Below are 57,671 nucleotides of genomic sequence, written 5' to 3'. Positions count from 1 at the left end.
CGCGCCGACGAGGCCGCCGGTGACGCCGAGGATCGACGCCTCCGTGAGGAACTGGCGGCGGATCGCGCCGGGCGGGGCGCCGAGCGCCTTGCGCAGGCCGATCTCGCGCGTCCGCTCGGTGACGGACACGAGCATGATGTTCATGACGCCGATGCCGCCGACGAGCAGGGACAGCCCCGCGACCCCGGCGAGCAGGACGGTGAGGGTGCGGTAGACCGACGTCGCGGTGGACACGAGCGAGTCCTGGGAGTCGATCGTGAAGTCGGCCGCGTCCGCGCTGCTCGCGCCGTGCAGCGCGAGGAGCAGGGACTGGGCCTCCTGGTACGCGGCGGAGATCGCGTCGGTGTCGGTCGCCTTGAGGTAGATGGTGCTGACCGAGGTGTCGGTACCGCCCGTGACCGCCGACGTCATCGCCGTCAGGGACATCACGGCCGTGTCGTCGAGGTTGGTCGACGCGCTCGACCCGGCCGCCTCGAGCACGCCGACGACGTCGAACGTCGTCCCGGCGATGCTCACCGTGCGGCCGACGACGTCCGCCCGGCCGAACAGCTCGGTCGCCGTCTCGGGACCGAGGACGACCTCGTCGGTCGACGCAGGGTCGACGAACTCCCCGGACGCGAGCTCGCGCGAGCGCACCTCGAGCCAGTCGCCCGTGACGCCCGCGACCGTGGTGGTCCAGTTGGCGTCGCCCGCCTCGAGCGACTGCGACGACTCCTTCTCCGCGGTGACGGCGGCGACGTCGGGCACCGCGGCCTGCGAGGCGAGGGCCTCGGCGTCGGCGACGGTGAGCGTCGAGGCGGAGCCGAACCCGCCCCGGATCCCCGCGGAGTCCGTGGACGACCCCGGGGTGACGATGAGCAGGTTCGACCCGAGCGCGCTGATGTCCTCGGACACGTCCTTCTGCGTCCCCAGCCCGAGCCCGACCGTGAGGATCACGGCGGCGATCCCGATGAGGATGCCGAGCACCGTGAGGAGCGAGCGCATCGTGTGCGCGCGGATCGCGTGCCACGCCGTGGCGGCGGTCTCCGTCCAGCTCATGCCGCGACCACCCGCTCGTCCGACGTCACGAGCCCGTCGAGCACGCGCACGACCCGCCGGGACCGCTGCGCGACCTCGTGCTCGTGCGTGATGAGGACGATCGTGCGGCCCTGCGCGTGCAGCGCGTCGAGGAGGTCGAGCACGTCCGCCGTGGAGCGCGAGTCGAGGTTGCCCGTCGGCTCGTCCGCGAGGACGAGCGCCGGCTCGCCGACGAGCGCCCGCGCGACGGCGACGCGCTGCTGCTGGCCGCCCGAGAGCTGGCCGGGGCGGTTCGCGGTGCGGTCCGCGAGCCCGACGCGCGCGAGCGCCTCCGCGGCTCGATCACGGCGCTCCGCCGGGGCGACGCCCCGGTACACGAGCGGGAGCTCGACGTTGCGCAGCGCCGACAGCGACGGCAGCAGGTTGAACTGCTGGAACACGAACCCGATCTGCTCGTTGCGCACGCTCGCGAGGTCCGTCTCGTCCATGTCCGCCACGTCGTCGCCCGCGAGCCGGTACGTGCCCGAGGTGAGCGTGTCGAGGCAGCCGAGCACGTTCATGAGCGTCGACTTGCCCGAGCCGGACGGCCCGACGATCGCCACGTACTCACCGCGCTCGATCCGCAGGTCGACGCCGCGCAGCGCCTCGAACTCGAGGTCGCCCGTGCGGTAGGTCTTGCGTGCGTCGCGCAGGTCGATGACGGGCCGGTCCGCACCCGCCGCCGTCGCGGGGTCCGTGTGCCCGACGGCGGTCGTCGCCGCGGTCACGAGTTCCCGCCCTGGCCGGGGCGGGCGCCCAGCTGGGACGGGTCGAAGCCCTCGGGGAGACCCTGTCCGCCGCCCTGCCCGCCCATCGGAAGCTGGGACGGGTCGAAGCCTTCGGGGAACCCCTGCCCGCCGGTGCCGCCCTGCTCGCCGACCTGCCCCCGGCCCGCGCCGGGCGTGAACGCCGTGTACTGCACGGTGTCGCCCTCGGCGAGGCCCGAGACGATCTCGACGAGCTGGCCCGACGTCTCGCCCGTCTCGACGACCTGCTCGGAGGTGGACCCGTCGTCGGCCACGAGCGTGACCACGGACGCGCCGTCGTCGTTCGTCGAGACCGCGGCGGCGGGGACGGAGAGCACGTCGGTGCGGCGCTCGGTGACGATCGAGACGTCGACGCTCACGCCGTCGTACAGGCCCTCGGGGCTGCCGGTGACGGTGACCGAGACCGGGTAGGCGACCGCGCCCTGGGTCGTGGAGGGCAGGCGGCCGATCTCGCTCACCGTGCCGAACACGGTGTCGGCGAGGTCGTCCGAGGTCATCTCGACCTGGTCGCCCGTCGCGATCGCCGCGACGTCGGCCTCGCCCACGCTCACGTCGACGCTCCACGCGTCGGTGCCCACGATCGTGAGCGCCGCGGTGTCGGACGAGCCCGACGACGCGCTGCTGCCGGATCCGCCGGTCGACGCCCCGGGCACCGTGCCGGTGCCGCCGGGCGAGCCCGACCCGGTCGACGCGGACGAGCCCGTCGAGCCGACGGTGTCGCCGACGGCGACGCCGACCGACGTCACGAGACCGGCGGCCGGAGCGGTCAGGGTCGCGTCGGCCATCGCCGCGGCGGCGTCGTCGGAGGCCTGTTGCGCGACCGCGACGGCGGACTCGCGCGCCTCGACCGCGGCCCCGGCGGCGTCGCTGCCGTCGTCCGACTCCTGCGCGTCGGCGAGGTCGGCCTGCGCCTGCGCGAGGTCGGCGTCCGCCTGCGCGAGCGCGGCGTCGAGCTGGAGGGTGTCGATGGTGGCGAGCGTCTGGCCCGCCTCGACCGTGTCGCCCGCGGCGACCTCGACCGTCAGCACGGTGCCCGCCGCCGCGAACGAGACGTCCTCCTGGACGCTCGGGGTGAGCGTGCCCGTGGTCGTCACGGTCTGCTCGAACGTGGCCGTGGTCGCCTGCGCGGTGACGGGCTGCGCGGCGCCGGCCTCCTGCGCCGCCGACGCACGGGGCCGCAGGACCGTGAGGTAGACGACGAGCGCGGCGACGACGACGAGCGCGACCGCGCCGACGACGAGCGCACGACGGCGCGGGCGCGGGCCGCGGAGGCGGCGCGCGAGGCGCGCGCGGCGCGTGCCGACGGTGCCCGGGGAGGCCCCGTCCGACGTCGTGCCGTCGCCGGGGCCGTCCCCCGGCCCCGGGTCGGTGCCCGCCGAGGGGCCGGGCGGATGGTCGGGGGAGGTCCCCCTCGGTGCGGTCGCGGACGACCGTGTGCGCTGCTGGAGCACCCTCGTCTCCCTGGCTCGGTGCCACCCGGGCGGCGGCGGTCGATCGGGAGGCTAGGGAGGCTGGTTGGGGCGAACGTAGCGCGCGGCTGTGCGGAGCCTATGAGCGCACGCACCCGGACGTGCCGAACCCGGGGTCGCTCCCCGATCCGGAGGTGGATCGGGGAGCGACCCCGGGTTCGGGGTGGGTCAGCCGCGGGTCAGCCGCGGGTCAGCCGCAGGTCGGCCGGCCGTGCTCCGGTGTCGCGACGGTCTCGCGCTCGTCGGCGTCGTCCGCCGGCGCGGCGGTGACCTCCACCGCGCCGTCGGCGTCGCCGCGGACGGCGAACGACTGGTACGCGTTCTTGCCGGGCGCCACGGACGGGAAGCTCTTCGAGCCCCACGGCGTGGCGACCTCGACGTCGAGGCGCGCGTCGTCGTCGTTCACGACCCGCACCGCGACGTACGGCTTGCCGCCGAGGCACCGGACCTCGGCCGTCGCGGTGACGGCGACCGCGGCCGGCGACGCCGGGTCCGCCGCGCCGGGCGCGAGCACCCGCAGCGCGGTGAGTCCCGGGTCGCCGTCCTGCCACGACGTGCTCAGCGCGACGTACCGCGCCGTGCGGTCGACGGCGAGCGTGCCGCGCACGCCACCGGCGCCGATCGTGCCGACGTCGGTGAAGGTCAGGCCGTCGTCGCTCACGGAGACGACGGACTCCGGAGCCCCGCCGCGCTCCCACGCGGCGACGACGGTGCCGATCTCGCGCGGGGCGCCCAGGTCGGTGACCATGCGGCCGTCCGGCCCGGGGACCCACGCCGTGGCGGCGTCGCCGTCCACGGCGAGCGACGGCGACGTCATGCCCTCGGGCAGCACCGACGCGGGGAATGTGAGGGTGCTCAGCGCGCGGTCCGCGACGGGGAACGGCGTCGCGTCACGGAACGTGACGCGCGTGCCCGACGGCGTCGCCCCGACCGTGCGGGTCGCGCCCGTCTCGGCGTGGCGCAGCTCGACCGGCGCCCCGTCGCCGCTCACGCGGAACGAGCGCGCGTCGGCGACGGCGACCGTCACCCCCGCGGGAGCCTGCCCGGCGGGCGTGGCGACCGTCGCGCGCGACGCGAGGACGAGGGCGTCGCCCGCGGGGACGGTGACGTCGAGCGTCGACGCGTCCGCGCCGACCGTCTGCGTGCCGGCGTACACGGGGACCGCCCCACCGTCGTGCGGGACGGTGAGCGTCGTCGTGACGTCGGCGCCCGTGAGGTTGAACGCCACGACGTACCCGTCGACGGCGCTCACGACCACCGCGGGGTCCTCGGACGTCGGTACGCGGGCCGCGGCCTGCGCGGCGGTCACCGCGGCGTCGCCCGGGACCATCTCGACGAGCCGGGGGCCGGTCTCGCCGTCCGTGAGCCGGACGACGTGCCGCGTGTCGCTCGCGCGCGAGACGGTCACGGGCGCGTCCGAGCCGCGCACCACGAAGCCGGCCTCGCCCTCGACGTTGAGCCAGTCGCCGTCGCTGCTGAGCACCTGGTCGCCCGTGTACCGGAACGACGCGGCGTCGTGCCACGTCTGCCCGTCGAGCGACGTCTGGACGCGGTACTCCTGGCCCGCGGCGACCTCCCAGCCGAGCTGCACCTGGCTCACCGCGGTGGGTGCGCCGAGGTCGACCTGGACCCACGAGTCGGGGCGGGGGCGGTCCGCGACCGACACGGCCCAGCGCGTCGTGGCGGAGCCGTCGGTGACGGCGCTCGCGGGGTTCGACCCGTTCGCGCTCGACGCCGTGGCCGGCTTGCCCGCGGCGACGTCCGTCCCCGTGGGCGAGAACGCGCGCAGGTGGTAGAGCGAGTAGCCGTAGGCCGCGTCGCCGCGCACGCCCTGCATGCGGACGTAGCGCGTGGTGACCGGCGCGGGCTCGTCCGCGCCCTCCGGGGTGAGGTCGACGGTGTCGAGGCGCGCCACGTTCACGTCCGCCGGTGCCTTGCCGTAGGCGGTGGCCGTCGTCCAGGTCTGGCCATCGGTCGACGTCTGGACGAGGTATCGCGCGCCCGCGCTCGCCTCCCACGCGAACCGCACGCCGCCCACGGTGGTCTCCTCGCCGAGGTCGACCTGGATCCATGAGTCGGGGCGCGTGCGCTCGCCGACCGCGACGGCCCAGCGGGTCGACGGGTTGCCGTCCGTGACGCGCGCGGCCTGGCGCCCGCCCGCCGTGTCCTGGCTCGACGCCGTCGCGACCTTGCCAGCCGCGAGGTCGGTCGCGGACCCCGCGTCCGCGCCGTAGGCGTGGAACGCGAACATCGAGTAGCCGTACTGCGGGTGGCCCTGCTGGCCGAGGAGCCGCACGTACCGCGCCGTGACCGGCGCGAACGACAGGTCGTCGACGCGCGCCGCCTTCGCGTCCGCCGGGTCGGCGGGCCGGGTGACCGGGAGCGTCGCGGTGGTCTCGCCCTCGGCGGTCGTGTAGGTGCGCGAGCCGTCGAGCCCGGAGTACCCGTTCATGTCGAGGTTGCGGACGGACAGGCTCGCGTCCTCCGTGCCGGCGCCGGTCGACGCGTAGACGGCGGCACCGGTCGGGAGCGTGACCTGGCCCGCGTACCCGCTGCCGACCCGGAAGACCGACGACGTGCCCTCGAAGCCGTCGCGCGGCCCGGTGTACGTCGTCACGTGCCGCTCGTCGACCGTGGCGCCGGTCGTGGGGTAGAGGTACGGGGTCGAGCCCGAGACGTGGAACAGCCACGAGTCGTGCGCCGGGACCCAGGGGAACTTCACGAAGCCCTTGCGGCTCGACGCCGCGGCCCACGCGTCCGACGTCTGCTGGACGGTCAGGCCCGGCCCGGCGCCGAAGTCGCGCACCCCGGCGAGGCGCTCGAAGAACTCGTCCTGCGGCGTCGGCTCCACGGGGCCCTCGGGCGACTCGGCGGCCTCGACGTGCAGGAGGTAGGAGATGGCGATCTCCGCGCGCGCCTCGGGCTCGTACTTGGGCTCGCCCGAGAACTTCGCGAGCCGGTAGACCGGCGCGTACGACTGGTAGTCCTCGAGCGCCGCGGCGAGGTTCGCCTCGGCGCGCGCGGCGTCGGGGTCGCGCAGCACCTGGCCGAGGAACGCCATCGGGATCGCGTCGCGCCCGTAGAGGAACTCACGGTCGGCGACCATCGGCATGAACGGCTCGCCCGCGTCGGACATGACGAGCTTGATCGACTCCCACAGCTCCGCCGAGTTCGGCTGGTGCGTGAGGATCTCCGGCAGCGGCTCGTCGCGGAGCAGGAAGTGGATCGCGTTGCGCCCGCCGGACCGCCAGATGTCGGACTGGTAGTGCGGGCCGAACGACCCGTGGTTCTCCACGAGGTACGTGTCGTGGATGGTCTGCATGGTGTTCGACGACACGGGCTTGCCCGCGACGACGGCCGGGTTGTTGCGGTCAGCCGTCGGCTGGCCGGCCGCGTTGCGGCCCCAGTCGGCGAGCTGCTCGGCCCAGCGCGCCGCGTCGGGGGCGTCGGGGGCCCACGCGAGGCCGGGGGCGAGCGCCTGCGTGTAGACGCCGGCCTCCTCCTGCGCGGTGTCGCCCTCGTGCTTGCCCGTCGGCCAGTCGGCGGTCCAGGAGCCCGAGAGCGGGTCCTTGCCGAAGTCGAGGTCGGCCGTGTAGGAGGACTGGCTCGTCGCGATCGTCGTGAGGTTCGCCTGCGTCGTCGCGTCGAGCTCGTCCCACAGGAGGGTCCCGGCCGCGAGGAAGTACGACTGGAACGTCGAGTCCCAGAACAGCCTCTTGCCCCAGGTGCCCGCCGGGTCGACGAACCGGTTGGTCGCCGCGTAGTGACGGATCGTGGCGAGCGTGTGCGCGCGGAGGGTCTCCTCGGAGACGCCCGCGAGCTCGGCGTCGTACTCGCCGTGGGTCAGGAGCACGGCGTTGCCCAGCACGACGGCGAAGTTGAAGTCCTTGAGCTGGTACACCCCGGCCGACGAGTCCCAGACGGTCTCGACCCAGCGGGTGTGGCGCAGCAGCGCGCCGTAGTAGTCGGCGGCAGTCGCGTCGGGCGCGCCGAACGCGGGCGCGGCGTCGGCCGCCGTGGCCGACCCGGTGGTGGACGCGGTCGTGGACGACGGCGCGCCCTGCGCGACGGCGGGCGCGAGCAGGAGGGCCCCGGCGGTCGCGAGCGCGACGGCGGCGGTCGCACGGCGTCGTGCGCGTCGCCCGGGCGGTGGGGCGGGTGGTCGGGTCATGGGGGCCTCCGGGCGTCGTCGAACGGCAGCAACGGTGCTGGTGCTCGGGCGGGTGGTACGGGGTGCGGGGTTCGCGCGGGGAGCGCCGGTCCAGGGTCGGACGACCGGCGCCCCCGCGCGGGTCGGGGGTGCTGTCAGGCGGGGTGGGGGGTGCTCACGCAGTGCGTCCTCTCGGGGTGGTGCGACGTCGCACGCTGTGGCGGAAGGCCACCTGACAGCGCTGTCGAGTTGGAGTATAGGCGCCGTTCTCCCGGGAGTGAAGGGAGCGCCGTGGACTTCGCCCGGTCGGTCGTCGTGCGGTGGCCGGTGGGACGACGGAGGGGCGGGCCGGACCTGGTACGTCCAGGTCCCGCCCGCCCCCCGCGCGCTCGGTCCGACCGGAGGTCAGCCCTTGACCGAGCCGGACATGAGGCCCCCGACGAAGTACTTGCCGAGGACGATGTACACGAGCAGCGTCGGCAGCGACGCGAAGAGCGCGCCGGCCATGGAGACGCCGTAGTTCTGCAGCAGCGCGCCGTTCGCGAGGTTGTTCAGCGCGAGGGTCACGGGGCCGTTCTGGCTGGAGGAGAAGAACACGGCGAAGAGGAAGTCGTTCCACGCCGAGGTGAACTGCCAGATGAGCACGACCACGAAGCTCGGGATCGAGATCGGCAGGATGATCGACCAGTACGTGCGCAGCATCCCGGCGCCGTCGACGCGCGCGGCCTCGACGAGCTCGTGCGGCACGGTCATGTAGTAGTTGCGGAAGATGAGCGTCGTGATCGGGATGCCGTAGATCACGTGCAGCAGGATCAGCGACGGCACGCCGCTCGGGATGCCCATGCCCAGCACGAGCTGGTTGAGCGGGATCATCACGGCCTGGTACGGGATGAACATCCCGAAGAGGATGAGCGTGAAGACGACGTTCGCGCCCTTGAAGGACCAGCGCGACAGCACGAACCCGTTGAGCGAGCCGAGGAACGCGGCGATGATCGCGGACGGCACGACCATCTGCACCGTGCGCCAGATCGCGGGCGACAGCGCGGTCCACGCGGTCTGCCAGTTCTCGAGCGTCCACACCTGCGGGAGCGACCACGCGCGCGCCGGGGAGGCGTCGCCCGCGCCCTTGAAGCTCGTCACGAAGAGCACGTACACGGGGATGAGGACGATGACGAGGAAGAAGATCAGCGCGACGTACTTGAGCGTGCGGCCGGCGGAGAACCGCTCCTTGCCCCCGTCGGGGCGCAGGTCGACGGGTCGGCCGCTCGTGCCGGTCGGCGTGGCGGGCACCGGCTCGGTGGTGGCGGTCGTCATCGCTTCTCCTGACGGTTGGTGCGGATCAGGTAGGGCACGATGACCACGGCCACGATGATCAGCAGGATCGAGCCGACCGCCGCCGCGTTGGCGTAGTCGAAGCTCGACTTGAACACGTACATGTCGACGGCCGGCACCTTGGTCTGGTAGTTCGCGGGCTTCGAGATCGACATGATGAGGTCGAACGCCTTGAGCGACATGTGGCCGATGATGATGAGCGCCGACAGGGCGATGGGCGAGAGCTGCGGGAAGAGCACGTGGCGGTACAGCTTCCACTCGCTGGCGCCGTCCATGCGGGCGGCCTCGCGCAGCTCGTCGGGGATGCCGCGGAACCCGGCGAGGAACAGCGCCATCACGTAGCCCGAGAGCTGCCAGATGGCGGGGATCGCGATGGCCGTGATGCCCCACGTGACGTTGTTCCACCAGTTGTTCTGCAGGAAGTCGAGGCCGACGATCTGGAACAGCCGGTTGAGGCCGCTGGCCTGCTCGCCCTGGTTCGAGTTCAGCAGCCAGCGCCACACGACACCGGAGGCGACGAACGACACGGCCATGGGGAACAGGTAGATCGAGCGGAAGATCCCCTCGCCCTTGACCGGCTTGTCGAGCATCCAGGCCCAGAGGAAGCCCATCACGAGCGTCCCCACGAGGAAGACGACGGTGTAGAGGACGAGGTTCTTCAGCGAGTGCTGGAACGCTTCGCTGCCGAGCAGGTCGGTGTAGTTCTCGAACCAGACGACCACGGACGGCTTCTGTCCGGTGGCCTGCGCCGCGGTGTGGTTGTCCGTGATCGACGTCCGGAAGTTCGCGCCGATGAGGCCGTAGACGAACACGCCGACGAGGATCAGCGAGGGGGCGAGCAGCAGCAGCGCTGGGCCGGCTCGTCGCAGTGACTTGAGCATGGTGGGTCTTCCCGGTCGTGGGGGCGTGGGACGCGGCGCTCGCGAGCGCCGGCGTCCCGGGGAGGGGTCCGGTCGCGCGGGGCCGCCGCGCGCCGTCGGGGTGCTCCCGACGACGCGCGGCGGATCCGGTGGACGGGTCTCAGCCCTCGGTGGCGGTGACGAGCTCGGACTGGAAGGTCGCGAGGTCGGAGCCGCCGGACGTGAACTTGCTCGTCGCGTCGGAGATCGCGTTGAGCGTCGCGACGGGCGCGGCGGCACCGTGCGCGAGCGAGGACACGATGGTGTCCTGGCCGAACGACTCGATCGCGGTCTGCTGGTACTCGGAGAACTCCGACGGGTCGGCGTCGGTGCGGGCCGGGATGGAGCCCTTGGCCTTGTTGAACGCGACCTGGCCCTCGAGCGAGCCCACGGTCTCGAGCCACGCCTTGGCACCGTCGGGGTGCGGCGCGCCCACCGGGAGGGTGAACGAGTCGGCGAGGAAGTCGAACACGCCGTCGGTGCCCGGGACGGGCGCGGCGGTGAAGTCGGTGCCGAGCGTCTTGCCCTGCTCCTCGAACGCCGCGACGGCCCAGTCGCCCATGACGTTGAACGCGGCGTTGCCGTCGATCACCATCTGGGTCGCCTCGGGCCAGTCGAGCCCGTCACGGTCGGTGTTGGTGTAGCTCATGAGCTTCTCGAAGTCCTCGAGAGCCGACGTCACCTCGGCGCCCGACCAGTCGGTCGAGCCGTCCCACAGGCCGTTGTACGCCTCCGCGCCCAGGTCGGCGAGGAGCACGGTCTCGAGCAGGTGGACCTGGGTCCACGTCGTCGCGACCGACAGGGGGGTGACGCCCGCGGCCTTGAGCTTGTCGAGGTCCGCCATCCAGGCGTCGAGGTCGTCGTACGTCGCGGCCGGGTCGATGCCGTTCGCCTCGAGGACCGTCGGGTTGGCCCACACGACGTTCGCGCGGTGGATGTTCGACGGGATCGAGTAGATCGCGCCGTCGTCGGACTTGAGGCGGTCGACGAGGTCGGCCGGGAAGACGTCGGTGAGGCCGAACTCGTCGTACAGCGACGAGACGTCCTCGATCTGCGCGGCGTCGATGTAGTCCTGGAGCTCCGCGCCGGCGTGCGCCTGGAACGTGTCCGGCGGGTCCTGCGCCTGGAGGCGGGACTGGAGGAGGTCCTTCGCGGCCGAGCCGGCGCCGCCGGCGACCGCGCCGTTGATGAACTCCACGTCGGGGTGCTGCTCGTTGAACACGCCGACCAGAGCGTCGAGACCCGCCTTCTCCGAACCCGCGGCCCACCAGGTGAAGACCTCGACCTCGTCGCCGCCCCCCGAAGCGCCCCCGTCGCCGGTTCCCCCGTCACCGGAACCACCGCCGCTGCACGCGGCGAGTGCGAGACCCACGAGGGCGGCCGTGGCCACCGTCGCGCTCGTCCTGCGATCGATTCGCATCGTGATTTCCCTACGCCTTCTTCGGTCGTGGGGGACCGGCGGGACGACCACGTCGCACCGGCCGGGCGCACCGGCGCGCCCTCGAACCCGCTGCCCATACAACGACCCGTTCCGGCTTGATGTCAAGAAATGAACGCAAGCGTCGCTGAATCGTGATCTTCGCGTCAGGTCCTGCACGCAACCAGCGGTTCTGTCGAGTCTGCCCTCGGGTGACAGCGCTGTCCAGTTCGTTCAGGAGATCGGCTCAGCGTCCACGACCCGGCCTGTCCCACCTGGACGGGGGCGCCCCGGCGGTATCCTGACCTGCGTGCGCGCTGACCGGGTGACCCCGGGCTCGCAGACTTCACTGCGTGAGGCCAACCGAGCTCGGATCGTGAGCGCCGTCCAGCAGCGTGGCTCCCTCACGCAGATCGAGCTGGCCGGCGTCACCGGGCTGTCCCCGGCCACCGTCTCCAACATCGTCAAGGAGCTCACCGGCGCGGGCGTGCTGCACACCTCGCCCTCCACGCGCAGCGGTCGCCGCGCGCTCCAGGTCACGCTCGCGCGCAACCTCGGGCTCGTCGCGGGCGTCCACTTCGGCACCCGGTCGATGCGCGTCGCGCTCGCCGACGCGTCCATGCGCGTCCTCGCCGACCAGCGCATGCCGCTCGCCCCCGACCACCGCGCCGACACCGGGCTCCAGCGCGCCGCGCTGCTCGTGGGGGAGATGGTGGCGTCGGTCGACGCCGCGCCGGACGAGCTGCTCGCCGTCGGCGTCGGCGTCCCCGCCCCGGTGGACGTGCGCGCGGGCCGGATCGCGACCGTCGGGATGATGCGCGGCTGGGACGGCGTCGTCGTGCCCGAGATGCTGGAGGCCGAGCTCGGCGCCCCCGTGACCGTGGACAACGACGCCAACCTCGGCGCGCTCGCCGAGACCCGGTTCGGTGCCGCCGTCGGGCACGACGCCGTCGCCTACCTGCGCGTGTCCCACGGCGTGGGTGGCGGGCTCGTCCTGGGCGGGCGCGTCGTGCACGGCCGCGCAGGCGTCGCGGGCGAGATCGGGCACGTGACGATCGACGAGAACGGCCCGGTGTGCCGGTGCGGCAACCGCGGCTGCCTCGAGATGTACGTCGGTGCCGGGGTCCTGCTGTCCATGCTCTCCGAGAGCCGTGGTCCCCTCACCCTGCGCGACGTCATCGCGCGCGCCCAGGAGGGCGACCCCGGGTGCCGGCGCGTCCTGTTCGACGCCGGTCAGCACCTGGGCGTCGCGGCCGCCAACCTGTGCAACCTGGTCGACCCCGAGATCGTCGTCGTCGGGGGGCAGCTCGCCGAGGCGGGCGAGGCCCTGCTGGGGCCCCTGCGCACCGCGCTCGAGCAGCGCACGGTGCCGAGCACCGCGGGCCCCGTCCAGGTCGTCGCGTCCGAGCTCGGGTCCGCGGCCGAGGTGCGCGGCGCGCTCGCCGTCGCGCTCGACCTCGCGCGCGTCAGCGGGTCGCTGGGGGTGAGCGCATGACCGGGACCGCCGTCGCCCGGACCAGGCTCGCCCGCGGTCGGGCGCGCGGCGTCGTGACGGCCGCGCTCGCGACCGCCGTCGTCGCGCTGCTCGCGCTCGCCGGGTGCGCGGCGCCCGAGGAACCCGCCGGCCCTTCCGAGGGGACCATCGGCCTCCTGCTGCCCGAGGCGAAGACCGCGCGGTACGAGACGTCCGACCGCCCGACCTTCGTCGGCGTGGTCGAGCAGCGCTGCGCCACGTGCGAGGTCCTGTACGCCAACGCCGCCCAGGACGCCGCGAACCAGCAGCAGCAGGCCGAGTCGATGCTCGCCCGCGGGGCCGACGTCCTCGTCCTCGACGCCGTGGACGCCGTCGCCGCGGTGAGCATCGTCGCGGAGGCCCAGCGGCTCGGGGTGCCCGTCATCGCCTACGATCGCTTCGTCGAGGGCGCGAACTACTACGTGTCGTTCGACAACGAGCTCATCGGGTACCTCATGGGGGAGGCGCTCGTCGGCGCGGTGCTCGACCGCGCGGAGCAGGACCCGCCCCCCGACGGGCGGCGGCCGGGGGTCCTGTTCGTCCAGGGCTCGCCGACCGACCCGAACGCGGCGGAGTACGCGGCGGGTGCCCACCGAGCCTTCGACGGAGAGGACATCGACGTGCTCGCCGAGTACGACACCCCCGACTGGAGCCCCGACAAGGCGACCGAGTGGGTCGAGGGGCAGCTCACGCAGTACGCCGGCCGCGTCGACGGCGTCTTCGCGGCGAGCGACGGCATCGCGGGCGGCGCGATCGCCGCGATGAAGGCCGCGGGCCTCGACCCCGTCCCGCCCACGACGGGCCAGGACGGCGAGCTCGCGGCGGTCCAGCGCATCGTCTCCGGCGACCAGTACATGACCGTCTACAAGGCGACCGCCCAGCAGGCACGCACGGCCGCGGAGCTCGCCGTCCGCGTGCTGCGCGGCGAGGACCCGCGCGCCACCGCGAGCATCGACGGAGTCCCGAGCCTCCTCCTCGCGCCGCGCGCGGTCGGGGTCGACGACGTGCAGCGCGTCATCGTCGACGGCGGCGTCTACACGGTCGACGAGATCTGCACGCCGTACTACGTCGACTCGTGCGTCGAGGCGGGGCTCCTGGAGGCCGCCCCGTGAGCGCGCCCGTCCTGTCCCTGCGCGGGGTCTCCAAGAACTTCGGCGGCGTCCGCGCGCTCGTCGACGTCGACGTCGACGTGCGCGAGCACGAGGTGCTCGCCGTCGTGGGAGACAACGGTGCGGGCAAGTCGACGCTCGCGGGCGTCGTCGCGGGCGCGTTCCGGCCCGACGCGGGCGAGGTCCTGCTCGACGGCGCGCCCGTCGTCCTCGACTCGCCCGCGGCGGCGCGCGCGCACGGCATCGCGGCGGTGTTCCAGCAGCTCGCGCTCGTCGACGACCTCGACGTCGTCGAGAACGTGTTCCTCGGGCAGGAGACGCTGCGCGGCCCGTTCCTCGACGAGATCGCGATGGAGCGCGAGGCGTGGGGCCTGCTCGACCAGCTCGCCGCGACCGTCCCGTCGGTGCGGCAGCCCGTGCGCACGCTGTCCGGCGGGCAGCGGCAGGTCGTCGCCGTGGCCCGGGCCCTGCTCGGCGCGCCGCGCGTCCTCGTCCTCGACGAGCCGACGGCGGCCCTCGGCGTCCGCCAGACGGCCGAGGTGCTCAACCTCATCGAGAAGCTGCGCGAGCGCGGGCACGCGGTCGTGCTCATCAGCCACCAGGCGGGCGACCTCCAGGCCGTCGCCGACCGCATCCTCGTGCTGCGGCTCGGGCGCGTGCACGGCGAGTTCGCCGGCGACACGTCCTACGAGGACCTGCTCGCCGCGATGACCGGCGCGGTCCGGCCCGCACGGCCGGGCGGCCCGGCGCGGCCGTCGATCGACCCGGGGCGCGAGCGGCGCTCCGGCGGCACCGGGGCGGTGCACCGATGAGCGTCCCCGGCCGCACGTCCGGCGCCGCGCTCGACCGTTCGGGCGTGCTGTCGGGCAGCGTCGTGCGCCAGCTCCGCGGCGCCCACCTCGGCATGCTCCCGATCGTCGGCGCGCTGCTGCTCATCTGGGTCGTGCTCGGCGCGATCAACCCGGCGTTCCTCTCGGCGGAGAACCTGGTCAACCTCACGCTCCAGAGCGCGCCCACGGGGATCATCGCGCTCGGGGTCGTGCTCGTCCTGCTCGTCGGTCAGATCGACCTGTCCGTCGGCTCCGTGAGCGGGCTCGCGGCGGCGGTGCTGGCGGTCGGGACCGTCAACCTGGACTGGCCCGTCGGGCTCGCGATCCTCGCGGCGCTCGCGGTCGGCGTCGTGGTCGGCCTCGGGTACGGGCTGCTGTCCACGCGCCTCGGTCTCGCGTCGTTCGTCTTCACGCTGGCCGGGCTGCTCATCCTCGCGGGCGTGCAGCTCCGGGTGCTCGGCCCCTCGGGCTCGATCAACATCCCGTTCGAGTCCTGGCTCGTGCGCACGGTGCAGCAGGGCTTCCTCGCGCCGGCCGCCGCCTGGGGCCTCGTGGTGGTGGTCGTGGTCGGGTACGCCGCGCTGCGCGTCGTCGACCACCTGCGCCGCGTGCGCGCGGAGCTGCCGAGCCCCGGGCTCGGCCGGATCGCGATCCGCACCGCGGTCCTCGCCGCGGTCCTCGTCGGCACGGTCGCGTACCTGGGGACCGCGCGCGGGATCGGCTACACGGTCGTGCTGTTCGTCGCGCTCGTCGTGGTGGTGGACGTCCTGCTGCGCCGCACCCGGTGGGGCCGGTCCGTGCGCGCGGTGGGCGGGAACCGGCGCTCCGCGCTCCTCGCGGGCGTCGCGGTGCGGCGGACCGTCGTCTCGTGCTTCGTCGCGTGCTCCACGTTCGCCGCGCTGGGCGGGATCCTCGCGGCCGGGCGCCTCGCCGCCGCGAACCAGGGCACCGGGGCCGCCGACACGTACCTCACCGCGATCGCCGCGGCGGTCATCGGCGGGACGAGCCTGTTCGGCGGGCGGGGGAGCGCGTGGTCCGCGGTGCTCGGCGTGCTGGTCATCCAGTCGATCGCCAACGGCCTCACGCTGCTCAATCTCGACACGGCGACGCGGTACATCGTGACCGGAGCGGTGCTCCTGCTCGCTATCGTCGTCGACATGCTCATCCGCGGTCGACGGGAGGTCTGATGATGGTGATGCAGGGGGAGAGCGCGGGAACGCTCCCGCCGGGCGAGGTCCGGGCCGCGGGCTCGAACGGCCCGACGGACACGGCGGCGCGCCCGCACTCGGGGCGCGGCGGCCGACGGCCGACCCTCGCGGCCGTCGCGGAGGTCGCCGGCGTCAGCCTCAAGACGGCGTCACGCGTCCTCAACGACGAGCCGAACGTGGCGCCGCAGACGCGGGCCAAGGTGCAGGAGGCCGCGCAGCGGCTCGGCTTCCGCCGCAACGCGGTCGCGGCGGACCTCGCGCGCGGCGGCTCGTCGCGGCTCGTCGGCTTCGTCACCGGCGACCTCGCGAACCCGTTCTACTCCGCGCTGGCGAGCGGGATCGAGCGCGAGCTGCGCCACCACGGGCTCCAGCTCATCACGACGAGCTCCGACGAGGAGCCCGAGCGCGAGCGCTCGCTCACGGAGGCGCTCGTGGAGCGCCGCGTCGGCGCGCTCGTGGTGACGCCGACGTCGACCGACCACTCGTCGCTGCGCCGCGAGCTCGACGACGGGCTGCCGGTCGTGTTCATCGACCGGCCGGCGCAGGGCGTCGACGCGGACACCGTCGTCATCGACAACCGCGGCGGCGTGCGCGACGCCGTGACGCACCTGCTCGCGCACGGGCACCGACGGATCGCGCTCGTCGGGGACGTGTCGCGGCTGTGGACGTTCCAGGAGCGTCGCGACGAGTTCGTCGCGACGCTGCGCGGCGCGGGCGTCGAGGACCCGTCGCGGTACGTGCGCGACGGCGCCCACGACGCGGAGCTCGCGCACGCGTTCGTGGCGGAGCTCCTGGCCATGCCGGAGCCGCCCACGGCGTTCGTCACGGCGAACAACAAGATCACGGTCGGCGCGCTCCACGCGCTGCGCGACCGCGTGGCCGCGGGGGGCCGCGCGGACGTCGCGCTCGTGGGGTTCGACGACTTCGAGCTCGCGGACCTGCTGGACGTGACCGTCGTGGGGTACGACGTCGTCGAGATGGGGCGCCAGGCCGCGGCGCTCGCGGTGTCGCGGGCCGACAACCCGGAGCTCGCCCCGCGCCTGGTCGTGGTGCCCACGCGGCTCGTGGTGCGCGGCACCGGCGAGATCCCCGGTCCCGGCGCGTAGCGGGACGTCGCCCCGGGCATCCTCGGCCGTCGACGGCACGCCCGTGGCCGGTCCTCGGCGGGTGCCCGTCCCGGCGTCCGGCCGCGTTGACAAAGCCCGCTAACGCCACATAAGTTCAGGTCGCCCCTGACAACGCTTCCCCCCTGCGCGTTGTCAGGGGCACCCCCGCAGCCTGACAGCGCTGTCACGATCGAAGGAGATCGCGAGCATGACCAGACCACAACCGCCCGGACGCGTCGTCTCCACGCGCTCCGGCAGCCGCCGCGCACGGCCCCTCGGCCTCGCGCTCGCCGCCGCCCTCACCGTCCCCCTCGCCGTGCCTCTCGGAGCCCTCACCGCTGCGCCCGCCGCCGCGGCCGAGCCGGGCGACTTCTCGTCGTCCTTCGAGTCGGGAGACCCGGCCGCGCTCGCCACCACGGTGGCCGAGCGCGACGGCGCGCCCTGGCAGGCGAACGTCGGGTCGTTCACGAGCGGCCTCCCCGGCAGCGTGCTCGGGAAGCTCAAGGCCGTCACGGCGAGCGCCCAGAACCTGCCGAACGAGGGCGCCGCGAACCTCGCCGACGGCAGCTCCGGCACCAAGTGGCTCGCGTTCGCCTCCACCGGCTGGGTCCGGTACGAGTTCGCCGAGCCCGTGTCGTTCGTCGCCTACTCGATGACGTCCGGGGACGACGCCGCCGGTCGAGACCCGAAGACCTGGACGGTCGAGGGCTCGAACGACGGGTCCACGTGGACCGCGCTCGACCGGCGGACGGACGAGGACTTCCCGAACCGCCAGCAGACGCGCACGTTCGAGCTCGAGGCGCCCACCGCGGCGTACACGTACCTGCGTCTCAACGTCACGGCCAACTCGGGCGACTCCATCGTCCAGCTCGCCGGGTGGGACCTCTCGGCCGACCTGAGCGCCGGCCCGTCCGCCGCGCCCATGACGACCAAGGTCGGCACCGGGCCGCGCGTGAACTTCACCAACAAGGCGGGCGTCGGGTTCTCCGGCCTGCACTCGCTGCGGTACGACGGCTCGCACCTCGCCGACGGCGAGACCCACGCGACCAACGTGCTCTACGACGACGTGGACGTCGTCGTCGGCGAGGACACGCGCCTGAGCTACACGATCTTCCCCGAGCTGCTCGACGACCTGCAGTACCCGTCGACCTACGCGGCCGTGGACGTGCTGTTCACCGACGGCACCTACCTGTCCGACCTCGGCGCGCGCGACGCGCACGAGACGGTCGCCACCGCGCAGGCGCAGGGCGAGGGCAAGATCCTCTACGCCGACCAGTGGAACTCCGTGCGGATCGACCTCGGCGACGTCGCCGCGGGAAAGACCGTCGACCAGGTGCTGCTCGGCTACGACAACCCGGGCGGCCACGCCGGGACCAAGTTCGCGGGGTGGCTCGACGACGTCGCCATCACCGCCAGCCCGGCGACGATCGACGGCTCGAGCCTCGCCAACTACGTGGACACGCGCCGCGGCACGCTCGCGTCGGGCAGCTTCTCGCGCGGGAACAACATCCCGGCGACGGCGACGCCGAACGGGTTCAACTTCTGGACGCCGTACACCAACGCCTCCTCGCAGAGCTGGCTGTACGAGTACCACAAGGCCAACAACGCCAACAACAAGCCCGTGCTCCAGGGCTTCGGCGTCTCGCACGAGCCGAGCCCCTGGATGGGCGACCGCAACCAGCTCACGTTCCTCCCGTCGACGGCGTCGGGGACGCCCGACGCCACGCTCTCGACGCGCGGCCTCGAGTTCGACCACGCCGACGAGCTCGCGCGGCCGGACTACTACGGGGTCACGTTCACCAACGGGTCCGCGATCGAGGCGACGCCCACCGACCACGGTGCGGTGCTCCGCTTCAGCTACCCCGGCGCCAAGGGCCACGTGCTCGTGGACAAGGTGGACGGCTCGTCCAAGCTCACGTACGACCAGGCCACGGGGACGATCTCCGGCTGGGTCGAGAACGGCTCGGGCCTGTCCGTGGGCCGCACGCGCATGTTCGTCGCCGGCACCTTCGACCGTGGTCCGACGGCGGTCGGGACGGCGGCGGGCAACCGTGCGGACGCGCGCTTCGCGACGTTCGACACGTCGTCCGACAAGACGGTCGAGCTGCGCGTCGCGACCTCGTTCATCAGCCTCGACCAGGCGCGCAAGAACCTCGACCTGGAGGTGACCGGCAAGACCTTCACGGAGGTCAAGGCCGCCGCCGCGCAGGCGTGGAACGACCGCCTGGGGGTCATCGAGGTCGAGGGCGCGAGCGAGGACCAGCTCGTCACGCTGTACTCGAACCTCTACCGCCTCAACCTGTACCCGAACTCGCAGTTCGAGAACACGGGCACGGCGCAGGAGCCGGTGTACAAGTACGCGAGCCCGGTCTCCGCGACCACCGGCTCGGCGACGGACACGCAGACCAACGCCAAGATCGTCGACGGCAAGATCTACGTGAACAACGGGTTCTGGGACACCTACCGCACGGCCTGGCCGGCGTACTCGCTCCTCTACCCGGAGCTCGCGGGCGAGCTGATCGACGGGTTCGTCCAGCAGTACCGCGACGGCGGCTGGATCGCGCGCTGGTCCTCCCCGGGCTACGCGGACCTCATGACGGGCACGAGCTCCGACGTCGCGTTCGCGGACGCGTACCTCAAGGGCTCGCTCCCGACGGACTCCGCGCTCGAGGCGTACGACGCCGCGCTGCGCAACGCGTCCGTCGCGCCGCCGAACAACGCCGTGGGCCGCAAGGGCCTCCAGACGTCGCCGTTCCTCGGGTTCACGCCGGAGTCCACGCACGAGTCCGTGTCGTGGGGCCTGGAGGGCCTGATCAACGACTTCGGCATCGGCAACATGGCCGCCGCGCTCGCGGAGGACCCGGCCACGCCGGACGAGCGCCGCGAGACGCTGCGCGAGGAGTCCGCGTACTTCCTCGAGCGTGCCACGCACTACGTCGAGCTGTTCGACCCCGAGGTGGACTTCTTCGTGCCGCGGCACGAGGACGGCACGTGGGCCGTCGACCCGGAGACCTACAACCCCGAGGCGTGGGGCGGCGGGTACACCGAGACGAGCGGCTGGAACTTCGCGTTCCACGCGCCGCAGGACGGCCAGGGCCTGGCGAACCTCTACGGCGGCAAGCAGGGCCTCGAGGACAAGCTCGACCTGTTCTTCTCCACGCCGGAGAAGGGTGCCGGCAACGGCGGCATCCACGAGCAGCGCGAGGCGCGCGACGTCCGCATGGGCATGTGGGGCATGAGCAACCAGGTGTCGCACCACATCCCGTGGCTGTACGACGCCGCGGGCGCACCCTCCAAGGCCCAGGAGAAGGTCCGTGAGGTCACCCGCCGCCTGTTCGTGGGCAGCGAGATCGGCCAGGGCTACCCGGGCGACGAGGACAACGGCGAGATGTCGTCGTGGTGGATCTTCGCCTCGCTCGGCTTCTACCCGCTCCAGGTCGGCTCCGACCAGTACGCGGTCGGCTCGCCGCTGTTCGACAAGGCGACGGTGCACCTGCCGGACGGCGACCTCGTGGTCAACGCCGAGAACAACTCGGTCGACAACGTCTACGTGCAGTCCCTCGCGGTGGACGGCGAGGCCCGCACCTCGACGTCGCTGTCCCAGGCCGACCTCTCGGGCGGCGCGACGCTGGACTTCGTCATGGGTCCGGAGCCGTCGGACTGGGGCACGGGCGAGGACGACGCGCCGCCGTCGCTCACCGAGGGCGACGAGCCCCCGGCGCCGGTCCAGGACGCGACGACGTCGGGCCTCGGCACGACGACGGTCGCGGACGGCGACGCGTCGACGAGCGCCGCGGCGCTGACGGACAACACGTCCGGCACGCGCACGACGTTCGTCACGACCACCCCGTCGATCACGTGGGCGGGCAACGGCATCCGGCCGACGGTCGGGTCGTACACCCTCACCTCCGGCGCGAGCGGGACGGCCCCGCCGTCCGCGTGGACCCTCGAGGGCTCCGACGACGGCGAGACGTGGACGACCCTCGACGAGCGGTCCGGCGAGCAGTTCCGCTGGGCGCTCCAGACGCGGCCGTTCACGGTCGCGGAGCCGACGGCGTTCGCGCGGTACCGCGTGACGGTCACCGCGACGTCGGGCTCCGGTGCGCTGTCGCTCGCCGAGGTCGAGCTGCTGGCCGACCCGAAGGACTCCGGGGCCGAGGAGCTGACGCTCTCGGCCGCGCCCGACCGCGACACGGTCACCGGGCGCGAGGTCTCGGGCTCGTTCGCGACCCTCACCGGGGTCGAGGGCGACGTGGCGGCGCTCGACGTGCAGGTCGCGTTCGGCGACGGGTCCGACCCGGTCGCCGGGACGCTCCGGGCCGGCTCGTTCGGCGGGTACGCGGTGGACGCCGCGCACACGTGGGCCGCGCCGGGCGTCTACCCGGTGACCGTCACGGTCTCGGGCGAGGGGATCGAGCCCGTCTCGACCACCTCGTACGTCTCCGTCTCGCTCCTGCGCGAGGGCTCGCTGCTCGCCGCGTACGACAACGTCTGCATCGGCGACCTCGGCACGACCGTCGGCTCGTGCGACGGCCAGGGCGTGTTCTTCGACCGCGCGCAGCTCGCGGCGAAGGGTTTCGTCCAGGGCGAGCGCACGACGGTGCCCGGCACCGACCTCGCGTTCGACGTCCCGGCGATCCCCGCCGGGCAGCCGGACAACGCGACGGGCGACGGCCAGACCATCGAGCTCGAGGTCCCCGCGGACGCCGAGCAGCTCTCGGTGATCGGCACCGGCACGGAGAAGAACCAGCAGGCCCAGGGCGTGCTGACCTTCGACGACGGCTCGTCCCAGCCGATCGACCTGAGCTTCGGCGACTGGTCGGGCGCGGCGCGCAACCCCGTGTACGGCAACATCCCCGTCGCCGTGACGGACAGCCGCCTGCGCGGCGGCAGCCCGCAGACCGGCACCCCCGCCGCGTTCTTCGCGACGGCGCCGATCACGCTCCCCGAGGGCAAGCGGGCCGTGAGCCTCACGCTCCCGGACCAGCCGGGCGAGCTCTCGCGCGACGGTCGCATCCACGTGGTCGCGGTCGCGCACGACGGCACGTCCGCCGAGCACCCCGCGCTCGAGGTCACGGCCGCCGAGGGCGTGACGCTCGCCGTCGGGCAGACGACGGACGTGGCGCTCGCCCAGGTGACCGGCGGACGCGAGGGCGCCGAGCTCCGCGCGGCGGTCACGTGGGGCGACGGCTCCGACGTCGTGGCGGGCACGGTGGCGGACGGGTCGGTCTCCGGCTCGCACGCCTACACGGCGGCCGGGACGTACACCGCGTACGTCGTGGTCGACGACGGCTGGACCAGCCAGGTGGTCGAGGTCCCCGTGACCGTGACCGAGGGCCAGCCGACGCTCGCGATCGACGTCACGGTGAGCACGCGCTGCCTCGCCGGCAAGGCGTACGTCGCGGTCCGCGCCGAGAACGGCGAGGACGCGCCCGTCGCGATCCGGCTCGTCACGCCGTTCGGCACCAAGGAGTTCGCGGCCGTCGCGCCGGGGGCCAACGCCTACCAGTCGTTCGCGACGCGGGCGACGTCGGTCGAGGCCGGCACGGTCACCGTCGAGGCGACCCGAGGAGACGAGGGGGTGACGGCGTCGATCACGGCGGACTACGCGGCCGTGACCTGCGGCTGAACCCCTGAGCCCACCGTGCGCCCCGGTCCCCGGGGCGCACGGTGAGCATGCACCACCGGCGGTGCCCCGGGATGATCGTCCCGGGGCACCGCGCCGTACCGGCACCGCGCCCGGTGCGGCACCACGTTCCCAGCACGAGAAGGACCGAGACATGACCGAGCACCCGTCCGAGCAGCGCACGCCCGCCCCCGACCCTCGGGGCGACCTCACGGCGGGCAGCGCGCGCTGGCGCCGCGACCAGCTGGCCGACCTGCTCCGCTTCGGCCAGGCGTCGCTGCGCGCGGACGGGGCCGCGCAGTGGCTCGACGACGACGGCCGCCCCGACCCGTCCCAGCCGGTGCACACGTGGATCACGTCGCGCATGGCGCACGTGTACGCGTTCGCGTCGCTGCTCGGGGTCCCGGGGGCGGGGGAGCGGGCCGACGCCGCGCTGCACGGCCTGCGCGCGGTGCTCGTGGACGCCGAGAACGGAGGCTGGGTGTCCTCGCGGGGCCCGGCGCGGCGCCCGGGCGATCTCGAGGTGGGCGAGGGCGTCCCGGTCGACGGGACGAAGAGCGCGTACGCGCACGCCTTCGTCGTGCTCGCCGCGGCGTCGGGCACGATCGCGGGCCGTGAGGGCGCGCGCGAGCTGCTCGACGCGGCGCTCGCCGTCCTCGACGAGCGCTTCTGGGAGCCGGGACCCCGGATGCACGCGGACGAGTGGTCGCGCGACTGGACGACGCTCGACGAGTACCGCGGGGTCAACGCCAACATGCACGCGGTCGAGGCGCTGCTCGCGGCCCACGACGCGACGGGCGACGCCGAGTGGCTCAGCCGCGCCGCGTCGATCGCGGACCGCGTGATCGGCTGGGCGCGCGAGAACGAGTGGCGCATCCCCGAGCACTTCGACGCGGACTGGAACCCGCTGCCCGACTACAACGCGGACCGGCCGCGCGACCCGTTCAAGCCGTACGGCTCGACGCCGGGGCACGGGCTCGAGTGGGCGCGCCTCCTCCTCCAGGTCGACGTCGCGTCCGGCACGCCCGGCGCGCGCACCGAGGCCGCGGTCGCGCTGTTCGACCGCGCCGTCGCCGACGGCTGGGACGGCGAGCACGGCGGCGGGTTCGTGTACACCGTCGACTGGTCGGGGGTGCCCGTCGAGCCGCGCCGCTACCACTGGGTCGCGGCCGAGGCGGTGGCCGCGGCCGACGTGCTCGGCCGGGTGACGGGGGATTCCCGCTTCGCCGAGGCCGCCGCGGGCTGGTGGGCGTGGATCGACCGGTACCTCGTCGACCCCGAGCGCGGCTCGTGGCACCACGAGCTCGACACGGCCAACCGGCCCGACGGCGTCACCTGGGTCGGCAAGCCCGACGTCTACCACGCGGCCCAGGCCGTGATCCTCCCGGACCTGCCCCTGACGGGCTCGCTCGCCGCATCGGCCAAGGCCGCGGGCAGCATCCTGGGCTGACGCCCACCCCCTTACCGCCGAGCCCGGGGTCGTTCCCCACGTCACCGTCGCCGTGAGGAGCAACCCCGGGCTCGGCGCCTGACACCCCCAGAAGGTTTACTATTCTTGGTGGGGGTTCGATTCAAGGGGGTCTCATGGCGGGATTCGTCGGACGCGCGACCGAGCTGCGCGAGCTCGCGCAGCAGCTGGACGTCGTCCGCACGGGCGGGAGGGCGGACGCCGGCGTCGCCGTGCTGCTGCGAGGCCGCCGCCGCGTCGGCAAGTCGCGGTTGGTGACCGAGCTCATCGAGCGAGAGGCCGTGCCGTCGGTCTACTTCCAGGCGGCGCGGCACGCTCCCCCCGGCGACGAGCTCGCGGCGTTCGCCGAGGCCGTCGCGCAGTCCGACCTGCCCGGCGCGGTGGTCGCCGAGGGGAACAAGCCCGACTCCTTGACCGCCGCCCTCCGGCTGCTGGCCGCCGCTCTGCCCGCGGAGTCTCCGGCGATCGTCGTCGTGGACGAGCTGCCCTGGCTCCTCGAGGGGATCCAGGGTGGTGCGGGGGAGCTGCAGCGCGTCTGGGACCGGGAGCTCTCGCGACGGCCCGTGCTGCTGCTCCTCCTCGGGAGCGACCTCGCGATGATGGAGGCGCTCGGGCGTCCGGACGAGCCGTTCCACGGGCGCGCGACCGAGATGCTGCTGCGTGCTCTGTCTCCTCGGGACGTCGCCCGGATGACGGGGCTGACGGGGTCCGACGCCTTCGACGCGTTCCTCGTCACGGGCGGGCAGCCGCTCGTCGCGCAGGAGTGGCAGCCGGAGGAGCCGCCCGTGACCTTCGTGCGGCGCGCGTACGAGCGGGCGACGAGTGCGCTCGTCGTCTCCGGGACGAGGGTCCTCGACGGCGAGCTGCCCTCCACGTCGCACGCCCGGCTGGTGCTGACGGCGATCGGCGGCAAGGGCGAACGGACCCACTCACGGATCCTCCAGGCTCTCGACGGCTCGATCTCCCCGACGACGCTCGACCGTTCGCTCGGGCTGCTGACCGAGAAACGCGTGATCGCCGCCGACGAGCCGCTCTCCACCCGATCGGCGACGAAGGACCGGCGCTGGCGGGTCTCCGACCCGGCGCTGCGGTTCTGGCTCGCGATGGTCGAGCCCGCGCTCCCGGACATCGACCGCGGTCGACCCGACCTGGCTGCCGCCCGGTTCGAGACGACGTTCTCGTCCTGGCGCGGTCGCGCGATCGAACCCGTGGTGCGAGAGGCTCTCGCACGCCTGCTCCCGGACGAGACCTGGCCCGGTGCCCGCGACGTCGGAGGGTGGTGGCCGCGGAACAACACGCCCGAGATCGACCTCGTCGCTGCGGACGTGCGCCCCGCGCGCACCATCGCGTTCGTCGGGAGCATCAAGTGGCACGCCCGCACGCCGTTCACCTCGCGGGACGTCGACGCGCTCGCCGCCGACGCCGTCCACGTGCCGGGCGTCGGTGCCGCGACCCCGCTCGTCGCGGTCTGCCCGGCCGGTGCCGACGACGACCCGCGCCTGTCCCGGGTGTGGACGGCCGACGACCTGCTCGCCGCCTGGCCATGACGACGAGAGCCCCGCACCGGACCGGTGCGGGGCTCTCGAGCGCTGAGCGGGTGACGGGAATCGAACCCGCGCTATCAGCTTGGGAAGCTGAAGTTCTACCATTGAACTACACCCGCGCGGCGCTGGTGGCGTCCGCCCCGGGCCCTCTGGGAGGATCCTCGGCGAACCAGCGCGCGCCCCGATCATAGCGGACGTCGCCGGTGATGCCAGAACCCGACCGCACGACGACCCGATCCGCGCCCGTGTGCGGCGCACGCCGAGGAGCAGCCTTGTCCGAGAACCCGTACCAGCAGCAGCCCGACCCCGCGCAGGGGACCCCGGCCCCGGGCGACCCGGTCTACGGGGGCGGGACGACGCCGTCGGGCACGACGCCGGGCTACGACCAGCAGCCCGGCTACGGCGACGCGTACGGTCAGCCGCAGCAGGGTTACGGGGACGCCTCCGGCCAGCAGCCGTACGGGACGCCCGGCGCGCCGGCGGGGTACGGCCAGCCGCAGGGGCAGCCGTACGGCGCCGACCAGCAGCAGGGCTACCCGCAGGGCTACCCGCAGCAGGGCTACGGCCAGCAGCCGGGGTACGCGCAGCCCGGCCCGTACGGGCAGCCGGGCTTCGACCCCGCGTACGACCCCCAGGCCAAGTCCCGGCTCGCGGCGGGCCTGCTCGGCATCCTCGTCGGGAGCCTCGGTATCCACCGGTTCTACCTGGGCTACACGGGCATCGGCCTGACGATGCTGCTCGTGTCGGTGCTGTCGTTCGGCTTCGCCGCACCGGTCATCGCGATCTGGGGCCTCGTCGAGGGCATCCTCTACCTGACCTCGAAGACGGGTTACTACTCGGTCGACTCGACCGGACGCCCGCTGCGCGCCTGACGTCTCGCCGAACCCGGGGACACGGGTGGGCTCGCCTGGCGAACCCACCCGTGTCCCCGGGTTCGGCGGCGTGCGGTGACGGCGGATCCAGTGTTCGGCGCCCGGTCCGGGCACGCGCCGTCGTCGGCTAGCGTGGGCCCGTGCTGCTCTCCGACCGCGACATCCGGGCCGAGCTCGACGCCGGGCGCGTCCAGCTCGAGCCGTACGACCCGTCGATGCTCCAGCCGTCGAGCATCGACGTGCGCCTCGACCGGTTCTTCCGGTTGTTCGACAACCACAAGTACCCGTTCATCGACCCGTCGCAGGACCAGCCGGACCTCACGCGCCTGGTCGAGGTCGACCCGGCGGAGCCGTTCGTGCTGCACCCGGGGGAGTTCGTGCTCGGGTCGACGTTCGAGGCGGTGACGCTGCCCGACGACGTCGCGGCGCGCCTCGAGGGCAAGTCGAGCCTCGGTCGGCTGGGCCTGCTCACGCACTCCACGGCCGGGTTCATCGACCCCGGGTTCTCCGGGCACGTGACGCTCGAGCTGAGCAACGTCGCGACGCTGCCGATCACGCTCTGGCCGGGCATGAAGATCGGGCAGCTCTGCTTCTTCCGCCTGTCGTCGCCCGCCGAGAACCCGTACGGGTCGAGCGTCTACGGCTCCCGCTACCAGGGCCAGCGCGGCCCGACGGCCTCCCGCTCGTGGCAGAGCTTCCACCGCACCGACGTCTGAGCGCGGCACGCCGCGTCGGACGTCGTTCGACCCTGCAGGACCCGAGGACCGGAGGACCGCACCGCATGAGCCCGCTCCCGCCGCTGCCGCACCCTGACGGGCCCGGCGCCGCGCAGTCGTACCAGGCGCGGCACCTGCTCGGGCTCCCGGCCGACGTCGTCGTCGACGAGGTCGAGACGCTCGCGCTGTCGCGGTTCGCGGGCGCGCGCTGGGACGTCGCGCCGGAGGGTACCGAGCCGCTCGTGCCGCCCGCCCGCACGGCGGCACCGGGGGCGCCGGGCGTGCTGCGCACGTCGCGGCACACGACGATCACCGGCCCGTACGCGGGGCCGGGCTCCGGCCTGCCGCCGGGCACGACGCTCGTGTTCGACGTCGTGTGCCCGCGCGAGCGTGGCGACGTCCCCTACCCGGGTGGCGGGGACCGCGACGGGATCGGCCGCGCGTTCCCCGGCGGGCTGCCGGTGCGCGAGGAGGAGCGGGTCGTGGCGTTCCTCGTCGCGGCGGCGCGCCGGCTCGGTGGCTCGGTGCGGACGGACGTCGGGAACCCGGCGGCCCCGGGCGTCGTCCTCACGCCCGACCCGGGCGTCGCGGTCGACATGGCGCTGTACTCGGACGTCTGGCTGGACCCGAACGCCGCCCTCGCCCTCGTCGCGCGGCTCAACCCCCGCACGCGGCTCGCGACCGAGGGGAAGTCGTACGAGGGCCCCCCGAAGGGCATCGCCGACCTGCCCCTGTACCCGGGCGAGAAGATGGACCCCGCGCTGCGCCGCGCGATCCACGCGGCCGCGGACGACGTCGACATCAAGGCGCTGACGACGGGCGCCGTCCTCGACGGGTACGGACTGATCGTCGATCTCGGCATGGACGGGCTCGTCGCCGTCGAGGTGGGCGGCGAGGAGGCCCTGCCGCTGCTGCTGCGCGGCCTGCCGTGGACGGTGGACGGCGCCGTGAGCTACCGCGTGCGGTGGGAGCCGCGGGACCTGGTCGAGTCCCAGCGGGAGCAGCCGTCGCTCGACCACCAGGTCGCGCGCAAGCGGGCCGCGGAGGTCGTCGCGCAGGTCACGCGGACGCTGCACGACGCCGTCGGGGGCGAGATCGCGGACGAGGCGGAGTTCCTCGTGGACCCCGAGGATCTCTGACGGGAGACTGAGGAATCGGTCACGGTCCGGGCTGCGGGGCCCGTGCAGGGCTGACGAGTCGGTAAAATGGTTCGTGGCACGGCATCGCCGTCGCCGTGAACTGTCGTGCCCTGCGACTCCCCTCCGCGGGTGCGACGATGACAAGTCCAGCAAGACCCCCGGCTCTGCCTGCCCACCCCGCCCCCGACCCGGACGGAGCGGCCCGTGCTCTACGTGCTCGTTGCCCATCTCGTGATGGCACTGGGCGCGCCCGCACTCGTCTCGCTCCTCGGTCGCCGGGCGTTCCTCGTCATGGCGCTCGCGCCGGCGTCGGCCGCGGTCTACGCGCTCGCCTGGACCGACCGCGTGATGTCGGGGCAGCACCCGACGCAGGTCGTCGAGTGGGTCCCCGGCCTCGGGCTCGAGCTGGCGTTCCGCATGGACACGCTGTCGTGGCTCATGCTGCTGCTCGTCGGCGGCGTCGGTGCGCTCGTCCTCGTCTACTGCTCGGCCTACTTCTCGCCCACCGCGCAGGGCCTGCGGCGGTTCGGCGGCGTGCTCACGGCGTTCGCCGGGGCCATGGTCGGGCTCGTCACCGCGGACGACATGCTGCTCCTGTTCGTCTTCTGGGAGCTGACGACCGTCTTCTCCTACCTGCTCATCGGGCACTACGCCGACCGCAAGGCGAGCCGCCGTGCCGCGATGCAGGCGATCGTCGTGACGACGGCGGGCGGCTTGGCGATGCTCGTGGGCGTCGTGATCCTCGGTGTCCAGGGCGGGACCTTCCGGATGTCGGAGATCATCGCCGACCCGCCGACGGGCGGAGCGGTGACGGCCGCGATCGTGTGCCTCCTGGTGGGCGCGGCGAGCAAGTCCGCGCTCATCCCGCTGCACTTCTGGCTGCCCGCGGCGATGGCCGCGCCGACCCCGGTCAGCGCCTACCTGCACGCGGCCGCGATGGTCAAGGCCGGCGTCTACCTCGTCGCGCGGTTCGCGCCCGCGTACTCCGACACGACCGTGTGGCGGTCGATGGTCATCGCGCTCGGCGCGGGCACGCTGCTCGTCGGCGGCTACCGCGCGCTGCGCCAGTACGACCTCAAGCTCGTGCTCGCGTTCGGCACGGTGAGCCAGCTCGGCCTCATCATCCTGCTCGTCGGCCTCGGCACGCGCGGCGCGGCGCTCGCCGGGCTGGCGATGATCGGCGCGCACGCGATGTTCAAGGCGTCGCTGTTCCTCGTCGTGGGCGTGGTCGACGCCGCGACCGGGACGCGCGACCTGCGTCGCCTCACCGGGGTGGGCAAGGCCCTGCCGTGGACGGCGGTCGCGGGCGGGCTCGCGACGGCGTCGATGATCGGGCTGCCGCCGTTCGCGGGGTACGTCGCGAAGGAGGCGGCGCTCGAGTCGCTGCTGCACGGCGAGGGGCCCGTCTGGGTCGACACGGTGGTGCTCTGGGCGGTCGTCGTCGGGTCGATGTTCACCGTCGCGTACGGGATCCGGTTCTGGTGGGGCGCGTTCGCGTCCAAGCCGCACCTCGGCACGTCCCCGTCCCGCGCGAACGAGCACGTGGGCCTGCGTCCGGGCGCCGCGCGCGGCCCCGCCGTCGCGGCGGAGGAGCCGCCGATCGACCCCGCGCGCATCCATCGCCAGCCGTTCCTGCTCGTGAGCCCGGCCGTCGTGCTCGCGGTCCTCGGCCTCGCGACCGCGCTCGTGCCGCACTTCGGCGAGGATCTCCTCGCGCCGTACGCCGACACGTACCCCGTGGGCGAGCCCGGGCACCTCGTCCTGTGGGCGGGCTTCACCCCGGCGCTCGCGCTCACCGTCCTCGTCCTCGCGGTCGGCGTCGTGCTGTTCTGGCAGCGGGCGCGCGTCGAGCGGTTCCAGGCGTCGCTGTGGACCGGCCCCGAGGCCGACGTCACCTACCGCAAGGTCATGCGCAAGCTCGACGACCTCGCGGCGGACGTCACCGCCGTCACCCAGCGTGGCTCGCTGCCGTTCTACCTCGGCGCGATCCTCGTGGTCCTCGTCCTGGGGCCGGGGGTCGTCATGGTCGCGCAGACGGCGTGGCCCGAGCAGCTCAAGGCGTGGGACCGTCCTGCGCAGCTCGTCGCGGTCGCCGCGATCTGCATCGCCTCGGTGCTCGCCGCCCGCTCGCGCCGCCGGCTCAAGGCCGTGATCCTCGTCGGCATCGCCGGCTACGGCAACGCCGTCCTCTTCCTCCTGCACGGCGCGCCCGACCTCGCGCTCACGCAGGTCCTCGTCGAGACGATCACGCTCGTCGTCATGGTGCTCGTGCTGCGCCGCCTGCCCGCGTACTTCTCCAACCGGCCGCTCGCCGCGAGCCGGTGGGTGCGCCTGGGCATCGGCCTGGCCGTCGCCGTCGTCATGATGGGCTTCGCCGTGGTGGCGCCGCTCGCCCGGGTCGCGACGCCGATCTCCGTCGACTTCCCGGCCGAGGCGTACGAGTACGGGCACGGCAAGAACATCGTCAACGTGACGCTCGTCGACATCCGTGCCTGGGACACGATGGGCGAGATCTCCGTCCTGCTGGCGGCGGCGACCGGCGTCGCGTCGCTGGTGTTCCTGCGCACCCGCAGCGGCGAGATCCTGCGGGCGTCGGGAGCGAAGCCCGCCACGACGTCGTCCGGCTCGGGCGTGTGGAGCGAGGGCGGCGCGGACCCGGGCGCCGCGCTGCGCCGGCGCGGGGTCACCGAGAAGGACCAGCCGCGCATGCTCGTGTGGCTCAGCGCGGGCCGCACGCTCGCGCCCCAGAGACGCTCGGTGATCTTCGAGGTCGTCACGCGCGTGCTGTTCCACGCCATGATCGTCTTCGCGCTCTTCCTGCTGTTCTCCGGCCACAACGCGCCGGGCGGTGGTTTCGCGGCCGGGCTCGTGGTCGGCATCGCGCTCATCGTGCGCTACCTCGCGGGCGGGCGGTACGAGCTCGGGGAGGCTGCGCCGGTGCACCCCGGTCTGCTGCTCGGCACGGGGCTGTTCCTGTCCGCGGGCGTGGGCCTCGTCGCGTTCCTGCTCACCGGCAACGTGCTCGGCAGCGACGCGTACGACATCGCGCTGCCGCTCGTCGGCGAGATCCACCTCGTCACGTCGCTGTTCTTCGACGTCGGTGTGTTCCTCGTCGTCGTGGGCCTCGTCCTCGACATCCTGCGCACCCTGGGAGCGGAGATCGACCGCCACGCCGAGCGCGCCGCCGCCGGGCGCGAGCCGGGCGAGGACACCGGGCCGTTCGAGGCCATGGAGCCCGACTCGATCGGGGGTGGTCGGCGGTGAACGTCATCGACATGACCCCGAGCGTCGTCCTCGTGCTCGCGATCGGCGTGCTCTTCGCGGCGGGCGTCTACCTGCTGCTGGAGCGCAGCCTGACGCGCGTCCTGCTCGGCTTCATCCTCATGGGCAACGGCGCGAACCTGCTGTTCCTCGTCGCGGGCGGGCGCGCCGGGGGAGCGCCCCTCATCGGCACGACGCCCGAGGACGAGATGAGCGACCCGCTCGTCCAGGCGATGGTGCTCACCGCGATCGTCATCACGCTCGGCATCACGGCGTTCGTGCTCGCGATGGCGTACCGGTCGTGGCAGCTCCACGGCCACGACGAGGTGCAGGACGACCTCGAGGACCGTCGCGTCGCGCGGCACGCCGCGCGCAACGCCCCCGCGTTCGAGGACGCGGACACGGAGGAGAGCGGCGCGAGCCTGGACGACGAGGCCGCCGAGGTCCGCGACGAGACCGACGGCGACGGCGACGGGATCACCGACGGGCAGGAACCGCCGTCGTCCCCGGCACCGCACGCCGCGGGCCGCGACGACGCCCGGCGCGACCGCCCGGACGACCCACGACCTGACGACCGCAGCGACGACGGGAAGGAGCCGCGATGAGCCTCACCGCCGCGGCGCTCGTCCCGCTGCCCGTCGTCCTCCCGCTCGTCGCGGCGGGCCTCGCGCTCGCGCTGTGGCGCCACCCGCGCGCGCAGCGCCTCATCACGGTCGCGGCGCTCGCGCTCGTCCTCGCGGCGTCGGTGGGGCTGCTGGTCGCGGCCGACTCCGGGCCGATCGTCGTCGACGTCGGGGGCTGGGCGGCCCCGGTCGGGATCGACCTCGTCGCGGACCGGCTGTCCTCGCTCATGCTCGTGGTCTCGAGCTTCGTCATGCTGTGCGTCCTGCTCTACTCGCTCGCGCAGGGCGTGGCGGACGGCGACGAGGAGGCCCCGGTCGCCATCTACCACCCGACGTTCATGGTCCTCGCGGCGGGCGTGTTCAACGCGTTCCTCTCGGGCGACCTGTTCAACCTCTACGTCGGGTTCGAGATCTTCCTCGCCGCGAGCTACGTGCTCCTCACGCTCGGCGGCACGGGCGAGCGCATCCGCGCGGGGTCGATCTACGTCGTCGTGGCCCTGCTGTCGTCCATCGTGTTCCTCGTCGCGATCGCCCTGACGTACGCGGCGACGGGCACGGTGAACCTCGCGCAGCTGTCCGAGCGCTACGCCGAGATCGACCCGGGCATGGCGCTCGCCATCCAGCTCCTGCTGCTGCTCGCGTTCGGCATCAAGGCGGCCATCTTCCCGCTGTCCGCGTGGCTGCCCGACTCCTACCCGACGGCGCCCGCGCCCGTCACGGCGGTGTTCGCCGGCCTGCTCACCAAGGTGGGCGTCTACGCCATCATCCGCACGCAGACGTTGCTGTTTCCCGAGGACAGCGTGGTCGACGACGTGCTCATGTGGCTCGCGCTGCTCACGATGGTCGTCGGGATCCTCGGCGCCGTCGCGCAGAACGACATCAAGCGACTCCTGTCGTTCACGCTCGTGAGCCACATCGGCTACATGATCTTCGGCATCGCGCTCGCGTCCGAGCCGGGCATGGCCGCCGCGATCTTCTACGTCGTGCACCACATCACCGTCCAGACGACCCTGTTCCTGGTCGTCGGCCTCGTGGAACGCCGCGGCGGGTCGACGTCGCTCGACCGGCTCGGCGGCCTCGCCAAGCTCGCGCCCGGTCTGGCCATCCTGTTCTTCATCCCCGCGATGAACCTCGCCGGGATCCCGCCGCTGTCGGGCTTCCTCGGCAAGGTCGGCCTGCTGGAGGAGGGCGTGGCGCAGGGCACGCCGCTCGCGTGGGCGCTCGTCGTCGGGTCGGTCGTCACGTCGCTGCTCACGCTCTACGCGATCGTCAAGGCGTGGAACAAGGCGTTCTGGCAGACGGCGCCCGTCGAGATCCCCGCGGACGCACGCCTCCCGCGCGGCATGGTCGGGCCCGCGACGGCGCTCGTCGCCTTCGGCCTCGCGCTCACCGTGGTCGCGGGACCGCTCTACTCGTACACCGAGCGCGCCGCCGCGACGCTGCTCGACGGCCACACGTACGTCGACGCCGTGTTCCCGGGCGACTCCGACCGCGGGCAGGGCGAGTCGAACGAGGTCGCGACCGGCGAGACGGACACGGAGCCCGCCACGACGACCGGGGGTGGGGACGGATGAGCCTGCACCGCCGCCGTCGCGCGCTCGCCTCCGGCTGGTTCGCGCGCGTCACCACGCAGTGGCGCACGATCCTGTGGCTGACGATCGTCTGGGTCATGCTGTGGGGCGACCTGTCGTGGGGCAACGTCCTCGCGGGCGTCATCCTCGGCTTCGCCGTCATCACGTTCTTCCCGCTGCCGTCGATCGCGGCGCGCGGCAAGCTCCGGCCGTGGCCCTTCACCGTGCTCGTCGCGCGCTTCGTCTCCGACCTCGTCGTCGCGTCGTTCCAGGTCAGCCTCCTCGCGCTCACGCCGCGGCACACGCCGCGCGGGGCCGTCGTCGGCGTGCGGCTGCGCAACCCGTCGGACATCTACCTGACGATCACGGCCGAGCTCTCCTCGCTCGTGCCCGGGTCGATCGTCGTCGAGGCGCACCGCCTCACCGGGATGCTCTACCTGCACGTGCTCGACGTCGAGGCGGCCGGTGGCGTGGAGAAGGTCCGCGCGGACACGCTCGCGCTGGAGGCGCGCGTGCTCCACGCGCTCGCGTCCAACGACGAGCTGCGCGCCGCGGGCCTGTACCGCGACCCGGCGACGCGAGAGGTGGCCGAGGCATGAGCGACACCGTCTACCTCGTCGTCGTGATCGCGAGCGCCGCGCTGCTCGCGGTCGGCGCGAGCCTCGCGATCGTCCGCGCCGAGCGTGGGCCGTCGATGCTCGACCGCACCATCGCGCTCGACGTCTTCACGACCACGCTCGTCGGGGCGATCGCGCTCGAGGCCGCGTTCTCGCGGCGCACGGACACCATCCCGATCCTCGTCGTCCTGTCGCTCGTCGGGTTCGTGGGCTCCGTGACGATCGCGCGGTTCGCGTCGGTCGAGCCCGAGGACGAGGGTCGCATCCGCACGGCCGACGAGATCGCGGCGGAGGACGCCGCCCGCCGGGAGGCCGAGGAGGCCGACCGGGAATCAGCCGTCGATCCCGAGCACCACGGCGGGGCGCCCGAAGGGGAGGTGCGGTGATGGACCCGACGACCGCGTTCTGGGACACCGTGGCCGACGTCGTCTCGGCCGTCTTCCTGCTCTGTGGTGCCTTCCTCGCGTTCGCCGCGGGCGTCGGTGTCGTGCGTTTTCCCGACCTCCTCGCACGCATGCACGCGGCCACGAAGCCGCAGGTCCTCGGGCTGATCCTCGTGCTCGCGGGGCTCAGCCTCCGGCTGCGCTCGTGGGGCGCCGTCGCGACGCTCTTCCTCGTCGTGATCTTCCAGCTCCTCACGTCGCCCGTCGCGGCGCACATGGTCGGCCGCGCCGGGTACCGGACCGGCAAGGTACGCACCGACCTGCTCGTCGTCGACGAGCTCACGCGCGACCAGGACGCGGCCGAGCGCGAGGACGTCGGTGAGCACGAGAGCGCCGGGAGTGCCGACCGCCCGGTGTCGCGCGAGGGCGCCGAGCCCGCGGCTGCGGGCGACGTGGACCTGGCCGACACCGCCGACACGGCCGCCGGCGACGTCGGTCCCGCCGGAGGCGAGACCTCCGAGCGCTGACGCGCCGCCGGCAGGTCCCGCGCCGGCGGCGGCGAGCGCTCCCGGGGCCGGAGGGCTGCGCTCCGCGCGCGGGCCGTGAGCACGGCTGGTAGACCGGCAGCATGGCCGACGCCCCCACGCCCGCCCCGCCGCAGCCGGAGTCGCGCAACCCCCGGGTCGCCCGGCCGGAGGACGGCGGCGAGAGCACCGTCACCGTGATCGTCGCGTTCCTCGCCAACGCGCTCATCGCCGGGGCGAAGACCGTCGCCGCGACGATCACCGGGTCCGCGTCCATGCTCGCCGAGGCGGTGCACTCGTGGGCGGACACCGGCAACGAGATCTTCCTGCTCGTCGCGGACAAGCGCTCGCGGCGCCCCGCCGACGCCCAGCACCCGCTCGGGTTCGGCCGCGAGGCGTACGTGTGGTCGATGTTCGCGGCGATCGGGCTGTTCGCCGTGGGCGCGGGGGTGTCCATCACGCACGGCATCCAGGAGCTCGTGCACCCCGAGCCGGCGGACAGCTACGGCGTCGCCTACGCCGTGCTGGCGTTCGCGTTCGTCCTGGAGGGGGTGTCGTTCCTCCGGGCCCGACGCCAGGCCCGCGACGAGGCGCGGGCGGCCGACCGCGACACGCTGCACCACGTGCTCGTCACGTCGGACCCGACGTTGCGGGCGGTGTTCGCCGAGGACGCCGCCGCCCTGGTCGGCCTCGTCGTCGCGTTCGCGGGCGTGCTCGCGCACCAGGTCACGGGTTCGCCCGTCCCGGACGCGATCGGGTCGATCGTCGTCGGCGTCGTCCTCGCGGTGGTGTCCGTGGTGCTCATCGACCGCAACCGCCGGTTCCTCGTGGGCGAGGCCGCGATGCCCGCGACGCGCGCCGCCGTCCTGGAGGGCATCCGGGACCTGCCCGAGGTCGAGCGCGTGACCTACCTGCGCCTGGAGTACGTGGGCCCGCGCGCGCTGTACCTCGTGGCGAGCGTGGACCTGCGCGGCGACGAGTCGGAGACGTCGGTCGCGCGCCGCCTCGACGACCTCGAACGCCGCGTGACGTCCGTGCCGCTCATCGCCGGCGCGGTGTTCACGGTCTCGGCGCCCGAGGAGCCGTCGATCGCCTGACCCCACGGTGCCGAACCCGGGGTTGTTCCCCGGTTCGGCGCCGAACCGGGGAACAACCCCGGGTTCGGCAACAGGGGGACAGCGGGCAGAACGGACGAAGCGGTACACATCCGCGGGCGGGGTGGGTAAGGTCGAGCGATGGCCCCGCAGCGCACGCCCCGGCACCGGGCCGGAGCACCCGCGGAGGTACCCCGCTCGCGTCCGGCACCCGAGACGTCGCGGCCCGCGCGCCCGTCGTCCGCGGTCCCGGCGCCGGGGGCGGCACGACGGCGGGGCGGCCCCTTCGCGCGGCACCTGCGCTCCGGTCCCCGGGTCGCCGTGACGTCGGGGGTCGCCGCGGCGCTGCTGCTCGGCCCGCCGCTGGGCGTCACGGTCGCGACGGCGACCGGCGAGCTCCGGCCGGAGCACGTCGGCCCGCTCGGCCCGGTGGTCGCGGCGCTGCCGTGGCAGGGGACCGACCCGGAGTCCTGGCTCGACGGCCGGGACCCGCGCGACGACCGCTCGTCGCGCACGCTGGCCGACGGCCGCTCGGCGGACGACCTGGAGCATTCCTCGGACTCCTCGGCGGAGCCGACCGCGCCCAGCGCGCCGGACATCCTGTCGGACGGCGCCGGGCAGGCGGAGCAGGGCGGGGCCGACGACGGGGCCGAGCCGGTTCCGGCGACCCCGGAGCCGACGCAGCCGGGTCCGGGCGACGCGGAGTCCGACACGGCGCCGTCGGACGAGGCCGCCGACCCGGCGCCGAGCGTGGCGCCCGCCCCCGCCTCGGCGTCCGCCGCGGCGGTCCCGGCCGGGCCGGGGGCGATCTCGGCGGAGGGCGTCGCCGTCGTCGAGCGGACCAACGCGGAGCGCGCTGCGGCGGGCTGCGGCCCGCTCGTCGTCGACGAGCGCCTCACGGCCGCGGCGCAGCTCCACAGCGAGGACATGCTCGCCCAGGGCTACTTCGACCACACGAGCCTCGACGGCCGGTCCCCGTGGGACCGCGCGAAGGCCCAGGGCTACGCGAACCCGGGCGCGGAGAACATCGCGAAGGGTCAGGCGACGGCCGAGGACGTGGTGCGCGCGTGGATGGACTCGCCCGGGCACCGGGCGAACATCCTCGACTGCGACCTGCGCGAGATCGGCGTCGGGCACGCGGACCGGGTGTGGACCCAGCTCTTCGGCTGGGGCTGAGCCCGCGGCACGGCCGCCGCGGCCGGCTCAGAGGAGGGAGGGCTCCCCGGCCGCGCGTGCCTCGCGGTCGAGCAGGCTGCGCTTGACCTCGAGGCCGTAGCGGAACCCGCCGAGGCTGCCGTCCGTGCGCAGCACGCGGTGGCACGGGACGAACAGCGCGGCCGCGTTCATCGCGCACGCGCCCGCGGCGGCGCGGACGGCGGCGGGCCGCCCCGACAGCTCGGCGTACCGCGTGTAGGTGACGGGGTCGCCCGGCTCGACCGTGCGCAGCACGTCCCACGCGTGCGCGCGGTAGGGCCCGGAGACCTGCCGCACAGGGACGGCGTCGATCGCGTGCACGTCCCCCGCGTAGTAGGCGCGGACCGCGGCGACGGCCGGGACGACGGCGGGCGCGTCGTCGGGCACGGGCGTCACGTCCGCGGGGCGCAGGTCGGGGTGGACGAGCGCGACGAGCGCCGCGGGCTCGGCCGTCCAGCCGGAGGCGAGGACCGTGCCGTCGGGGTCGACGACGACCGTGAACGGGCCGTCGGGCGTGGTGATCGTCGTGGTGACGGCCGTTCCGGTGGTGGTCGCCGCGGGGGCGGTGGCTGCGGTGGTCACGGGGTCTCCTTCGTGGGGGTGGACGAGGGTCGGGGGGCCGCGGCGCGCCACAGGTGCATCGCGGCGTACGAGCGCCACGGCGCCCAGCGCTCCGCGTGCGCGGTGAGCGTGCGCCGGTCGTCGGGCAGGCCGAGCGCCGCGGCGCCCGCGCGGAGGGCGAGGTCGCCGTCGAGCAGGACGTCGGGGTCGTGCAGGACGCGCATCGCGACGTACCCGGACGTCCACGGGCCGACACCGGGCATCGCCTCCAGCGCTGCGCGCTGGGCGGCGGGGTCGTCGGCGGAGGAGAGCGCGAGCGACCCGTCGGCGAGGGCCCGGACGACGCCGAGGATCGCGGCCGTGCGGCGCGCGGGCCCGCGCACGTGGTCGGCACCGCCGTCGGCGAGCTGCGCCGGCGTCGGGAAGAGACGGGTCGGCCCGAACCGGGACGCGAACGGCGTGCCGAGCGCGACGGCGAGCCGCGACAGGTGCGTGCGCGCGGCCGCGACGGAGATCTGCTGTCCCACGAGCGCGCGGACGAGGATCTCCGTCGCGTCCACCGCGCCCGGGACCCGGATTCCGGGGACGGTGCCCACCGACGCGGCGAGCGCCGGGTCGGCCGCGAGGGCCGCGTCCACGGCCGTGGGGTCGGCGTCGAGGTCGAACAGGCGGCGGACCCGGGCGATCGCCGCGGGCAGGTCGGCCACGGACGTGAGCTCGAGCTCGACGTGGAACCGCGCCGCGCCGCGGGCGCTCCCCGGCGGCGGGCCGTACGTCGCGCGGAACGCGCCCGGGCCGTGCGGCAGCGCGAGCGTGCGCGCGTACGACAGGACGGGACCGGTCAGGTCGGCGACCTCGACGCCGTCGACCGCGCGCGCGGCGAGGAACGCGAACACGCCGCGCGCGTCGAACGGTTCGCGCAGGGGGAGCGTGAGGTCGAGCACGGCGGTGGTGCCGCCGTCGTCCCCGACCGCGCCCGGGTCGTCGAGGGCGCGCCCGCCCACGCCGCGAGAAGTGACCGGACGGTCGGGCCGCGCCCGACGGCGCAGCTCGCTCGGCGTCGTGTCGAAGACCTCGGTGATCGTGTCGTTGAACTGCCGGACGCTGCCGAAGCCCGCGGCGAACGCGACGTCGGCGAGGCGGAGGTCGGTGCCCGTGAGCAGGGCGCGCGCGGTCTGGGCGCGCAGCGCGCGGGCGAGCGCGACCGGGCCCGCGCCCAGCTCGGCGACCAGCACGCGGTGCACGTGCCGGGCCGAGTACCCCAGGTGAGCGGCGAGGCCGTCGACGCCCTCGCGGTCCACGACGCCGTCGGCGACGAGGCGCATCGCGCGGGCGGAGAGGTCGTGCCCGAGGTCCCAGCTCGGCGTGCCGGGCACGGCCTCGGGGAGGCAGCGCTTGCACGCGCGGTAGCCGGCCTCGTGCGCGGCCGCGGACGTGAGGTAGAACGTGACGTTCTCCGGCTTGGGCGTGCGCGCGGGGCACGACGGCCGGCAGTAGATGCCCGTGCTGCTCACGGCGGTGATGAACTGCCCGTCGAACCGCCGGTCGCGCGACGCGATGGCGCGGTAGCGCTCCGCGAACACGGGGTCCGCCACCGTGCGCGGAGTCGCGAGGGTCGTCGTCATGACTCGATCCTCACCCGCCGGGCGGCGCCTTGGCTAGCGGGATTCGGACACGACGGTGGGGTCGTCGTCGGGCAGGGCGCGCCGCAGCAGGGGCTTGTTCACGCGCTCGGTGAAGAAGTCGATGAGCGGGCCGGCGAAGAACGCCGTCATGACCGTCCCGACTCCCACCGGGCCGCCCAGCGCGATCGCGAGCCCCACGAACCCGAGGTCCTGGACCACCCGGACGACGCGGTAGCGCGCGTGCGTGCGGTCGACGACGATCGGGGCGATCGCGTCGTACGGCGCCGTCCCGACGCCCGCCGTCATGTACGCGGACGCACCCGCGGTGAACAGGACGATCCCCACGACGAAGAGCGCGGTCTGCAGGAGGCGGCTCGGCGGGTCCGGGACGAGCGGGGCGAGGAGCGCGGAGAACCACTGGACGAAGAACCCCGTCATGACCATGTTGATGATCGTGCCGACCCCGATGTACCGGCGTCCCCACACCACGACGGGGACGAGGAGCACGGCGTTGATCGCGAGCTGGTAGACGCCGAGGTCGACGCCGAGCAACGCGCTCGCGCCGATGTTCGCGGCGGTGAACGGGTCGACGCCGACGTGCGCCGACAGCAGCACCGCGGAGCCGAGCCCGAGCACGGCGACCCCGAGGAGCGCCCACACGGCACGCAGGACGACGTGGGAGGGGCGGGACCGCGGCACGCTCGTCACACGCCGACGCTAGGGGAGCGGTCGGGCGGCCGCGACCGGGCCGTCAGACCCGGGCGTCGAGCCAGTCGAGGACCTCCCGCAGGTAGGTCGACCGGGCGGGCTCGGGGGAGAGGGCGAGGTCGTGCGCGCCGCCCTCGACCGTGACGACGGTGACGTCGTCGCCCAGCCGCTCCGCACGGGACGTGATGTGGCCGACGTCGAGCACGCTGTCGGTCGTGAGCAGCGCGTCGTGCCAGCCGGACGCCGGGCCGCTGCGCGCGGAGGCCAGCACCAGGACCGGGCAGTCGACGTGCAGGCCCCGCCCGACGCGCGCGTGCGCGCGCCGCACGGCGCGGACGAACCCCGCCCGCGCGGGGAAGCCCTCGATCGGCTTCCAGGCGAGGTCGAAGTCCCACTCGCCGCCCGTGCTCGAGTGCAGCGCCTCCGCCCAGTGCGGGTCCAGCGCGCCCACGACGAGCCGGGGCGCGAACCGACCGACGACGTCGATCGCCCACGTCACCGGCCCGCGGAACACCCACGGCTTGTTGAGGTCGAACCACGGGCTGTTGAGCACGAGCGCCGCGAGCCGGCCAGGCCGCGCGTCCGCCCACAGGCTCGCGACGAGGCCGCCCGTCGAGTGCCCGAGCACGACGAGCCGCTCGTGCCCCTCGGCCCGGATCGCCCGCGCGGCCGCGTCGAGGTCCTGGGCGTAGACGGCGAGGTCGGTGACGAAGTTCGGGTCGTCGTCGGGCCGCGACGGCGCGCCCGAGCCGCGGCCGATCGAACGCCCGTAGCCCCGCAGGTCGAGCGCGTAGAACCGGTAGCCCCGCGCCTCGACCGCCTCGGCGACATGGGTCTGGAAGAAGTAGTCGATGAACCCGTGCACGTAGAGCACCGCGGGCCGCTCGCCCGACGGCGCCGCGGCGTCGCGCCGCACCAGGGTCGCGACCGCGCCGTCCGGCAGGTCGAGGTCGCGCGCCACCCAGTCCTCGCCCAGCACGTCCGTGCGCCACACCGGCGTCTGCGTCCCGGCCATCCGTGTCTCCCGTCCTCGCCCCACCACGTGTCAGCAGATTCTCGCGCCTCGGCGTGATCGCCCGGCGACAACGCGCGGGTGCGGGGTAGCGTGGCGCGGATGACGAGCGAGATCATCGCCCGCGTCGACGACGGCGTCGGGCACCTCACCCTGGACCGTCCCGGCGCGCTCAACGCCCTCGGCTACACCATGCTCGGCGAGATCGCCGACGTGCTGGAGGAGTGGCGCGTCGACCCGACCGTGCGCCTCGTGCTGCTCGACGGCGCGGGCGACCGCGGCCTGTGCGCGGGCGGCGACGTCCGGGAGCTGCACGCGTCGATCGTGGCCGGGCGTCAGGCCGACGCGCGCCGGTACTTCCGGCGCGAGTACGCCGTCGACGCGGCGCTCGCGGAGCTGCCCGTGCCCGTCGTGACGGTCATGGACGGCATCACCATGGGCGGCGGCGTCGGCCTCGCCGCGCACGCGCCGGTCCGCGTCGTCACCGAGCGGTCGCGCGTCGCCATGCCGGAGACGCGGATCGGCTTCACGCCCGACGTCGGCGGCTCCTGGCTCCTGGCCCGCGCGCCCGGGCGGCTCGGGGAGCTGCTCGCGCTCGGTGCCGTGACGATGGACGCCGCCGACGCGATCTACGCCGGGTTCGCCGACCACTACGTGCCGAGCGAGCTGCTTCCCGTGCTCGTGGCCGATCTCGCGGCGCTCGCGACCGCCGGCGTCGACCCGCTCGACGTCGAGGACGTGCGAGAGGTCGTGCGCCGCCACGCCCTGCCCGCACCGGTCTCGCGCCTCGTCGCCCGGCAGGCAGCGGCCGACGAAGCGTACGCGGCGGACACCGTGCCCGAGATCGTGGCGCGGCTGCGCGCCGCCGCCCGCGCCGGGGACGAGCAGGCGGGCGCCGAGGCCGACGAGCTCGAGCGGCTCTCGCCCACCGCGGTCACCGTGGCGCTCGCCGCCGTCCGCAGCGCGCGCCACCTCCCGGACCTGCGTGCCGCGCTGGAGCAGGAGTACGGGCTCGTCTCGTGGTTCGTCGACACGCAGCCGGACCTCGTCGAGGGCGTCCGCGCGCAGGTGGTGGACAAGGACCGCGACCCGTCGTGGCGCCCGGCCACGCTCGCCGAGGTCGACCCGGGCCTCGGCGCGGAAGCGCTCGCGTACGTGCCGGCGGAGGCGCTGTGGGACGACGCCCTGAGCCCGCGCCTGGCGCGCCGCGCGGTCGAGGCCGTGGTCCGCCGGTTCGGCGAGGACGAGCCGACGCCGGACGAGCTGGCGGAGGCGGGCGACGACCTCGTGGTCGAGCTCGTCCAGCGGCACGACGACGGCAGCACGGTCGTGCACCTCGCGGACTCGTGCGGGGAGCACTTCCTCGACGGGTACTGGCCCGCGGTGCGGTTCGACGCCGTGGGCGACGTCGTCGAGGTCACCGTCGAGTCCTGAGACGCCCGACGCGGGCGGTACCCCGGACGACGCCGAAGCGGCCACGCCCGGGAGGCGTGGCCGCTTCGGTCGGAGCAGAGCGTCCCGCGGTCAGAAGACGAGCGTCTGCTGCCACTCGATCAGGTCGGCGATCTTCGCGACGAGGGTCGCGTCCTGGAGGCCGTGCGCCTTCCCCTTGGCCTGCTGGAGGATCTTGATCGCGGCGGCGTGCTCGCCCGCGTCAGCGGCGGTCTCGGCCCGGTCGAGGTAGCCGCTCACGTCCGCGGAGAGCTTCTCCGCGCGGTTCGACCCCGTCGAGAGCGACGTCACGATGCCGTCGACCTCCTTGAAGGTGACGCAGTCACCACCGCCGCTCACCTTGCCGGCCGTCCACTCGATGCCGCCCGTGAGGTGCGCGAGGAACAGCGGGTCGGAGTACGAGGAGTCGACGTGGCCGGCGCCCTCGTACCACGACCGCCCGCCCTCGAAGTTCTGGCACCAGGCCAGCGGGTGGTCGCCCATGGCGTCGCGTCCCGGGTCGTACGTCGACTCGTCCAGCGTGATGAGCACGTGCACGTCCTCACGCGGGTTGCTCGTGAAGTTGTACCACTCGTCGAACCGCGTCCACTCCGCGGGGAGCATCTCGGTCGACGGGTGGCCAGGGCTCTCGACGCGCATCGTGGCCGTCTGCTGGGCCGGGTGGCTCTTGAAGCGGGCCGACCCGCCGCTGAGCTCGCTGTACCACGGCACCGCGTGCATGGTGTCGGTCGCGGCGTGCAGGCCCACGTAGCCGCCGCCGGCGCGGATGTAGCCCTGGAGGGCCGCGAGCTCCGAGTCGTCCAGCAGACGGGGCCGGGCGGGGTCCTGGTCGTTGGTGCCGTCGACCGGCGAGGCGAAGATGATCGTCGCGTACTGCGCGAGGTCCTCGGCGCTCGTGAACGGCGTCGAGTCCATCGTGAGGTCGGGCTGACCCGGCGAGCCGCTGCCCCACCAGCCCGCGGAGTCGTTCGGCGGGTCCCACACGTCGACGGTGAACCCGCGCTCCTCGCCGATGGCGATGACCGCCTCCGTCGTCTCGTCGATGTGCGAGTGGCGGAAGCCCAGGGTTTCTCCGACGACCAGGACCTTGTACTCGTCGTCGGCCGCGCTCGCCGGTACCGCGGCGACTCCGACCGCGAGCGCGCTCGCTGCAGCGGTGAGGCCCGTGGCCAGACGCCAGGCGTGATGCTTCATGGTGACTCCTCGTTGAGTGAACCGTTGCGCCCCCGGCCCGCCGGGCACCCAGGCGACCGGCGGCTCCGTGCGACCGTAACCCCCTCGGGCTTCAAAACGCAATACCGATAAACAAATGCGTGGGGCAACGGGTCGTTGCTCGTCCGGCGGTCGGTCGGCCGGGGCTGGTTCCCGCGCGAGGCGACGGCGAGAAGGTCGCCCGGCGGGCCCGCTGCCTCGGCCCTCGGTCGCCGGCCGGGTGCACGGCCTGACGCGCGACGGCCCGCCCCGGAGCTCCGGGGCGGGCCGTCGACAGGTGGTGCTGCAGGTCACCGGCCGCGCGCGGCGGACGCCACGCGCGGCGTCCCGCCCGTCACTCGGGCGGGGGGCGCAGCCGCGTCGCGTCGTCGATCTCGTCGTCGGGTCCGCCCGGGGCCGGGGGGCCGTCCGGGCCAGGGCCCGGCTGCGGCGGGAGCGGCTGGGTCGGTGCCGGCTGCTGGTACGGCGGCAGCGGCTGGGTCGCGCCCGGCGGGACGGGCGGCTGCGCGGGGAGCGGCGTCGTCGGCGACGACTGCGGGTGCGGGGCGCCGGGAGGGGCGTACGGGGCCGCGCCGGGGTAGCCGCCCTGCGGCTGGGGCGGCGCCGGCGGCTGTGCGCCGTACTGGCCCGGGGCGGGGGGCTGCGCCCCGTAGCCCTGCGGTGCGCCCGGCTGCCCGGGGTAGGCGCCCGGCTGCTGACCCGGCTGACCCGGGTACGCGCCCGGCTGCTGACCCGGGTACGCGCCCGGCTGCTGGCCGGGGTAGCCGCCCTGCTGGCCCGGGTAGGCACCCGGCTGGCCCGGCTGCTGGCCGGGGTAGGCGCCCGGCTGCTGTCCCGGGTAGCCACCCTGCTGGCCCGGGTACTGGCCCTGGGGCTGGCCGGGGTACTGACCGGGCTGACCCGGGTAGCCGCCCTGCTGGAAGCCGGCGGCCTGGCCGTCCTGCGTGCCCGGCTTGGAGCGGAGCACGAGCCAGAGCACGAGGCCGATGATGCCGAGCAGCACGACGCCGCCGATCACGAACCAGAGCCAGGCCAGGGAGCCGGAGTCCGAGGCGTCGCCCGCGCTGTCGCCGCCGTCGGGCGCCGTGGCGCCGTCCGAGTCGCCGGTGGCCTCGTCCGAGCCCTCGTCGCCCGACCCTGCAGCACCGCCCGCGACGGCCGAGCCGCGCGCCGTCATCTCGTTGACCTCGCCCACGACGGGCGTCCAGGTCACCGTGTTGCCGTCGACCTCACCGTTGGACTCGGCGACCTCGCCGGGGAACGTGATGGAGACCTTGATGTCGAGGCTGTCCATCATCTGCTGCGTCAGCTCGTCGCTCGTCGCGTCACCCGTGTCGGGGTTGAACTCCTCGCCGGTCATGTCCATCGACCCGCTCACGACGTACTCGTCACCCTCGCGCGTGACCGAGATCGAGTCTGCCCCGGCCGACGAGAGCTGTGAGATGGGCTGGTCGGCGTAGGTGATCTTGGTGCCCGTGTACCCGTCCTGAGCGTACGGCTCCTGGGTCGCGCCCTCCGGGAGCTCCGACTCCATCTCGGAGCCCATCGAGTCCCACATCTCCTGCGGGTCCATGTTCGCGGACTCGGCGAGCTCGTCGCTGAACGCCATGACGACGCTGCCGTCGAACGTGTCGTCCTCGTTGAGGGTGAGGGCCATGTCCATCCTCATGCACCCTGCGAGGAACAGTGCGAGGGTGGCGAAGAGGGCAGCGAGGCCGAGTCGTCTGCGCAAGGGTGAGGAGTTCACCCGCCCAGCATGTCGCGGATCGTCGCCCGAGGCGAGGGTCGATGCCGATTTGAGACGGAATGTGGCCGGGAGTTCATCCGCTCCGCACGACGGATCGCGGGGCGGCCGCGCGCGAGGCTGACGAACGAAGTTGAGCGGAATACACTCAACTTCGGAGTCGTTCCACTGGTCAGACCACCTTTCGAGCACCACACCGGAGCACCTATGGAAACGAAGTTCACCACCATGTCGCAGCAGGCGATCGGCGAGGCGATCCAGACCGCGTCGGCCGCCGGCAACCCGCAGCTCGAGCCGACCCACCTCCTCGCCGCGCTGCTCACCCAGGAGGGTGGGGTCGCCGTCGGGCTGCTCGACGCCGTCGGCGCGGACAAGCAGGCCGTCGGCCAGAAGGTCCGGGCCGCGCTCGTCGCGCTGCCCACCGCGAGCGGGTCCGCCGTCGCGCAGCCGACCCCGTCGCGCGCCACGTCCACGGCACTCGACAACGCCGCGAAGGAGGCGCAGGCGCTCGGCGACGAGTACGTCTCCACCGAGCACCTGCTGCTCGGCATCGCGGCGGGTTCGTCGCAGGCCGCGACGATCCTCCAGCAGGCCGGCGCGACCGCCGACGCGCTGCGCTCGGCGCTGCCCGCCGTGCGCGGCAGCGCGCGCGTGACCAGCCCCAACCCCGAGGGCACCTACAAGGCGCTCGAGCAGTACGGCACCGACCTCACCGCCGCCGCCGCCGAGGGCAAGCTCGACCCCGTGATCGGGCGCGACTCCGAGATCCGGCGCGTCGTGCAGGTGCTGAGCCGCCGCACCAAGAACAACCCCGTCCTCATCGGCGAGCCCGGCGTCGGCAAGACGGCCGTCGTCGAGGGCCTCGCCCAGCGCATCGTCGCGGGCGACGTCCCCACGTCGCTCCAGGGCAAGCGCCTCGTGTCCCTCGACCTCGCGAGCATGGTCGCGGGCGCCAAGTACCGCGGCGAGTTCGAGGAGCGCCTCAAGGCCGTCCTGGAGGAGATCCGGTCCTCCGACGGCGAGGTCGTCACGTTCATCGACGAGCTGCACACGGTCGTCGGGGCGGGCGCCGGCGGCGAGGGCGCCATGGACGCCGGGAACATGCTCAAGCCGATGCTCGCGCGCGGCGAGCTGCGCCTCGTCGGGGCGACCACGCTCGACGAGTACCGCGAGTACATCGAGAAGGACCCGGCCCTGGAGCGCCGCTTCCAGCAGGTCTTCGTCGGCGAGCCCTCGGTGGAGGACACGGTCGCGATCCTGCGCGGGCTCAAGGAGCGGTACGAGGCGCACCACAAGGTGACGATCGCCGACTCGGCGCTCGTCGCGGCGGCGTCGCTCTCCGACCGGTACATCACCGGGCGCCAGCTCCCGGACAAGGCGATCGACCTCGTCGACGAGGCGGCGTCGCGCCTGCGCATGGAGCTCGACTCCTCGCCCATCGAGATCGACGAGCTGCAGCGCGCCGTCACGCGCCTGGAGATGGAGGAGGTCGTGCTGTCCGAGTCGACCGACCCCGCGTCGCTCGAGCGGCTCGAGAAGCTGCGCGCCGACCTCGCGGACCGTCGCGAGGAGCTCGCCGCGCTCACCGCGCGGTGGGAGGCCGAGAAGGCGGGCCACAACCGCGTCGGCGACCTGCGCGCGAAGCTCGACGAGCTGCGCGTCCAGGTCGAGCGCGCGATCCGCGAGGGCGACCTCGAGACCGCGGGCCGCCTCCAGTACGGCGAGATCCCGCAGCTCCAGCGCGAGCTCGACGCGGCCGAGGCCGAGGAGCAGGCCGACGACGCGCTCGCGGCGTCCGGGCCCGAGGCCGCACCGATGATCGCCGACAAGGTCGGCGCGGACGAGATCGCGGAGGTCGTGTCCGCGTGGACGGGCATCCCCGCGGGCCGCATGCTCCAGGGCGAGAGCGAGAAGCTCCTGCACATGGAGGAGGTCATCGGGGAGCGCCTCATCGGCCAGCAGGCCGCCGTCCGCTCGGTGTCCGACGCCGTCCGCCGCTCGCGCGCGGGCGTCGCCGACCCGGACCGGCCCACGGGCTCGTTCCTCTTCCTCGGCCCGACGGGCGTCGGCAAGACGGAGCTCGCCAAGTCGCTCGCCGACTTCCTGTTCGACGACGAGCGCGCCATGGTGCGCATCGACATGTCGGAGTACTCCGAGAAGCACTCGGTGGCCCGCCTCGTCGGTGCGCCCCCGGGGTACGTCGGCTACGAGGAGGGCGGCCAGCTCACGGAGGCCGTCCGGCGCCGGCCGTACTCGGTCGTGCTGCTCGACGAGGTCGAGAAGGCGCACCCCGAGGTCTTCGACATCCTGCTCCAGGTGCTCGACGACGGCCGTCTCACCGACGGCCAGGGCCGCACGGTCGACTTCCGCAACGTCATCCTCGTGCTCACGTCGAACCTCGGCTCGCAGTTCCTCGTCGACCCGATGCTCGACGACGCCGCGAAGCGCGAGGCCGTCATGAGCACGGTGCGGGCGTCCTTCAAGCCCGAGTTCCTCAACCGCCTCGACGACGTCATCGTGTTCGAGCCGCTGACGATCGAGGAGCTGGGCCGCATCGTCGACATCCAGGTCGCCGCGCTCGGTCGGCGCCTCGCGGACCGGCGCATCACGCTCGACGTCACGACGGCCGCGCGCGAGTGGCTCGCGCTCGAGGGCTTCGACCCGGCCTACGGGGCGCGCCCGCTGCGCCGCCTCGTGCAGCGCGAGATAGGCGACCGCCTCGCGCGGATGCTGCTCTCGGGCGACGTCGCCGACGGCGACGTGGTGCGCGTCGACCGCGACCCCGAGGCCGAAGGGCTGACCCTCGGGACGGAGATCCTCACGGCCTGACGTCCTGTCCGACGGACCCCGGGTCCTCTGCCGTCGTCGTGACCGACCGGCGCAGAGGACCCGGGGTCCCCGTGTCCGCGCGGATGGGGCTGCCCCCGTACCGCGCGTCCTCACGGCCGCCGGGACATACTCGGTCCGTGCCGACCGACGAGACGACCGAGACCCAGAACACCGCTCCGCAGCGCCCCGACGTCGGGCCCCACCGCTCGGCAGTGATCGTCAACCCGAACCGGGTCGAGGGCCTCGACGCGCTGCGCGACCTCATCGTCGCGCGGCTCACCGAGGCGGGGTGGCCGGAGCCCGCGTGGCTCGAGACCACGGCCGAGGACCCGGGCACGGGCCAGGCGCGCCAGGCCGTGGACGACGGCGCGGAGGTCGTCTTCGTCAGCGGCGGCGACGGGACCGTGCGGGCCGTCGTCGAGGGGCTGGCGGGGACCGACGCCGCGCTCGCGATCCTCCCGGGCGGCACCGGGAACCTCCTCGCGGTGAACCTCGGCGTCCCGACCGACGCCGAGGAGGGCGTCCGGCTCGTCCTGGAGGGCGGGCGGCGCACGATCGACGTCGGCGTCGCCGACGGGCAGACGTTCGCGATCATGGCCGGCATGGGCCTCGACGCCGCGATGATGCGCGACGCCCCGACGGCGCTCAAGGCGCGGGCGGGCTCGGTCGCCTACGTGTTCTCGGCGCTCAAGCACCTCGCCGACGACGAGATGCACGTCGAGGTGACGGTCGACGGGCGCTCGCGGCGCCGTCGCGCGCGGACGGTCGTCGTCGGCAACGTGGGTCGCCTCCAGGCCGGCACCAACCTGCTCCCGGACGCGGAGCCGGACAACGGGCAGCTCGAGGTCGCGATCATCGCGCCCCGCAACGTCCGGCACTGGGTCCAGCTCCTGTGGGGCGTCGTGCGGGGCAAGAGCCGGGTGCCGAGCCGGGAGGTCGTGCGGGGCCGGGAGGTCTCCGTGGTCTCCGACCGGGCGCAGCCCCGCCAGCTCGACGGCGACGTGATCGAGTCGGCCGAGCGCCTCGACGTCAGCGTGCGGCCGCAGGCGCTGCACGTGTGCGTGTACCAGCCGGACGAGTCGGAGGACCTCACGCGGGGCGCCCCCGACCGCACGTGAGCCCGGCGTCGACCGTCACGGCCCGCGGACGCGCGGGCACGTGCGAGCGGGGTGCGAGCCGGCGTCCGGTGCTGCACCGTGAGCCCATGGGCACCCGACGACCGGCTCCGGAGCGACCCGGCGCGCAGGAGTGGCTCCCGCGCGGTCGTGCCGCGAGCGACGTCGACGCGCTCGCCCGGGCGGCGCGGGAGTGCCACGGGTGCGAGCTGTGGGCGGACGCCACGCAGGTCGTGTTCTCGCGCGGTCCCGAGCGCGCCCGGCTGGTGCTCGTCGGGGAGCAGCCGGGCGACCGGGAGGACCGCGAGGGCGAGCCGTTCGTCGGTCCCGCGGGCCGTCTCCTCGACGAGGCCCTCGACGCCGCCGGGCTGTCCGCCGACGACGTCTACCTGACGAACGCCGTGAAGCACTTCCGGTTCGAGGAGCGCGGCAAGCGCCGCCTGCACAAGAGCCCGGACGTCGCGCACGTGCGGGCGTGCCTCCCGTGGCTCACCGCCGAGGTCGCCGCCGTGGCGCCGCGCGTCGTCGTCGCGATGGGCGCGACCGCGGGGCGAGCCGTGCTCGGTCGCCCCGTGCGCGTGACCGCCGAGCGCGGGCGCGTGCTCGACGTCGACGACGCACCGCGCGTCGTCCTCACCACCCACCCGTCCGCGCTGCTGAGGCTGCGCGAGCGCGCCGAGCGGGAGGCGGCGTTCGCCGCGTTCGTCGACGACCTCCGCCTCGCGTCCGACGCGGCCGGCGTCCGGTGACCGACCGTCCGGTCCCGCCCGCGCCCGACCCCGCGGCGCCGGGGCCGGCAGCCGCGCCGCACCGGGTCCCGCGGATCGTCGTGAACGCGCAGCGCTGGGAGGCGCTGACGTTCCTCCACTGGCGCGCCGACCCCGCCGTCGTGCAGGGCTGGCTCCCGCCCGGCCTCACCGTGCAGGAGGTCGGCGGGACGACGTGGCTCGGCGTGGTCCCGTTCGTCATGGCGGACGTCCGGGTCCCGCCCCTGCCCGCGCTCGGCGCGTGGTCGACGTTCCCCGAGCTCAACGTCCGCGTGTACGTGCGCGACCGTGCGGGCACCGAGGGCGTGTGGTTCCTCGGCCTGTGGGCCACGTCGCGCGCGTTCGTCGCCGCGACGCGCGCGGCGGGCGTCCCGTACCACCCGGCCGGCGCGGTGGTGCACGCGCGCGGCGACCGCGTCGGCCCGCCGGCGGCGGTGCGCTACCGGTTCCGCTCGGCGGGTCGGGGGCCCCTGCGCGTCCCGCACGAGCACCCGGGGCTGCGCGACCTCACCCTCCGCGCCGACGTGCGCGCGCACGAGGAGGTCGACGCGTCGTCGGGCCTCGTGCGGTGGCTCACCGCACGCTGGAACGCGTACGGCGTGCGGGCCGGACGGCTGTGGCGGTTCCCGGTCGTGCACGAGCCGTGGACGCTGCGGCGCGGCACGCTCGACGCGCTCGACACGGACGTGCTCGACCGCCTCGGGCTGCCGCCCGCAGGTCCCGACCTCGTGCACGTGGCCGCGCCGGTGCACGCACGGTTCGCGCTTCCGCGGCCCGTCCGCTGACGTCAGCCGGCGGGGTCGACGACCCCGTGCCGGAACGCCCAGACGACGAGCTGCACGCGGTCGCGCGCCCCGGTCTTGGTCATGGCCCGGCTCAGGTGCGACTTCACGGTGCTCGGCTCGAGGAACAGGGCCGTCGCGATCTCCGCGTTGGACGACCCGCGGCACAGCAGGCCGACGATGTCGAGCTCGCGCCGGGTGAGGAGCGCGGCCGCGTCGTCGTCCCGGGAGACGGGCGCGCGACGGCGCGCGAACTCGCCGATGACCCGTCGCGTGAGGGACTGGTCGACCAGGCCGTCCCCGGCCGCCACGCGGCGCACGGCGTCGACGAGCACGTCCGGCTCGGCGTCCTTGAGCAGGAACCCGCTCGCGCCGGCCTCCAGGGCGCCGAACACGTAGTCGTCGAGGTCGAACGTGCTCACCACGAGCACGGGCACCGGGTCGACGACGTCCGGACCGGCGAGCGCGCGCGTGGCCGTGATCCCGTCGCCGCCGGGCATGCGCACGTCCATGCACACGACGTCGGGCCGCTCGCGACGCGCGACGCGGACGGCGTCGGCACCGTTCGAGGCCTCGCCGACGACCTCGATCCCCTCGCTCTCGAGGATGACGGTGAACCCGGCGCGGACGACGGCCTGGTCGTCCACGAGCACGACGCGCGTCACGAGACCTCCTGGTCGGCGGTGCGGGAGTCGCGCGCTGGTGCGCGCGGCACGGTGAGGCGCACGAGCCACGCCCCGTCCGGGGCGCGCCGCGCGTCGAGCGAGCCGCCGAGCACGACCGCCCGCTCGCGCATGCCGACGAGCCCGTGACCGGTCTGCGGGTCGGCGGCCGGCACCGTGCCCGCCGCCGGGTTGCGCACGGTGAGGACGAGGTCCGCGGCAGACCACGCGAACCGCACGGCCACGGGCCGGCCCGGCGCGTGCCGGCGCGCGTTGGCGAGCGCCTCCTGGAGCACGCGGTAGACGGCGATCTGGGTGCTCGGCGTCGGTTCCCACGGGCTGCCGTCGGTCTCGACCGTGACGACGGTGCCCGCGGAGCGCGCCGTGTCGAGGAGGGCCGGGACCTCCGCGAGCGTCGGCTGCGGCGCCTCGCGCTCGGCGCCGTCCTCGTCGTCGCGGCCTCGCAGGATGCCGACCACGAGGCGCAGGTCGTCGAGCGTCTCGCGCCCCTGCGCGCGGATCCAGCGCACCGACTCCTTGGCACGCTCAGGATCGGCGTCGACGAGCCGCTCGGCGGCGGACGCCTGGACCACGATGCCCGAGAGGTGGTGGGCCGCGACGTCGTGCAGCTCGCGGGCCATGCGCGCCCGCTCCTCGAGGACCGCCTGGGCGGCGAGCGCCTCGCGCTCGCGCTCGGCGCGTCGCACCCGGTCGCGCAGCTCGGCGACGAGCTCGCGACGCGTCGCGACGTACGAGCCGACCAGCGCCGCCCCGACGAACGTGAGCAGCGCGGAGAGCAGCGCGCCGCCCACCTGGAGCGCGTGCTGCGCGGGCCCGGTCGCGGCGGGGACGGCGAACCCCCCGAGCGCGAAGACGAGCACGACCTGCGCGACGGCCGCGGCCGCGGGCGCGGCCAGGCGCGTGCGGCGCGGCGCGTACGCCCCGGCGGAGTAGGCGGCGACGAGGGTCGCGGGGGCCTGGAAGCCGACGTACGGCGGCAGGAGCACGGTGATCGCGACCTGGGCCGCCACGGCGAGCGCGAGGCACGCCAGCGGTGCCCGACGGCGGAACGTCAGGGTCGCCGCCTGGAGCACGACGAGCGCGAGCACGGTCGCGCGGGCCCCGGGGGTGACGATCACGGCACCCGGCCCCGCGCCGAACGTCGCGCCGACGTCCGTTGCGAGCACGCGCTCGATGCCGAGGAACAGCACGACGGTCGCGACGGCGACGACCCCGGCGAGCACGGCGTCGCGACCGGTGTCGGTGCGCACGCCGACCCGGTCGAGCGCGCGGCGCAGGGCCTCGGTCACGATCTCCTCCAAGGGGCGACGGGGACGGACGGGTCGGTAAGCCTGCCCACCCTACGGGGGTGCGCCGCCCCGGCCGCGAGGTAGAGGCCTGGTCCACCGCGGTAGGGGCCCGGTCCACCGAGGCAGAGGCGTGGTCGACCGGAAGGGTGACCGCGCCTCTACCTCGCGATACCAGGCCTCTGCCTCAGCGGTCGTCAGACCAGGTCGCGGCGCTGGAGCGTGAGGGCGCCGCTCCCGAGGAGCACCGCGACCCAGGCGACGAGCCCCGCGAGCGCGGCGAGCGTCCCCAGCGGTGCGGCACCGCCCAGGAGCGCCGCGCCGGACTGCCCCGTCGAGGCGAGGGCGCCCAGGCCCAGGGGCAGCCACTCGGCCGCGGCGGACTCGCCGCCCGACAGCAGGGTGACGGCGCCCCGGACGATGGGCTCGGCGAGCGCGAGCGCCGCGACGGTCACGACGGCGGCCACCTGGCCGCGCACGAGCGTCCCGACTCCCAGCCCGAACCAGGTGAGGAGGACGAGGACCGCGAGGCCGCGCGCCCACACGCCGAGGACCTCGCCGGGACCGAGCGCGAGCGTCGCGCCCGGGGTCGTGACGATCGCGACGGTGAGACCCAGGGCGCCGACCACGGCGAGCACCACGCCCACCCCGAGGGCGACGGTCGCCGTCGCGCCGGCCTTGGCCGCGAGGATGCGCAGCCGCGACGGCTGGACGAGCGCCGTCGGCACGATGCCGCCCGTGCGGAAGTCCGTCGTCACGGCGAGCACGCCGAGCAGCAGCATGCACAGGGTCGCGACGCCGACCGACCCCGAGCCGTTGAGCCCGTTGCCGAGCAGGTCGAGCATGCCGCGCTGGAACGCGGGCTGGGCGGCGTCGGTGAGCGCGCCGAGGTCGGGTGCCAGGTCCTCGAGCATCTCGGGCGACGCCTGGAAGCCGACGGTCGGGCCGCCACCGAGCGCCTCGGTGCCCCGCAGGATCGTGGGCAGCAGGAGGGTGAAGGCCTGGACGACGAGCATCCCGGCGACGGCGACGGCCGCGACGACCCACGTCGCGCGGGTCGTGCGGAGCTTGAGCATCTCGGCGCGGTACATCAGCGCACCCCTTCGGTCGTGGCGGTCAGGTCGAGGTAGAAGTCCTCCAAGGACTCCCCGCGGAGCAGGTCGTCGAGCGGCCCGTCGGCGACGACGCGGCCCTGCCCGACGACGACCAGGTCGTCCGCGACCTGCCGCACCTCGGTCAGCACGTGGCTCGCGAGGAGCACCGTGCCGCCGTCGTCGGCGAACGCGCGCACCAGGTCGCGCAGCCAGCGCATGCCCGCCGGGTCGAGCCCGTTGGCGGGCTCGTCGAGCACGAGCACCTCCGGGTCGCCGAGCAGCGCGGCGGCGATGCCGATGCGCTGCCGCATCCCGAGCGAGTACGTCCGCACGCGCCGGTCGGCGGCGGGCGCCATGCCGACGAGCGCGAGCACGTCGTCGACGCGCCCCGACGGGATCCGGCCGGCCGCGGCGAGCACCCTCAGGTGGTCACGGCCCGTGCGCCCGGGGTGGAGGCCGCCGGCGTCGAGCAGGGCGCCGACGGTGCGGGCGGGATGCGCCAGGTCCGCGAACGCGCGACCGTCGAACGTCGCGCTCCCCGCGGTCGCGGCGGCCAGCCCCAGCAGGACGTGCAGCGTCGTCGACTTCCCGGCGCCGTTCGGCCCGAGCAGCCCGACGACGCGACCCGGCGCGGCCGTGAACGTCACGTCGTGCACGGCGTCGAACGCCCCGTAGGTCTTGCGCAGCCCGGAGACGTGGATGGTGGTCATGCCGGTCCCTTCCTCGATGCGTGCCGCACGGGCCTCCCGCGCGGTGCCCCACCAGGCTGTCGCGCGGGCGGTCCCCGGGTCTTGCGGCGCAGGGCGGAACCTGGGTTGCGACCTTCGTCGCAACCGGGTCGGTCCGGACGTGGACCCGCGACCGCCGGCGCCGTGTCGTCGCAGGTGAGGGGGCCGGGCGTGACATCCGGCCGGGCCATGGGGCAGGGTGGACGTCCACCCGACCGTTCTGGCGGGCAGCGCCACGCGTCGTCCGCCGGTCCTCGACCGCCCTGGAAGGAGGCGACGTGCGCCGACGTCATGGCCTGACCGGACCCCCGGAGGACGGCCGCGTCGCCCCGACGACGTCCGTCGAGCGCCGCGCCGCCACGCCGTGGGTCACGGTCGCCGCGGGGGCCGGCGCGGTGACCCTCGTCGTGGCGGTGGCCGGGATGGTGGGCGCCGCGACCGGAGGTGGCGAGGCCGTCGTCGTCGGTGCCTCGGCCGATGGCGGGACCGCTGTCGAGGACGGCGTCCCGGCCGTCACGCCCCGCCCCGACGCTCCCCGCCCCGAGGTGACGCGCATCCCGCCGCCGGACCACACCCACGACCCGGCGGACGGCGCCGACCCCGCCACGACGCCGGCGCCCCGACCCTCGGTGGACGAGACGGACGCGCCGCCCTCGTCGGCCGACCCCGCGCCGACCACGGAGCCCTCCGCCGCGCCGAGCGGCACCGCGCCGGAGCCCGCGCCGACGACCCCGGCACCCACGACCGAGCCCGACGCGGCGTCCGTCTCCTGGGTCCAGGAACGCCTCCGCGTGCACGGCGCGGACGTCGCGGTCACCGGCACGCTGGACGAGGCGACCCGGGCAGCGCTGCGCGCCTTCCAAGAGGCGAACGGCCTTCCTGGCGACGGCGCCGTGACCGCCGCGACGGCCGAGGCGCTCGCGGCCGCTCCGGACGGCGGTGACGAGGAGTCCGCGGACCCGGGCGGGACCGCTCCGACCGAGCCCGCGCCGCCGTCGGCCACGGACCGGCCGTCCGGCACCGTGCCGGGGCCGACCCCGAGCACCGAGGACGAGGCCGAGGCCACGCTCGCTCCGACGTCCTGAGCGCCGCGGGCAGGGCCGGGCGGGTGAAAGCCGGTCGGCGCGCGTCGGGGGCCTGCCGCGGTCGGTAGGGTTCTCTCTCTCGGACGACGGACGGAGCACGACCCATGACGAGCGCGGCCCTCGGAGCCGGCCACGACCGTGGCGCTCCCCGTCGCACCGCGAGCCCCGACCCCGGGCGCGGGTACGCGAAGGGTCGCGCCAAGCGCGAGGAGATCCTGCAGGCCGCGATCGTGCTCTTCGGCGAGGTCGGCTTCCACGCCGCCTCGCTGCGCGAGCTGGCGTCGCGCGTGGGCATGTCGCACCCCGGCCTGCTCCACCACTTCCCGACGAAGGTCGCGCTCCTCGAGGCGGTGCTCGACCACCGCGACACCGTCGACCAGGCGGACCTCGACGACGACCTCGCGCGCGGCACCGACTACTTCGACGCGCTCGTGCACCTGGTCGAGCGCAACGCCGTCCGCCGGCACATCGTGGAGCTGTTCACGGCGCTCTCGGCCGAGGCGACGTCCCCGGAGCACCCGGCGCACGAGTACTTCGTCCGGCGGTACCGGTGGGCGGTCGCGCGGACGAGCGAGCAGCTCGTCCGCAGGGCGCGCGCGGGCGGCCTGCGGGACGGCGTCGACCCGCAGGTCGCGGCGCGGCAGATCATCGCGCTCATGGACGGACTGCAGGTCCAGTGGCTGCTGTCGCTCGACCGGCCGCGGCCCGAGCGCGTCGACATGCCCGCCGACCTGCGCGCCTACCTCGGCCTCATCCTCGCCGAGGAGGCCCCCGCGCGCTGAGCGCGAGGACCTCCTCCGCGCGCTCAGCCGAGCAGGTCGGCGGGCAGCGGGTCGGTCCCGGCCGCGAGGCACAGGCCCGTGCGGTCGCCGTCGCGCCACGACGCCTCGGTCGGCGACCACACGACGAGCTCGACGCCCTCGGGCGCGTCGGAGCCCAGCACGTCGGGCGTGCACACGCGCGCGACGCGGCGGTCCACGGCCTGCTGTCCGGGCCACACCTCGTCCGCACCCAGGTCGGTCCGGGCGACGACCTGCGCCCGGTGCTCGTCCGCGCACGGCACGGCCCGCACCTGCGACACCTCGCCGTCGGGCGGCAGCTCGTCGAGGCAGGTCCCCAGCACGAGCTGGACCGCGTTGACCGTCTGCGGGGCGTCGACGTCGCCCGCGAGCGGCGTGCGCGCCTGCTCGCCGTGCCACCAGAGGAGCGCGCCCGCCGTCCACGCGACCGTGACGACGGCGCCCACCACCATGCCGGCGACGGCGAGCCCACGACCGCGCGTGCCGCGGGACCGCACGCGGGAGAGCCCCGCGGCACCGAGCCCGATCCCGACGGGTCCGAGCACGACGCCCGCGGGCACGCTCGCCACGGCGAGCGGCTCGACGCGCGGCGGCGCGGGCTGCCACCCGGGCGCGTAGTACGTCTCGGGTGCGAAGCCCGGTTCGGCCGCGGCGGCCGGGGGTGGCACCGGGGCGCCCGACGGCACCGGGGCGCCCGACG

The 57,671-nt window shown here is 74.5% G+C and carries 44 protein-coding genes and 1 tRNA gene (1 of these 45 running past the window's edge); 26 read left to right on the top strand and 19 right to left on the bottom strand.

The window, feature by feature from the left end:
• From FB00_RS14190 to FB00_RS14155, 7 genes are all read right to left on the bottom strand, one after another.
• A protein-coding gene (locus FB00_RS14190) for an ABC transporter permease (RefSeq protein ID WP_047233563.1) crosses the window boundary here: on the bottom strand, positions 1–1,038 show its 5' portion. 180 nt of this gene lie to the left of the window's left edge; 1,038 of the gene's 1,218 nt are visible here — the first part of the coding sequence; it begins with the start codon at positions 1,036–1,038; its stop codon lies beyond the left edge, outside the window.
• Positions 1,035–1,784, bottom strand: a complete 750-nt coding sequence (locus FB00_RS14185) for an ABC transporter ATP-binding protein (protein WP_082141331.1) — start codon at positions 1,782–1,784, stop codon at positions 1,035–1,037. The genes FB00_RS14190 and FB00_RS14185 overlap by 4 nt, the downstream gene beginning before the upstream one ends.
• Positions 1,781–3,274, bottom strand: a complete 1,494-nt coding sequence (locus FB00_RS14180; RefSeq protein WP_082141330.1) for an efflux RND transporter periplasmic adaptor subunit — start codon at positions 3,272–3,274, stop codon at positions 1,781–1,783. The genes FB00_RS14185 and FB00_RS14180 overlap by 4 nt, the downstream gene beginning before the upstream one ends.
• A 208-nt stretch (positions 3,275–3,482) precedes the next feature.
• Entirely contained in the window at positions 3,483–7,463 is a 3,981-nt protein-coding gene (locus tag FB00_RS21235) for a discoidin domain-containing protein (RefSeq protein ID WP_052877689.1), read from the bottom strand.
• Positions 7,464–7,847: 384 nt separating this feature from the next.
• The gene (locus tag FB00_RS14165) at positions 7,848–8,756 is read right to left on the bottom strand and encodes a carbohydrate ABC transporter permease (protein ID WP_047233562.1); all 909 of its coding nucleotides are present in this window, start codon (positions 8,754–8,756) and stop codon (positions 7,848–7,850) included.
• Positions 8,753–9,655, bottom strand: a complete 903-nt coding sequence (locus FB00_RS14160; RefSeq protein WP_047233561.1) for a carbohydrate ABC transporter permease — start codon at positions 9,653–9,655, stop codon at positions 8,753–8,755. The genes FB00_RS14165 and FB00_RS14160 overlap by 4 nt, the downstream gene beginning before the upstream one ends.
• 139 nt (positions 9,656–9,794) lie before the next feature.
• Entirely contained in the window at positions 9,795–11,093 is a 1,299-nt protein-coding gene (locus FB00_RS14155) for an ABC transporter substrate-binding protein (RefSeq protein WP_047233560.1), read from the bottom strand.
• 373 nt (positions 11,094–11,466) lie between these two features.
• On the opposite strand from FB00_RS14155, the gene FB00_RS14150 reads away from it, so the two are divergent.
• The 8 genes from FB00_RS14150 (at position 11,467) to FB00_RS14115 (ending at position 25,497) form a co-directional block, all read left to right on the top strand.
• Positions 11,467–12,585: an ROK family transcriptional regulator gene (locus FB00_RS14150; RefSeq protein ID WP_082141329.1), complete on the top strand. Its 1,119-nt coding sequence runs from the start codon at positions 11,467–11,469 to the stop codon at positions 12,583–12,585.
• Positions 12,582–13,715 carry a substrate-binding domain-containing protein gene (locus FB00_RS14145; RefSeq protein WP_047233559.1) on the top strand — a complete coding sequence of 378 codons (1,134 nt, stop codon included), beginning with the start codon at positions 12,582–12,584 and terminating at the stop codon, positions 13,713–13,715. Before FB00_RS14150 ends, FB00_RS14145 begins: the two co-directional genes overlap by 4 nt.
• Positions 13,712–14,524, top strand: a complete 813-nt coding sequence (locus tag FB00_RS14140) for an ATP-binding cassette domain-containing protein (RefSeq protein ID WP_082141328.1) — start codon at positions 13,712–13,714, stop codon at positions 14,522–14,524. Before FB00_RS14145 ends, FB00_RS14140 begins: the two co-directional genes overlap by 4 nt.
• Positions 14,521–15,729 carry a sugar ABC transporter permease gene (locus FB00_RS14135; protein ID WP_047233558.1) on the top strand — a complete coding sequence of 403 codons (1,209 nt, stop codon included), beginning with the start codon at positions 14,521–14,523 and terminating at the stop codon, positions 15,727–15,729. The genes FB00_RS14140 and FB00_RS14135 overlap by 4 nt, the downstream gene beginning before the upstream one ends.
• On the top strand, positions 15,729–16,856 hold the full coding sequence (locus FB00_RS14130; protein ID WP_197088816.1) for a LacI family DNA-binding transcriptional regulator: 1,128 nt from the start codon (positions 15,729–15,731) through the stop codon (positions 16,854–16,856). Before FB00_RS14135 ends, FB00_RS14130 begins: the two co-directional genes overlap by 1 nt.
• A 208-nt stretch (positions 16,857–17,064) precedes the next feature.
• A complete protein-coding gene (locus tag FB00_RS14125; protein ID WP_082141327.1) occupies positions 17,065–22,485 on the top strand; it encodes a GH92 family glycosyl hydrolase in 5,421 nt (1,806 codons plus the stop codon).
• A 151-nt stretch (positions 22,486–22,636) separates the two neighbouring features.
• Positions 22,637–23,932, top strand: a complete 1,296-nt coding sequence (locus tag FB00_RS14120) for an AGE family epimerase/isomerase (protein WP_047233557.1) — start codon at positions 22,637–22,639, stop codon at positions 23,930–23,932.
• Positions 23,933–24,066: 134 nt separating this feature from the next.
• Positions 24,067–25,497 (top strand): ATP-binding protein, encoded by a 1,431-nt coding sequence (locus FB00_RS14115; protein ID WP_047233556.1) that lies wholly within the window; start codon positions 24,067–24,069, stop codon positions 25,495–25,497.
• 45 nt (positions 25,498–25,542) lie between these two features.
• Here the strand turns inward: FB00_RS14115 and FB00_RS14110 are convergent.
• Positions 25,543–25,613, bottom strand: a tRNA-Gly gene (locus FB00_RS14110).
• 153 nt (positions 25,614–25,766) lie between these two features.
• Between FB00_RS14110 and FB00_RS14105 the strand changes: the two genes are divergently transcribed.
• From FB00_RS14105 to FB00_RS21230, 11 genes are all read left to right on the top strand, one after another.
• Positions 25,767–26,366: a TM2 domain-containing protein gene (locus FB00_RS14105; RefSeq protein WP_052877688.1), complete on the top strand. Its 600-nt coding sequence runs from the start codon at positions 25,767–25,769 to the stop codon at positions 26,364–26,366.
• A 140-nt stretch (positions 26,367–26,506) separates the two neighbouring features.
• Entirely contained in the window at positions 26,507–27,082 is a 576-nt protein-coding gene (gene dcd, locus FB00_RS14100; RefSeq protein WP_047233554.1) for a dCTP deaminase, read from the top strand.
• Between the two features lie 65 nt (positions 27,083–27,147).
• Positions 27,148–28,221, top strand: a complete 1,074-nt coding sequence (locus FB00_RS14095) for a hypothetical protein (RefSeq protein ID WP_047233553.1) — start codon at positions 27,148–27,150, stop codon at positions 28,219–28,221.
• Between the two features lie 204 nt (positions 28,222–28,425).
• Positions 28,426–31,485, top strand: a complete 3,060-nt coding sequence (locus tag FB00_RS14090; RefSeq protein ID WP_082141325.1) for a Na+/H+ antiporter subunit A — start codon at positions 28,426–28,428, stop codon at positions 31,483–31,485.
• 11 nt (positions 31,486–31,496) lie between these two features.
• Positions 31,497–32,087 carry a Na(+)/H(+) antiporter subunit C gene (locus FB00_RS14085; protein ID WP_082141332.1) on the top strand — a complete coding sequence of 197 codons (591 nt, stop codon included), beginning with the start codon at positions 31,497–31,499 and terminating at the stop codon, positions 32,085–32,087.
• Positions 32,084–33,679: a Na+/H+ antiporter subunit D gene (locus FB00_RS14080; protein ID WP_047233552.1), complete on the top strand. Its 1,596-nt coding sequence runs from the start codon at positions 32,084–32,086 to the stop codon at positions 33,677–33,679. The genes FB00_RS14085 and FB00_RS14080 overlap by 4 nt, the downstream gene beginning before the upstream one ends.
• Positions 33,676–34,275, top strand: a complete 600-nt coding sequence (locus FB00_RS14075; protein ID WP_047233551.1) for a Na+/H+ antiporter subunit E — start codon at positions 33,676–33,678, stop codon at positions 34,273–34,275. Before FB00_RS14080 ends, FB00_RS14075 begins: the two co-directional genes overlap by 4 nt.
• Entirely contained in the window at positions 34,272–34,679 is a 408-nt protein-coding gene (locus FB00_RS14070; protein WP_047233550.1) for a monovalent cation/H+ antiporter complex subunit F, read from the top strand. The genes FB00_RS14075 and FB00_RS14070 overlap by 4 nt, the downstream gene beginning before the upstream one ends.
• A complete protein-coding gene (gene mnhG / locus FB00_RS14065) occupies positions 34,679–35,203 on the top strand; it encodes a monovalent cation/H(+) antiporter subunit G (RefSeq protein WP_082141324.1) in 525 nt (174 codons plus the stop codon). The genes FB00_RS14070 and mnhG overlap by 1 nt, the downstream gene beginning before the upstream one ends.
• A gap of 101 nt (positions 35,204–35,304) precedes the next feature.
• The gene (locus FB00_RS14060; protein WP_082141323.1) at positions 35,305–36,297 is read left to right on the top strand and encodes a cation diffusion facilitator family transporter; all 993 of its coding nucleotides are present in this window, start codon (positions 35,305–35,307) and stop codon (positions 36,295–36,297) included.
• A 138-nt stretch (positions 36,298–36,435) separates the two neighbouring features.
• Positions 36,436–37,470 (top strand): CAP domain-containing protein, encoded by a 1,035-nt coding sequence (locus FB00_RS21230; protein WP_052877687.1) that lies wholly within the window; start codon positions 36,436–36,438, stop codon positions 37,468–37,470.
• 27 nt (positions 37,471–37,497) lie between these two features.
• On the opposite strand, the gene FB00_RS14050 is transcribed toward FB00_RS21230, so the two are convergent.
• The 4 genes from FB00_RS14050 to FB00_RS14035 are packed head-to-tail and all read right to left on the bottom strand — an operon-like array spanning position 37,498 to position 41,397.
• Entirely contained in the window at positions 37,498–38,070 is a 573-nt protein-coding gene (locus tag FB00_RS14050; RefSeq protein WP_047233572.1) for a methylated-DNA--[protein]-cysteine S-methyltransferase, read from the bottom strand.
• On the bottom strand, positions 38,067–39,674 hold the full coding sequence (locus FB00_RS14045; RefSeq protein WP_047233549.1) for an AlkA N-terminal domain-containing protein: 1,608 nt from the start codon (positions 39,672–39,674) through the stop codon (positions 38,067–38,069). Before FB00_RS14045 ends, FB00_RS14050 begins: the two co-directional genes overlap by 4 nt.
• A gap of 33 nt (positions 39,675–39,707) precedes the next feature.
• The gene (locus FB00_RS14040; RefSeq protein ID WP_197088815.1) at positions 39,708–40,382 is read right to left on the bottom strand and encodes a YczE/YyaS/YitT family protein; all 675 of its coding nucleotides are present in this window, start codon (positions 40,380–40,382) and stop codon (positions 39,708–39,710) included.
• Between the two features lie 43 nt (positions 40,383–40,425).
• Positions 40,426–41,397: an alpha/beta hydrolase gene (locus FB00_RS14035; protein ID WP_047233548.1), complete on the bottom strand. Its 972-nt coding sequence runs from the start codon at positions 41,395–41,397 to the stop codon at positions 40,426–40,428.
• A 99-nt stretch (positions 41,398–41,496) separates the two neighbouring features.
• On the opposite strand from FB00_RS14035, the gene FB00_RS14030 reads away from it, so the two are divergent.
• Positions 41,497–42,828: an enoyl-CoA hydratase/isomerase family protein gene (locus tag FB00_RS14030; protein ID WP_047233547.1), complete on the top strand. Its 1,332-nt coding sequence runs from the start codon at positions 41,497–41,499 to the stop codon at positions 42,826–42,828.
• Positions 42,829–42,918: 90 nt separating this feature from the next.
• Here the strand turns inward: FB00_RS14030 and FB00_RS14025 are convergent, their stop codons facing one another.
• Entirely contained in the window at positions 42,919–44,040 is a 1,122-nt protein-coding gene (locus tag FB00_RS14025; protein ID WP_052877686.1) for a ThuA domain-containing protein, read from the bottom strand.
• A gap of 352 nt (positions 44,041–44,392) precedes the next feature.
• Entirely contained in the window at positions 44,393–45,715 is a 1,323-nt protein-coding gene (locus FB00_RS21225; protein ID WP_052877685.1) for an LppM family (lipo)protein, read from the bottom strand.
• Between the two features lie 294 nt (positions 45,716–46,009).
• Between FB00_RS21225 and clpB the strand changes: the two genes are divergently transcribed.
• The 4 genes from clpB to FB00_RS14000 all read left to right on the top strand — a co-directional run bounded on the left by clpB (position 46,010) and on the right by FB00_RS14000 (position 51,298).
• Positions 46,010–48,631 (top strand): ATP-dependent chaperone ClpB, encoded by a 2,622-nt coding sequence (gene clpB, locus FB00_RS14015; RefSeq protein ID WP_047233546.1) that lies wholly within the window; start codon positions 46,010–46,012, stop codon positions 48,629–48,631.
• A gap of 137 nt (positions 48,632–48,768) precedes the next feature.
• Entirely contained in the window at positions 48,769–49,749 is a 981-nt protein-coding gene (locus tag FB00_RS14010) for a diacylglycerol/lipid kinase family protein (protein WP_052877684.1), read from the top strand.
• 86 nt (positions 49,750–49,835) lie between these two features.
• Positions 49,836–50,495, top strand: a complete 660-nt coding sequence (locus FB00_RS14005; RefSeq protein ID WP_047233567.1) for a UdgX family uracil-DNA binding protein — start codon at positions 49,836–49,838, stop codon at positions 50,493–50,495.
• Entirely contained in the window at positions 50,492–51,298 is an 807-nt protein-coding gene (locus tag FB00_RS14000) for a YqjF family protein (protein ID WP_052877683.1), read from the top strand. The genes FB00_RS14005 and FB00_RS14000 overlap by 4 nt, the downstream gene beginning before the upstream one ends.
• 2 nt (positions 51,299–51,300) lie before the next feature.
• Here FB00_RS14000 and FB00_RS13995 read toward each other — a convergent pair whose 3' ends face one another.
• The 4 genes from FB00_RS13995 to FB00_RS13980 all read right to left on the bottom strand — a co-directional run bounded on the left by FB00_RS13995 (position 51,301) and on the right by FB00_RS13980 (position 55,068).
• On the bottom strand, positions 51,301–51,960 hold the full coding sequence (locus FB00_RS13995; protein ID WP_047233545.1) for a response regulator transcription factor: 660 nt from the start codon (positions 51,958–51,960) through the stop codon (positions 51,301–51,303).
• Positions 51,957–53,267 carry a sensor histidine kinase gene (locus tag FB00_RS13990; protein ID WP_156186416.1) on the bottom strand — a complete coding sequence of 437 codons (1,311 nt, stop codon included), beginning with the start codon at positions 53,265–53,267 and terminating at the stop codon, positions 51,957–51,959. Before FB00_RS13990 ends, FB00_RS13995 begins: the two co-directional genes overlap by 4 nt.
• Positions 53,268–53,461: 194 nt before the next feature.
• Positions 53,462–54,355 carry a hypothetical protein gene (locus tag FB00_RS13985; protein WP_047233543.1) on the bottom strand — a complete coding sequence of 298 codons (894 nt, stop codon included), beginning with the start codon at positions 54,353–54,355 and terminating at the stop codon, positions 53,462–53,464.
• Positions 54,355–55,068 carry an ABC transporter ATP-binding protein gene (locus FB00_RS13980; protein WP_047233542.1) on the bottom strand — a complete coding sequence of 238 codons (714 nt, stop codon included), beginning with the start codon at positions 55,066–55,068 and terminating at the stop codon, positions 54,355–54,357. Before FB00_RS13980 ends, FB00_RS13985 begins: the two co-directional genes overlap by 1 nt.
• 296 nt (positions 55,069–55,364) lie before the next feature.
• On the opposite strand from FB00_RS13980, the gene FB00_RS13975 reads away from it, so the two are divergent.
• Entirely contained in the window at positions 55,365–56,171 is an 807-nt protein-coding gene (locus FB00_RS13975) for a peptidoglycan-binding protein (protein WP_047233541.1), read from the top strand.
• 104 nt (positions 56,172–56,275) lie between these two features.
• On the top strand, positions 56,276–56,953 hold the full coding sequence (locus FB00_RS13970; protein WP_047233540.1) for a TetR/AcrR family transcriptional regulator: 678 nt from the start codon (positions 56,276–56,278) through the stop codon (positions 56,951–56,953).
• Positions 56,954–56,976: 23 nt separating this feature from the next.
• On the opposite strand, the gene FB00_RS22830 is transcribed toward FB00_RS13970, so the two are convergent.
• Positions 56,977–57,671, bottom strand: a 695-nt coding sequence (locus FB00_RS22830) for a septum formation family protein (RefSeq protein WP_231581859.1), incomplete at its 5' end; no start/stop codon positions are given.

Origin of the sequence: Cellulosimicrobium funkei (assembly GCF_001019615.1) — a bacterium.
GTDB lineage: Bacteria > Actinomycetota > Actinomycetes > Actinomycetales > Cellulomonadaceae > Cellulosimicrobium > Cellulosimicrobium cellulans_E.
This window is presented reverse-complemented; position numbering and strand designations above follow the sequence as displayed.

Coding starts and splice junctions, on each gene's coding strand:
- FB00_RS21235 (WP_052877689.1), bottom strand. CDS start 7,463: ATGACCCGACCACCCGCCCCACCGCCCGGGCGACGCGCACGACGCCGT.
- FB00_RS14165 (WP_047233562.1), bottom strand. CDS start 8,756: ATGACGACCGCCACCACCGAGCCGGTGCCCGCCACGCCGACCGGCACG.
- FB00_RS14160 (WP_047233561.1), bottom strand. CDS start 9,655: ATGCTCAAGTCACTGCGACGAGCCGGCCCAGCGCTGCTGCTGCTCGCC.
- FB00_RS14155 (WP_047233560.1), bottom strand. CDS start 11,093: ATGCGAATCGATCGCAGGACGAGCGCGACGGTGGCCACGGCCGCCCTC.
- FB00_RS14145 (WP_047233559.1), top strand. CDS start 12,582: ATGACCGGGACCGCCGTCGCCCGGACCAGGCTCGCCCGCGGTCGGGCG.
- FB00_RS14135 (WP_047233558.1), top strand. CDS start 14,521: ATGAGCGTCCCCGGCCGCACGTCCGGCGCCGCGCTCGACCGTTCGGGC.
- FB00_RS14130 (WP_197088816.1), top strand. CDS start 15,729: ATGATGGTGATGCAGGGGGAGAGCGCGGGAACGCTCCCGCCGGGCGAG.
- FB00_RS14125 (WP_082141327.1), top strand. CDS start 17,065: ATGACCAGACCACAACCGCCCGGACGCGTCGTCTCCACGCGCTCCGGC.
- FB00_RS14120 (WP_047233557.1), top strand. CDS start 22,637: ATGACCGAGCACCCGTCCGAGCAGCGCACGCCCGCCCCCGACCCTCGG.
- FB00_RS14115 (WP_047233556.1), top strand. CDS start 24,067: ATGGCGGGATTCGTCGGACGCGCGACCGAGCTGCGCGAGCTCGCGCAG.
- FB00_RS14095 (WP_047233553.1), top strand. CDS start 27,148: ATGAGCCCGCTCCCGCCGCTGCCGCACCCTGACGGGCCCGGCGCCGCG.
- FB00_RS14085 (WP_082141332.1), top strand. CDS start 31,497: ATGACCCCGAGCGTCGTCCTCGTGCTCGCGATCGGCGTGCTCTTCGCG.
- FB00_RS14080 (WP_047233552.1), top strand. CDS start 32,084: ATGAGCCTCACCGCCGCGGCGCTCGTCCCGCTGCCCGTCGTCCTCCCG.
- FB00_RS14075 (WP_047233551.1), top strand. CDS start 33,676: ATGAGCCTGCACCGCCGCCGTCGCGCGCTCGCCTCCGGCTGGTTCGCG.
- FB00_RS14070 (WP_047233550.1), top strand. CDS start 34,272: ATGAGCGACACCGTCTACCTCGTCGTCGTGATCGCGAGCGCCGCGCTG.
- mnhG (WP_082141324.1), top strand. CDS start 34,679: ATGGACCCGACGACCGCGTTCTGGGACACCGTGGCCGACGTCGTCTCG.
- FB00_RS14060 (WP_082141323.1), top strand. CDS start 35,305: ATGGCCGACGCCCCCACGCCCGCCCCGCCGCAGCCGGAGTCGCGCAAC.
- FB00_RS21230 (WP_052877687.1), top strand. CDS start 36,436: ATGGCCCCGCAGCGCACGCCCCGGCACCGGGCCGGAGCACCCGCGGAG.
- FB00_RS14045 (WP_047233549.1), bottom strand. CDS start 39,674: ATGACGACGACCCTCGCGACTCCGCGCACGGTGGCGGACCCCGTGTTC.
- FB00_RS14035 (WP_047233548.1), bottom strand. CDS start 41,397: ATGGCCGGGACGCAGACGCCGGTGTGGCGCACGGACGTGCTGGGCGAG.
- FB00_RS14030 (WP_047233547.1), top strand. CDS start 41,497: ATGACGAGCGAGATCATCGCCCGCGTCGACGACGGCGTCGGGCACCTC.
- FB00_RS14025 (WP_052877686.1), bottom strand. CDS start 44,040: ATGAAGCATCACGCCTGGCGTCTGGCCACGGGCCTCACCGCTGCAGCG.
- FB00_RS21225 (WP_052877685.1), bottom strand. CDS start 45,715: ATGGCCCTCACCCTCAACGAGGACGACACGTTCGACGGCAGCGTCGTC.
- clpB (WP_047233546.1), top strand. CDS start 46,010: ATGGAAACGAAGTTCACCACCATGTCGCAGCAGGCGATCGGCGAGGCG.
- FB00_RS14005 (WP_047233567.1), top strand. CDS start 49,836: ATGGGCACCCGACGACCGGCTCCGGAGCGACCCGGCGCGCAGGAGTGG.
- FB00_RS13985 (WP_047233543.1), bottom strand. CDS start 54,355: ATGTACCGCGCCGAGATGCTCAAGCTCCGCACGACCCGCGCGACGTGG.
- FB00_RS13980 (WP_047233542.1), bottom strand. CDS start 55,068: ATGACCACCATCCACGTCTCCGGGCTGCGCAAGACCTACGGGGCGTTC.
- FB00_RS13970 (WP_047233540.1), top strand. CDS start 56,276: ATGACGAGCGCGGCCCTCGGAGCCGGCCACGACCGTGGCGCTCCCCGT.